Origin of the sequence: Pseudoduganella ginsengisoli, assembly GCF_009720865.1 — a bacterium.
GTDB classification, from domain to species: domain Bacteria; phylum Pseudomonadota; class Gammaproteobacteria; order Burkholderiales; family Burkholderiaceae_D; genus Rugamonas; species Rugamonas ginsengisoli.
This window is the reverse complement of sequence record NZ_WNLA01000009.1, coordinates 169,201-214,763: the sequence shown is the minus strand read 5'-3', so window position 1 is coordinate 214,763 and position 45,563 is coordinate 169,201. Positions and strand designations below refer to the sequence as shown.

Sequence of the window (45,563 nt, the reverse complement as noted above, 5' to 3'; positions counted from 1 at the left end):
GGGGGACAGCTATCGGTTACGAAGGATGAAGAAAGCGGGATTTCTGGAGAAGCCCGCCAAGGTAGTGGCTCAGAATTCGGCCGCGTAAAGGCCCGCAAAGTGGCTCAGATTTACTCCGCGCTTGACAGCCTGCAAGAAGGTACTGTTATCGACGTTAGTAAAACACCGTTTGCACCAGCTGAACTGCCTGCCAACCTGGCCAGCACAATCCTTAGTACTGCGCAGCAGAGTACACAAGGATTCAATGGCAACGAGGCATTGTATCGGATTAAGGTCAAGCTCAAGCGGCAGACCATTTCCGCGTACGGCAAGGCACTTCCGCTACGCCCCGGCATGACGCTCGACGCCGACATCGTGCAAGATCAACGCAGAATTTGGGAATGGGCGCTTGAGCCTATGCTAGCAATTGCTAGCGCTACTATCCGTAAAGATTAACCCGCCTGGGTTAACCGTGCTGATTCGGACCATTCAGCGATTTGTTTTCAGTAAACTAGGAGGCCGTAATTATGCGAGTACTGAACGCACAAGAAGTTGAGCATGTCGGCGGGGGATTAAGCAAAATCCAAAACGTCGGCCTAGGACTGGGCATAGGCGCATTCGCCTTGACCGTTGCGGCTGTCGTTACTGCTCCAGTTGCCGTCGTCTCTGGCGGCCTTTGGATTCTGGCAGCCGGCGCCGGTGCACTGTCTGGCGCAGCGTTTGCTATGCCCACACCACCGGCGGGTCGTGCGGGTGGTGGGGCTGGTGGTAGTAAGCAAAGCCTAAACATGCTGATGATGGACTCGGAATAACTGCAATAAATTCCGGCCCGATGCCTGATCAACTTCGGGCCGCTGAACAGTTCAACCTATTTAGCCCTTAAACCACAGCTCAGAACTTAATGGGTGACCATGTTACTTATATCTGATGGCAAGAATACTGGAATCAGCGGAACATTCCCGATCCCTTACGCGATTCTGCCAACTATCCGTTTTTTTGAATCAGGCAGACGTATCTGGACAACGCCGGTCCTGATCTTCCTTGAGGTGATGCTGATGCTAGGACTGCTATTTCTCCTAATAACTACCCCAGAACCAACTGGCTTCACTGCCTTCTCCATCGGATTCCCTTCTTTGCTTATCGCACTCAAATTCGTCGTGCAAAAGAAGGTCGACATGAAGCGCTCGCAGATCATCATTGTAGGTGTAGCACCGGTGATTATCTGGGTCGAGCATATTCTGCTATGTACAACGCTAGCACTAAGCGCTATGTGGGCCAATCAGATGCTGGGCATCCCACTGCTCGGTTCTAGCTTTTTCAGCATCATCACTACGATGGCCTGTGTATGTGCGATATGGCCCTTCCTGAATCTCGCTTACCAACGAAGGCAGAGTGCGGATCTGTGAAAGAGATGCCATAACCCGGAACGCGTAGCCTAACTGGTGCAATCATGAAATTGACCCTTCAAACTGAAAGCAGCGAGTGTGGCTTAGCTTGCTTGGCTATGATAGCGGATCATTTCGGCTACCATGCCGACCTGACAGAGCTGAGGCGTAAATTCTCAATCAGCCTGAAAGGTACGACGTTGGGACAACTGATGCGTCATGCCAATGCTATGGCGCTCTCAACCCGCCCACTATCTTTGGAATTGGCCGAGATCACAGAACTACGTCTACCTGCCATCTTACATTGGGACATGAACCATTTCGTTGTCCTGGCAAAGATCAAGCGCAATGTCTTAGGTGCGCTCACTCTGGTAATCCTCGATCCGGCCATCGGCGAACGCCGTATTGCAGTTGACGATGCTGCTTCCCATTTCACTGGCGTCGCCCTAGAACTGGCCCCCAACCCTGATTTTTTTGAGAGGAAAGTAAGTAAGCGAATCGCTCTCAGCCAGCTGACCGGCAAGATTATTGGCCTGCGCCGAGCCATCGTACAAGCCTTGCTGTTCGCGTTGATCCTACAAATCTTTTCTATCATCAGCCCACTGTTCAATCAATTCGTCATCGATGAAGTGGTGGTTAGCGGTGACCGGGAGCTACTCAAGATTCTCGTAGTAGGCTTTGCGCTACTGCATACAACTCAGACTGCAATTGGTTTGGCTCGCAGTTGGTTCTTGATGCGCTGGAGCGTGGATATCGGATTCCAATGGGCCTACCGCGTATTTTCCCACCTGATCCGGCTACCGGTAGCGTATTTCGAAAAACGTCACGTGGGTGACGTCGTCTCTCGCTTCGGCAGCCTCACTGCGATCCAAGAGACCTTAACCGGCCTGTTTGTAGAAAGCGCGCTGGATGGCTTGATGGCCCTGGTCGCAGCATTCATGATGTTTATGTACAGCGTTAGGCTCAGCGTAGTCGTAATGCTCAGTCTACTCTTGTACGCACTAGTGCGCTGGGTCTTCTACCAGCCACTACGCGATGCCGCTCAGGAACGTCTAATGTTGGCGGCGAAGGAGAGCAGTAACTTTCTTGAGACAATACGTGCCATGACGCCACTCAAGCTATTTAGCCGAGAAACCGAGCGCAGCGTGCGGTGGCAAAATTTACAACTAGACGTAATCAATCGCGACGTTAAGACACAAAAGCTGGGCATCCTGTTTAAGATCAGTATTGCCACGATCTCCGCCGTACAAAATCTACTGATCTTCTATCTTGGCGCCGAGCTTGTGATGGGCGCCGCTATGACGGTCGGGATGTTGTTCGCCTTCACTAGCTATGTGAGCACATTCTCGGGGCGTGTCTTCAACTTGATCGACCTATTCGTCAAACTGCGTATGCTCGGTTTGCAGGCTGAGCGTCTTGCTGACATTGTGCTGGAACCCATTGAGGATGAACGCGGCACTGAAATCGACCTTAGCTATCTGCAGCCATCGATCACTTTAAGTAAAGTGAGCTTCCGCTATGCCGACGGCGAGCCGTGGGTACTTAAAGATGTAGACCTGCACATCGAAGCCGGCCAGAACGTTGCTTTGGTAGGCCCCAGCGGTTGCGGCAAAACCACCTTGTGCAAGATTATTCTCGGCCTACTTTCCCCCTCAGAGGGAGAAGTTCTAATTGGGGGCATACCAATTAAGCAGCTAGGTTTGAGAAACTATCGCGAACTGACAGGTACAGTGATGCAGGACGACATGCTGTTGACAGGATCGCTACTCGAAAATATCAGCTTCTTCGACACACATATCGACATTAAGCATGTTGAGCAGTGCGCTATGGAGGCGGCCATACATGACGAGATTCTGGACATGCCTATGGGCTACCAAAGCTTAGTCGGCGACATGGGTAGCAGTTTGTCCGGCGGTCAGAAGCAGCGCATACTTCTGGCTCGAGCACTCTACAAACGTCCACGCATTCTAGCCCTTGACGAAGCGACCAGCCATCTTGATGTAGATAATGAGCGACGTGTCAATACCGCGCTCTCCACGCTCAGGCTAACGCGCATTATGGTCGCACATCGCTCCGAAACAATCGATTCGGCGGAACGGGTCGTGGCAATTGAACAAGGGCAGATCATCGAAAAGCGTGCATCTTCAGTCTCGTCCGCCGCTCCCGTCCAGATGCGCACCTCCCTCGAATAAGCGAAACCTCCAATGCATATTAGACCTCAGGATAGCCAAATAGCTCTCCTGTGCAAGTCTGGCGGAATTCGCTCTAGGCAAGAAAGTCAAACAGCGAGCGCGGCCCCGTATAACCCGGCAGCGCATCGCCGGAAGCGGACTGTTCCTGCGCCGCATACAGCTTGGCCAGCGCATTCGCCTGCGCCGTCAGTGCTTTCGCCACGCCGGCTTTTTTATCATTCAGCGCCGTCAACTCTTTATTGACTTGCTGGGTTTCGCGGTTGATGGCGCCGCTTTTCCCCGTCAGCGCATCGACTTTCGCATCAAACTGGTCCGCCAGCCCCTTGCCTTCATTGGTGAACAGTTTGACCACGGCATCCGGATCGGCGGTAATCGCCGCTTTCAACTGCTTGTCATCGACTTGCAAGCGGCCGTCGCCATTGATGGACACGCCCACTTTGGCCAGTTCGCTGGCGCTGGTCCCGCTACGCAGCAAGCCAGCCAGGTCACGGCTGGCCTGGCTTAACGCCTGGTCGGATTTCAGCGCCCCTTTATCCAGCACACCGAGCTTGTCTTGCAAACCGTTATACGCATCGACAAAGCCCGCGACATTGCGCGCGACTTCACTGCTGTCTTGCTTGACGGTGACATCGGCCTTGCCCGTGCCCTTCAATGCCAGCGCGAGGCCGCCGGTTTCCACAGTATTGGCGGCGCTCCGGCTTTCCTTGCCATCGATGGCCACCACGGCGTCACGCGCGGCGGCCGTTTGCGTCAAGCCCTTACCCGCCAACAGGTCTTTAACGGCCGCATCGCCGCTGACGCTGATGCGCAAGCTGTTGGCTTCACCGGAAGCGCTTTTCACGGACAATGCAAAGCCATTGCCGCTCTTGACGACGGATGCATCGATGCCCGCCGACTTGAATGCCGCGGCAATGCCATCGAGCGTATTGTTGGACTGGTCGATGGTGATGGTTTTCGCCGCCTGCTTGCCGGGTGTGAAGCTGTCGGTTCCCGTCACGCCGGTCTCGATTTTCACAATGGCCGGGGCGCCGGTACCGATTTTCGTATTGGCAGCCTGCCGGGCCGCGCTGGTCAGTACTTGCGATTGCGCCAACTGCTTGACGTCCACCGTATGCGCGCCGGCCTTTGCCGTGCCGCTTGCCGTCACCGTCACCACGCCAGTGGCCGAGCTTGATGCCGACGTCGACAGGCCAGCACCGGCCAGCCGCTCCGCTACATGCTGGAATTCCGCCAGCGCGCTTTGCAGCTGGCCCAGGCCAGACAATTTTGCCTGGTCGCGGCTGATATTCTGGTTGAGTTTGGCGACTGAACCGGATTGCCCGGCCATGGTTTTTTCGACTTTCGCCAGCACGGAGGCCGATGGCGACGCCAAGCCGCCATATGCATCGGCTCCGCCCAGTCCGCCAGAGATATTTGAATTCGCCATACAAAAACCTCCAGTCGGCGCAGCAATCAGCGCATGAATTTGGTAATCGCGGCCGTAGCAGCCTGGTCTGGATTAATGAATTGGAAGCCGACTTTCACGTCGTCGCCGCTGAAGATGCAATATGTGACTTTCGAGCGGCAAGTAATAATTTGCGGCTTCCCATCAATAAACATTTCAAACGATACGGTACCGACAGCGCCCGCCGGCACCATGTGTCCCAGCGTCACTGACAACCCGGTTGGGCAAATGTCCAGCGTACGGCCTGGCGCCGGGGCCGCACCATCGAGCACCACCATGGCCTTGGCCCGCAGAATCTTGCGGGGAACGTGCCTTTGATCGACTAACACTCTGTGTTCCTATTAATTAGCAATTTAAAACGCAGTATTTCCAGGCCAGAGCGCAACATTATTCATGTGTGCACCGGCCGACGCTTATTGTACTGCGGTTACCAAATTAATGCAGGGCGGTCGAGGGGAGGGATTCAATCAATAATGCGTATGATTTTAATCAAGCTATTGCAATTCCCGCAACCGGGTAAAGGCGTCGTCAATCCGTTCCACGCCAATAATCGTCATGCCTTCAATTGGCTGCTTCGGCACGTTAGCTTTGGGAATCATGGCGACGGAAAAGCCCAGCTTGGCCGCTTCGCGCAACCGTTCCTGTCCGCGCGGCGCAGGGCGGATTTCCCCCGCCAGGCCCACTTCGCCAAACACGACAAAGCCACGCGGCAGCGCCTTGTTGCGCATTGAAGAATTGATTGCCAGTAAAACCGCCAGGTCGGCTGCCGGTTCCGTGATTTTTACGCCGCCCACCGCATTGATAAACACGTCCTGGTCAAATGCGGCAATGCCCGCATGGCGGTGCAGCACGGCCAGCAGCATGGCCAGCCGGTTTTGCTCCAGGCCGACCGACAGGCGGCGCGCATTGGGCAAATGGCTGGCGTCGACCAGCGCCTGGATTTCCACCAGCAGCGGGCGCGTCCCCTCCTGCGTCACCATCACGCACGATCCAGGCACCTGGTTATCGTGCTGCGACAGGAATAGCGCGGATGGATTCGACACGCCCTTCAACCCTTTTTCCGTCATGGCAAACACACCCAGTTCATTGACGGCGCCAAAACGGTTTTTAATGGCGCGCACCAGCCGGAAGCTGGAATGGTTATCGCCTTCGAAGTACAGCACCGTGTCGACGATGTGTTCCAGCACGCGGGGGCCGGCCAGCGCGCCTTCTTTCGTCACGTGGCCGACCAGGATGATGGTGACGCCGCTCTGCTTGGCCACGCGCGTCAGCTGCGCCGCGCATTCGCGCACCTGCGCGACGGAGCCGGGCGCGGAACTCAGCGCATCGGAATACAGCGTCTGGATCGAGTCGATGACAGCCACTTGCGGCTTCAAGTCCGCCAAGGTGCCGAGGATTTTCTCCAGCTGGATTTCTGCCTGCAGCTTCAATTCCTTGGCGTCGATGACAAGGCGCTTGGCGCGCAGCGCGATTTGCGCGCCGGATTCTTCGCCCGATACGTACAGTACTTTTTTCACGTGCGACAAATGCGCCAGCGCCTGCAGCAGCAGCGTGGATTTGCCGATACCGGGATCGCCGCCGATCAGCACGACGCCGCCCGCCACCAGGCCGCCGCCCAGCACACGGTCGAATTCATCGATACCGGTCGGGAACCGCGGCACGTCCAGCGCTTCGATTTCATCGAGCGACAGCACCGGCGCCGTTTGCGCCAGCGATAAATGCTGCGGGTTCGAATAGCGGTTATTGCCGCCGCCCGATTCCACAATGGTTTCCACCATCGTGTTCCATTGCTGGCACGACGCGCACTGGCCGGTCCATTTGCTGCTGGTGCCGCCGCATTCGGTGCACGTGTAATTCGTCTTGGCCTTCGCCATGGTCAACCTTCCACAACTCGCACGCGCTGTGCCAGCGCGCACATTAATTCATAGCCGATGGTGCCGGATGCTTGCGCCACGTCGTCGATCGGCATGCCCTCGCCCCACAGCACGACGCGGCTGCCCACCCGCGCGCCCGGCACGTGGGTCAGATCCACCGTCAGCATATCCATCGACACGCGCCCCACCAGGCGGGTACGCACGCCGTCGACCAGCACCGGCGTGCCTTCCGGCGCATGGCGCGGATAGCCATCGGCATAGCCGCACGCCACCACGCCGATGCGCATGGCGCCGTCGGCCTGGAAACGGCTGCCATAACCGACGCAATCGCCGGCCACGATATCCTGCGTGCTGATGATTTCACTGGCCAGTGTCATGGCAGGCTTCAGGCCGAACGCTGCGGCCGTCTGGCCGCCCGGCGTGCCGCCATACAGCATGATACCGGGACGGATCCAGTGGCTGGCCAATTCATCGCCCAGCTCCAGTGTTTTCAATGTGCCGGCGGAATTCGACAGGCTGACGGGGCCCGGCAAGCCTTGCGCGCCTGCGCGGAAGCGGCGCACTTGCTCATGCAGCGTCAGGCGCGGATGGGCCGCATCGTCCGCATTGGCAAAATGCGTCATCAGCGTGATTTCGCCCACGTGCGGCAGCGCGCGCAAGCGTGCATGGGCCGCGGCAAAGGCTTCCGGCTTGAAGCCCAGGCGGTTCATGCCCGTATTCATTTTCAAATGCACATCGACCGGGCGCGATGGGCGCGCAGCCTCCAGGAGCGCCAGTTGCGCGTCGCAGTGAATGGCGCCATTGACGCCATACTGCGCCATCATTGCGATATCGGCAGCATCGAACGGGCCTTCCAGCAACAGCACGGGGCCGGTCCAGCCCAGTTCACGCAAGCGCACGGCGTTATCCGGCTCGACCAGCGCCAGGCCATCGGCTGCCGCCAGGCCCCGCATGGCCCGTTCCAGCCCGTGGCCATAGCCATTCGCCTTCAACACCCCCCACACTTTCGCGCCCGGCGCGCAAGCCCGGGCCCGCGCCAGATTATGTTGCATCGCGTCGATATGGATGGTGGCGGTAATGGGTCTGGGCATGGGATTTCTGGTGAAGCGGATGAAGCGGGTATTTTAGCGGATGGCGTCCTTAAAATCCGCCATAACCCCTGTTTCTAACTGGTATTCACCCGTTTATGGTATAAAGCAAACCGGAATCGTAACCGGACACACTTCAGAATGAATCGTGGTTTTTACACCATTATGGCTGCGCAGTTTTTTTCGTCGCTGGCCGACAATGCGCTGCTGTTCGTCGCGATCGACCTGCTGGTCACCATGAAATCGCCCGCGTGGATCATTCCGCTGCTGAAACTGTCGTTCGTCCTGTTCTATGTATTGCTGGCCCCTTATGTGGGCGCCTTTGCTGATTCCCTGCTCAAAGGCCGGGTCATGTTCATTGCCAACATGATCAAAATCACCGGCTGCGCCATGATGTTTTTCTACTTGAATGTCCATCCGCTGCTGGCGTATACCGTGGTGGGCTTTGGCGCGGCCGTGTATTCGCCCGCCAAATACGGCATCCTGACGGAATTGCTGCCCGCGGAAAAACTGGTCGCCGCCAATGGCTGGATCGAAGGCTTGACCGTCACGTCCATTATCCTCGGCACCGTGATGGGCGGCGCACTGGTGACGGGCCAGTTCTCGTCCATGCTGCTGTCGTTTGACTTCCCATTCATCGACACCGGCGTCGATACCCGCTCGGAAGCGGCGCTGTGCGTGCTGATCGGCGTGTACCTGCTGGCCGCGCTGTTCAACCTGCGCATCCCCGACACGGGCGCCCGCTATCCGCACCAGGAGCGCAATCCGGTCAAGCTGGTGGTGGATTTCGCCAACTGCTTCACGATGCTGTGGAAAGACAAGCTGGGCCAGATTTCGCTGGCAGTCACCACGCTGTTCTGGGGCGCCGGCGCCACGTTGCAGCTGATCGTGCTGGAATGGGCGCAAAAGTCGCTGCTGATGCGCTATGACCAGGCCACCAGCCTGGTAGGCATGGTGGCCATCGGCATGGCGCTGGGCGCCGTGCTGTCGGCCCGCTATGTCACCTTGCGCAAATCGCTGTCGGTGATCCCGCTGGGCATCCTGATGGGCTGCATCGTCATGGGCATGGTGCTGGTCAACTCGAAGCTGATTGCTTATCCGCTGCTGGTGCTGATTGGCGCCATTGCCGGTTTCTTCGTGGTGCCGATGAACGCGCTGCTGCAGCACCGCGGCCACGTGCTGATGAGCGCGGGCCACTCGATCGCCGTGCAGAACTTCAATGAAAACCTGTCGATCCTGACCATGCTGGCCATGTATTCGCTGATGATCCGCCTGCACCTGGGATTGAACGCCACCATCGTGCTGTTTGGCTTGTTCATGGCCGGCGTGATGTACTTCATCATGCGCCTGCATGCATTCAACCAGCGCCAGCATGATGCGCTGGGGCTGATTGGCGAAGCAAAGCATTAAGACGGCCGCCCCAATATGCGCAGGGCGGGTTTTATAGCGTGGACATAGCAGGCGGCAACGCCCGGTTAAGGCAGCGCGCCTTGTGCGCGGCGGGCTGCCGCCCGCTCATGCCAGTCATCCGGCGCGATGAACCCGCGCTCAACTTCCACCAGCCAGCCATCCTGTTCTTCCACGGTCGCCGCCATCACGGGTGACATTTCCAGCGCGAAGCGCTCCAGTACGGCCGCATGCAAACCGGCTGCCGTCAGCGGCGCCGCCTTGTCCACGGCGGCGATGGACGCAGGCTGGAATGGGGCTTCTTCCGGTGTTGCCATGCGCACCTTCAACGGCGCCAGCCACTGCATGCGCGGCATCACAACGTAACGCTTGCCGCCATCCTGCGCCGGCCCGGCCAGGAAATCGGCCAGCGTCATCCAGTATCCACGGCAATGGCCGGGCGAGACGCCTTCCAGCTGGCGCTCCGGTCCCGGCGGATGAAACAGCCACCCTTTGACCAGCGCCTGCGCTTCATCGACAGGCTGCGGCAGCACGCGCGCAGCGGCCGGGTGGTTGCGCAATTCCAGCTGATGGCTGAACGTCTTGCGGATCTTCTTGCCCAAGGTGTCGGCCAGGTTGGGGCCGACCAGGTGATGGAACGATTCCCGGCCGGACGCGGGAACCTGGTCATCGAGCAGGTAAAACTTCGACGCAAATTCCCAGTGCAGCAAACGGGCGCCTTCACGCAGCAGGAAGTCGAATTCACCGACCGTTTCATTGCGGTGCGCGCGCACTTGCAAGCCGTGCGCGGCCAGCACGCCCTGCCAGGCCAGATAAAACGCCATCAGCTTTTCCGCATACAAGCCAAGGCGCGAATAAAACTTCGCGCCCAGCGCGGCATCCAGTGTGGAGGGATCATGTTCCAGCGCGGCCAGCCAATCCGCAGCGGCCGGCGTCATGGGGCCCAGTGTGGCGACCCGGCCCTGCCAGTGGGACGATGCAGGATCCAGCAAATCCGGCGATTCCAGCAGCCACGCCAGCGCCCGCACGTGGGGGCGGGTCAAATGGCGCCAGCGCTGTTCAAATGCTTGCTGGTACGTCATATGCTGAACGGGCCAGGCACAAGTCAGCCCACGCCTTGGCCTTGTCTTCCGGCTTGCGCAGCAAATCCGCCGGGTGGTATGTCGCCACCACGGGAATGTGCTCCAGCCGCAGCACTTTGCCGCGCGCGGCGGCGCCCAGCAAGCCTTTGGCCGCCGTATGGCCCAGCGTGATGATGGCGCGGCTGCCTGCCAGCGCCATTTCACGCTCCAGGTAAGGGCGGCAAGCCGCCACTTCATCGGCGCCTGGCGCGCGGTCGTTTTGCGGACGGCATTTCACCAGCGTGGCGACATATGCCTCTTTGTCCGGCGCCACGTTGATGGCTTTCAGCATATTGTCCAGCAACTGGCCCGGCGCACCGGCCAGCGGACGCCCTTGCACCTCGTCGTCGCCATTGGGTGCGGTGGCCAGCACCAGCCATGGCGCGCTTTCCGGGCCCCGGCCCGGGACGGCGGCGCTACGCTCGCGGCACAGCGCGCAGCGCGTGCACGATTGCACGGCGGCGCGCAGCGCAGGCCAGTCCATGCGGGCAATGGCGGCGTCTGATATGCCGGCATCTTCTGCCGGCTCGTCATACAGGCCATCAAAGGCCGCATCGAACGATGGCAGCGGCGCATCGTCAAACCACGGCATGCCGTCGTCCGGCATGGCCGAAGATTGCTGCGGGCGCGCCTGCTGGACCGGGCGGGCCGCCGGCCTGGCCGGCGCCTCATCGCGCCAGGGCGCTTGGTCTTCCACGCCGCGTTCGGGCTTGCGTGCAGGCTTTGCAATCGGCGTGGCCGGGACATCGTCAAACCACGCATACGATTCGCCGCCCGCTTCCGCTGCCGGCGCATGATTGGAGGCAGGCCGCGCCGGTGGCGGCGCTTTGGCTGGCGGCGATGATTTCAGCGCAGGGCGCGTCGACGGCGCGGCTGGCGCGTCATCAAACCACGACGTGTCTTCGCCGCTGGATGGCGTCGTGCGTGCGGCTGGAGGCACTGCCGGAGCCGCAGCTTCCGCCATGGGCTGGGCTGTGGCAGGCGCCGGATCGGCAACCGCAACGGGCGCCGCCGCTTGCGCGCCGGCAGCCGGGTTGGCGGCATGCTCAAACGCGTCAGCATCGGTGTGCACGGCGGCCGGAGCGGCATATTCCGCCTCGGCCACGTCATTGGCCACCTCATTGGCAACTTCCGCGGCCACCTCCGCGGCAGCCGCATCCACAACAGGCGCATGGCGCAGCCGCCACTGCGGCCCCAGCCCCATCGCATCGAGGAATACGTCGTTGCGGTTCATATGGCAATCCGCATCACGATGGCGTCTTCGCGCTGGCCATTTTCAGCCGGGTAGTAACCCTTGCGGCGGCCAATCTGCCTGAAGCCATAGCGCTGGTAAATATCCAGTGCGCGGGCATTCGACGGCCGCACTTCCAGCAGCATGGCTTCCATGCCGAGGCCGCGCGCGCGCGCCACCGACTGGTTCAGCAGGAAGCGGCCCAAGCCCTGCCCCTGCCACTCCGCCGCCACCGCCACATTCAGCAAATGCGCTTCATCGACCACTTGCATGATGAGGAAATAACCCATCAATACGCCGCTCTGGCCGCGCAGCACCCACGCGTCATAGCCGGAAGCCAGCGAATCGGTAAAGTTGGCACGGGTCCATGGGTGCGGATACACGCTTTGTTCCAGCGCCAGCACTTCATCGATATCGGCAGGCTGCATCGGCTGGTAATTCAGCCGCGCCAGGTCCCACACCGGTTTCGCTCCCTGCATCATGCCACCGCCTTGGCGCCCGCCCCGGCTGCGCTGGCGCTGGCATTCATTTCGCGGCGCTCGGCGCTGGTATAGGCAATCTTGTTGCGCAGGTACAGCGGCTGCGCTTCCGCCGCCGTCACGCCCTGCCCCGCTTTAAAGGCGATACGGCCCAGCTGCGCGATTTGCACGGCGTGCGGCATCACATCGCCATGCGCGCCGGCGGCAAACGCCTTGCCGGCAAATGCGTCGGCATAAGCCGGGAAACCATTACCGCAAGCCGTCACTTGACCTTGCGGCGCCACCGCTTCCGGCGCGGACAACACGGGCGCCTGCACCACGTCCGGGGCGCCGGCAGCGTCGCCTGCATAGCGGTACTGCGCCCAATACACTTCGCCCATGCGGGCATCGAGTACGGCCAGGATATCCGTGCTGCCAAATTGCTGGCGGCACGCCAGCGCCATTGCATCGAGCGTCACCACTGGCACCAGCGGCACTTCCGCGCCAAATCCCAGGCCCTGCGCCACGCCGCAAGCGGTACGCACGCCGGTAAACGAACCGGGGCCGGAACCGTATGCGACCGCATCGACATCGGCCAGCGCAATGCCGGCTTCGGCCAGCAATTCCTGGATCATGGGCAGCACGGCGGCTGAATGGGTGCGCACGCCGGAAGAAGAACGGCTGATGACAGCGTCGCCGCGCAGCAAAGCGCACGACGCCATTTCGGAGGATGTTTCAATTGCAAGTATGGTAGGCATGGCGCTATTTTAACCTGCCACCGGCCCCGTGACCCAGCCCGCGCCAGTCCGAAAGGCGCGCCCGGCCTGCAATTGGTACAATATTGTCCTATGCATAGCACGACTTTACAAACCGATAACCGCGCCGAAGTGGCGGCCGCACTGGCGCAAGACCGCTGGATCGTTGCCTGCCTGTGCGCAGCCTGGTGCGGCACCTGCGCCAGCTACCGCGCCACCTTTGAAGAACTGGCGGCGCGCCATCCCGACAAATACTTCCTGTGGGTCGATATTGAAGACCATGCGGATGTCGTGGGCGACCTGGACGTGGAGAATTTCCCGACGCTGCTGATCCAGCGCCATGAACACGTGGCGTTCTTCGGCACCATGCTGCCCGATGCGAACGTGGCGCACCGGCTGGTGCTGGCGCAGGCAGCGATGTCGGATGAAGAACTGGCTGCGTTTGCGGAAAGTACGGAGGAGCGCCGCGAATGGCAGGAGAACTGCAATTTGCGCACGCTGCTAAAGGCGGATTAGCCGGCCAGGGCCGGCCAATCCGCCTCGGGCCCATCGTACGGCCGGCACTCCTGCCGGCGTGCCTTAAGAGACCAGTTTCAAGGGCAAACTGCGCAAGCGCTGTCCCGTCAATTTAAACACGGCATTCGCCACGGCTGGCGCCACTGGCGGCACGGCAGGTTCTCCCATCCCTTGCGGCGGCTCCGCCGACAACATGATGACGGTATCGACTTTCGGCGCCTGGTTCATCCGCAAGACAGGGTAATCGCTGAAATTCCCCTGCACCACCTTGCCGCCATCGATAGTGATTTCGCCCATCAGCGCCGCCGACAAGCCGAATACCACGCTCGATTCCACTTGCTGGGCAATGATGCCCGGATTGACGGCAATGCCGCAATCGACGGCGCACACGACGCGGTGCACGACAATCTCTTTCCCGGCGACAGACACTTCCGCCACCTGCGCCACGATAGACCCAAATGCCTGGTGCAGCGCCACGCCATGCGCACGCCCTTCCGGCGGCGCTCCCGCTTTGTCAACGGCAGCATTGAGCACCGCCAGGTGGCGGGGATGGCGCTGCAATAAACCACGGCGGAAGACGACCGGATCCAGCCCGGCCGCATGCGCCATTTCATCGATAAAGCTCTCTTTGAAAAACGCGTTGTGCGAGTGGCCAACCGAGCGCCAATACCCGACCGGCGCCACGCTTTCCACATTAACGTGGCGGATACGCTGGTTCGGCACTTCATAGGGCATGTCGTACTCGCCCTCGGCGGAATTTTTATCCGGTCCCGCGCCCGGCATTCCCATATTCCGCTTCAGGAACTGGTGGCCGATGGCGGCGCCCGCGGACTGGTTATCCCACGCCAGCAAATTGCCCGCTGCATCGAGTCCCGCAGCAAAGCGCGCCAATGCCGCCGGGCGGTACACGTCATGGCGCATATCGTCTTCGCGGCTCCAGATCACTTGCACGGGCAAGCCGCCGCACTGTTTCGCGATGGCCACCGCCTGCACAATGAAGTCCACGTCCAGCCGCCGCCCAAAACCGCCGCCCAGCAATTTGATGTCGAGTTCAACCTGTTCCGGTTTGACACCGGCTGCCCTGGCCGCCATATCGATGGCAAATGCCGGCGATTGCGTCGATACCCACAACCGCACCTTGCCATCGGCCACCTGCGCCGTGCAATTCATCGGTTCCATGGTGGCGTGGGCCAGGTATGGCGCACGGTATTCGGCCCGTACAATCCTGGCCGCGCCATCGAGCTTGCCGATATCGCCAGCCTCGTGGAAGGTATGGCCGCCGCCATCATCAAGGCGCTTCCCCAGTTCACGGAAAATGGCGTCCGACGACAATGACGCGTGCGGCCCGTCGTTCCACTTGATGTCCAGCGCATCAGCCGCCTGGCGCGCCTGCCAGTAATGCTGCGCCACCACAGCCAGCCCCGCGCGGGCGCCCGTCTGCCCTTCCAGCGCGGCGGAATAATCGACGACGCGCTTCACGCCCGGCATGTTCAACACTGCTTGCGTATTACTTGACGCCACCGTCCCGCCAAAGACAGGCGCCATCCGTACCGCCGCATACAGCATGCCTTGCGGCCGCGCATCGATACCGAACACCGCGCTGCCATTGGACTTGGCGGGCGTGTCGCGGCGCGGCGCGCTGGCGCCGATCAGGCGGAATTGCCCCGGCGTTTTGATGCGCACATTGGCCGGCGGCGTCATGCCGGCGGCAGCCTGCGCCAGTTCGCCATAGGCAGCTTTCTTGCCGCTGCCATGCAGCACGTGGCCATCTTCCGTGCGGCATTCGGCAGCCGGCACACGCCAGTTGCGAGCCGCCGCCTCGATCAGCAATGCGCGCGCCGTGGCCCCGGCTTCGCGCATCGGCAGCCACAAATCCTTGATGCTGGAGGACCCGCCCGTGATATTGATGCCAAGTTCGCGTGCGACTTTGGCAATGATCCACTCGGCGCCGTGGCGCGTGCGGCTTTCATCATCGGGATGGAATGGCAGGCCGTCGGCAATCAGCGCCACGTTGCCATAGATTTTGTCGGCAGGCGCCTGCACCAGCTTCACCTGCGCCAGCGGCACATCCAGTTCTTCCGCCACCAGCATCGGCAAGGCCGTCAATACACCCTGCCCCATTTCGCTGCGCGCCATTGCCACGGTCACGGTATTGTCTGGCGCAACGGCGACCCAGCCATTCAATGCCACGGCGCCCTGGCTGACGGGCAGCGCAGCTTTGCCGCGTATGCGCTGGCCAGGCGGCAGTGCTCCCCATCCAACCAGCACGGCGCCCGCTGCAGCCAGGCCAGACAGTATGAAAGTGCGGCGCTTCATTCGTGGACGGCTTCCGCCTCGCGCCAGCGCGCCAGCAATTCATCGGCCAGCACAGGCTTGCTGTAGTAATAGCCTTGCGCCAGGTTACAGCCATGGCGCAGCAGGAACGCTGCCTGCTCGTCCGTTTCCACGCCTTCCGCAATGACGGACAAATTCATGCTCTTGCCAAGCTGGATGATCGCAATGGCAATGGCTTCGTCATTGACGTCGGTCGAGATGTCCTTGATGAACGAGCGGTCGATTTTCAAGGTCTGCACCGGCATTTGCTTCAGGTACGCCAGCGACGAATAGCCGGTGCCGAAATCGTCAATTGCCAGCCCCACGCCAATGGCGTGCAAGTCATTGATGTAGGCCAGTGCGTCGCCCGTGTTCATGATCACCGATTCCGTGACTTCCAATTGCAGGCGGTGCGGCTCCAGGCCGGTTTCGCGCAAGATGTCGCCAACCCAGCTGGCGATGCTGCCGCGGTCGAACTGCTTGGCCGACAGGTTGACCGCCATCTTCGGCACGTGCAGGCCCGCATTGTCCCAGCGGACCATCTGGCGGCACGCCTGTTCCAGCACCCACAGGCCCAGCTGGTTGATGAAACCCGTATCTTCGGCCAGCGGGATGAAGCGGATCGGCGGCACCAGGCCCAGTTCCGGGTGGTTCCACCGCACCAGCGCTTCCACCCCCGTCAGGCGGCCCGTATCGATTTCCACTTGCGGCTGGAAGTTGAGGAACATTTCATCCTTTTCCAGCGAACGGCGCAGGAACGTTTCCAGGCGCAGGCGCTCGACGCCCTCGCCCGACATCGATGGTGCATACAGGCGGTAGCCATTGCGCCCGCGCGCCTTGGCCTGGTACATGGCCACGTCCGCGTTACGGATCAGCATATTCAAATCAGTGGCGTCTTCCGGGAACAGTGAAATGCCTACGGAGCCCGTGACGAACAGTTCATGGCCCGCCACCATGAATGGCCGCTCGAACATGGCCACCAGTTTTTCCGCCACGTGCGCGGCGCCAAACTGGCCATCGACATTTTCCAGCAGCACGATGAATTCATCGCCGCCCAGGCGCGCCAGCGTATCGCCTTCGCGCAGCTTGTCTTGCAGCGCCTTGGCCACTTGCTTCAGCAATTCGTCGCCGATATGGTGGCCCAGCGTGTCGTTGACGTTTTTAAACCGGTCCAGGTCGATGAACAGCACGGCCAGCTTTTCGTGTTCGCGCGTGGCGCGCTGCAGCGCATGGTGCAGGCGGTCGTGGAACAGCAGGCGGTTTGGCAGCGCTGTCAGCGGGTCGTGGTGCGCCAGGTGGTCCAGCTTTTCCTGCGCTTCCTTGACCAGGGTGATATCGCTGAACACGCCCACATAGTGCGTGGTGACGCCCTTGTTGTCCCGCACGGCGGACATGGTCAGCCATTCCAGATACAGTTCGCCATTCTTGCGCAAGTTCCAGATTTCACCGCGCCAGAAGCCCGTCGCCACCAGTTCCGTCCACAATGCCTGGTAGAACGCGTCATCGTGGCGCTCGGAGCGCGTCAACCTGCGGTCGCGGCCCAATGCCTCCGCTTCCGTGTAGCCGGTGATTTGCGTAAAGGCCGGGTTGACGGCGACAATGGTGCCCTGCGCATCAATGACCATCACGCCGTCAGCAATGTGTTCCAGCACGGTGGCGGACAGGCGCAGTTTTTCTTCCGCTTCCTTGCGCGCCGTGATGTCGGCATAGACCCAGATACTGCCTTCATTGGCGCGGGTGGAATCAATGGCGCAGCCGGACACCAGGCACCAGAACAGCGTGCCATCCTTGCGGCGGTATTGACGCTCTTCGCTGAAGTCCGCGCCCTCTTCCAGCATCGGGTATTGGCGCTCGCCGGCTTCTTCGAATTCCGCTGCCGTCGGGAACACCAGCGCAGTGGATTCACCCACCATGACGCCGGGCTCATAGCCAAACAATTCTTCGCAGCGGCGGTTGACGGACACGATGCGGCGGTTACGCACGAACATCACGCCAAACATCACGTTATCGAGAATCGCGCTTTGCTCGGCCAGCAGCGCTTCAATCCGCATTTCATTGTGCTTGCGCTGGCTGATGTCGGAAATAATGCCATCGATCCACGGCGCTTCGGCGCCCCGCTCGGCCGCTTGCGGCTGGCCATTTTCCGCCACCCAGCGCTCCGTGCCCGTGGCATCGACTATGCGGTATTCGATTTCATACGGTTTGCCGTCGCGCAGCGCCTGCGCCAGCGCGCGGCGGTGCACGCGGCGGTCTTCCGGACAAATCAGGCTGGCCCACGAATGCGTGGTGGAGCGCATGAACTGGGCGGCCGGGTAGCCGGAAATATCTTCAATGGCGTCCGACACGAAATCAATCGGGCCATCGGGACGGAAGCGGAATACGGCGCCCGGCACTTGCGTAACGATGGTGCGGAACCGTTCTTCGCGCTGGCCGATATCTTCAAACAAATGCTTGATGGCGACCCGCATCTGTTCCAGCTGGCCGGACAGGCGGCCTAATTCATCGCGCCCCGTCAAATCCAGCCGGGTTTCAAAGTCGCCGTGCGACAGGCGGTCGGAAAAGCGCATCAGCTTGCGCAGCGGCTTGATCAGGCGCTTGTTCAGGAACAGCACGATCAGCAGCAGCGACACGGTCAGCTGCGCGGCCAGCACGAACACATACGACAGCTGCTTTTCCCGCAACTCTTGCTGGCTGCGGGCATCGTCCATTTCCACCATGATGCGGCCGATACGCTCGCCCCGCACGAGGATTTCGCGTTCGGCGCGGTACACGTTGCCCACCAGGCGGCGCGGCGACTTGACGTTCATGAACTGCGTATCGGCCTGCCCCGTCACTTGCACTTGCAGCACGGAGCGGTCGCGCATGACCGATTCGACCAGCGAATGGGCCGATTCCGCATTCATGTTCCACAGGGATTCCTGCATGCCCAGCGCAAGGATGTCGGCATTGCGCTGCAGCGATTCATTCAGTGTGGTGCGGGCTGATTGCTGTTCATGCACGCCGATCAGCAGATAGCTGCCGATAATGGCAGGAATCACCAGGCCGCCAAAGACTACCAGCAGCAAAGCGCCGTAGATTGACAGGCCGTACAAGGCGCTTAACCGCGAGCGCAGTCTATTATATAAATTGCTAATCATGCACGGGCTGGGACGCGGACCCACGAAGGGAATTTTTCAGTAGCAACAATTATGCACGCAAACAAGGACGTTCGTCACGACTATAGCGTTGCGGTGCGAACCACGCCGTCCTGCACAAACATGGCAAGCTTGCTATCATCGCCACTCCCAAATCAGAGGAACTGCCATGACTTCTCCAATGTACACCGCGTCTGTCCCCGTTTTGCGCCAACTGTTGAACAGCCTGCTGGCTATCCTGGACAAGGCGGAAGCCCACGTCAACGACAAGAAAATTGACGCCAACGCACTGTTGCAATTCCGTCTTTTCCCCGACATGCTGCCGTTTACGCGCCAAATCCAGATTGCCGCCGACTTCGCCAAGGGCGCGGGCGCCCGCCTGGCCGGCCAGGACGTGCCTTCGTATGAAGACAATGAAAAGACGTTTGCGGAACTGAAAGCGCGTATCTCGAAAACGCTGGCCTTCCTCGATACGCTGCCGGCATCAGCGTTCGACGGTGCGGAAACCCGCGCCATCACGACGGGCAGCGGTGAAAAGACCAAGCACTGGGTGGGCCAGACGTACCTGCACCACTATGCACTGCCGCACTTTTTCTTCCACGTGACGACGGCCTATAACATCCTGCGCCACAACGGCATTGAAATCGGCAAGAAAGATTACATCGGGACGTTCTGACCAGTCATCAAGTATTGCGGCGCGGATACCCCTGCGCCGTAATCCGCTGCCACACCACTTCCTTCTGCTCATCCGACATGGCGACCCAGTGCGCCACCTCTATATAAGTACGGCCACAGCCACGGCAGATTTCATCAAACGTGGTGGAGCACACGGCAACACAGGGCGTATCGGGCCGCTCCACAGGCTTCACCGGCGGCGTCGCGGCGTCATGCACTGCCGCAGCCATGCGCTTTATTTCCATAAGTTATCCCAGCCATCGTGGCCCAGCTTTTCCATGGTCTCGATATTCTTTTCGAAAATCGCTTCCGCTTCAGGGAACGCTTCCACCGCGCGGTCTATGCTGTCTTCGCGCAGCAAGTGCAAGGTCGGGTACGGCGAGCGGTTCGTGTAATTGCCGATATCGTTCTTGTCCGTATCGGCAAACTGGTAATCCGGGTGGAAGCTGGCCACTTGCAGTTCACCGTCCAGCTGCATGTCTTCCAGCGCCGCGTCCGCCACGTCGAGGAATTCGTTGTAATCCTCAAAGTCCTGCAACACATTCGGGTGAATGATCAACGTCGTGTCAACCTTGGCCGGATCCGTGTCCGACAGCAATTGCAGCTCATCCATCAACAATTCCAGCAACGCTTCCGGCGTCGTCGCGTCACACACGACGTAACGGATCTGATTCTTGATGTGCACGGCTTTTGCAAACGGGCACAGGTTCAGTCCGATAACGGCCTTTTCTAGCCATTTCTGCGTGGCAGCAATGATGGTGTCGTGGTCCGGAGTCTGTTGAGACATGATGGTGGTCCTTTATTTCCAGCGAAGAGGCGCCATTGTACGCACTCTTGGGGTGTTCTCCTATTTGCTGCGAATTTCACTTCTACTGCTGCCAACTCCCCTGCAATAAACATCATCATTTCCAAAATGCAACTGTCATCGGGGTGACATATTTCTTGACCCAGCCATATAACGCCCGTACACTGCCCCCTTAATCATGGTCAGTCCGATGTTTCTTATCGACAACGCGACAAAGAATACTATGCAACGATTTAAATACATGCTGACGGGAAGCGCGATCGCGCTGCTAAGCTTGGCGCCGGGTCTGTCCCGAGCGTTGGATAGCGGCCCTGCTGCCGCTACCGCCTCTTCCGCGCTGTTCTCGCAGTCCGCCTCTCCCGCAACAAAACCCGCCGCAGTCAAACCCACCATCAACGAAGACGCCTTCCGCGAAACGGATGTCTGGGGCCGCATTCGCACTGGCTACGCGATTCCTGACCTGAACAATTCACTGGTCAGCAAGCACATTACCTACTATAGCGCCCATCCGGAACACATGGCCCGCACCGGCGAACGTGCGTCGCGCTATTTGTTCCACGTGGTAACGGAACTGGAAAAACGCGGCATGCCGACTGAACTGGCATTGCTGCCATTCATCGAGTCTGCATTCAATCCGCAAGCGCTGTCGAGCGCCAACGCGGCCGGCCTGTGGCAATTCGTGCCCGGCACGGGACGCGACTACAACTTGAAGCAAAACGCGTTCAAGGATGACCGCCGCAGCGTGCTGTCGTCCACCGACGCCGCCCTGTCTTACCTGCAGCGCCTGTACGACATGTTTGGCGACTGGCAACTGGCCCTGGCCGCCTACAACTGGGGCGAAGGCAACGTGCAGAAAGCCATCAAGCGCAACCAGGCCGCCGGCAAGCCCACCGACTTTGAAAGCCTGGCCGAGCAAATGCCTGCGGAAACGCGCAACTACGTGCCGCGCCTGCAAGCCGTGAAAAACATTGTGGCCAATCCAGCGCAATACAGCCTGCACCTGCCGCACATCGATAACCAGCCGTATTTCACGGCCGTTGAAAAAACCAGCGACATCGACTTGAAAGTCGCCGCTGAACTGGCAGAGCTGCCGATGGAAGAATTCAAGGCGCTCAATCCGCAATTCAAGAAGCCGGTGATTACGGGCGAAGAAACGCAAATCCTGTTGCCGAAGGCGAATGCCGAGAAATTCGCGGCCAACCTGGCGCAATGGACGCGCAATCTGTCGAGCTGGACCACGCACACCATCACCAGCGCCCGCGAACGCATTGAAACCCTGGCCTCGAAATTCCACACCACGCCAGACGTGATCCGCCAGGCCAACAACATCCCGCAAAAAACCGTGCTGAAGGCCGGTTCCACGATCCTGGTGCCGAAAACGTCCGCGTCGCTGGACGTGGATATTGCGCCGGAAATCGCCGACAGCGCGACCGTCGCACTGGAAGAGGATCGGGGCATGTCAGCCCGCGGCCCGGGCAAGGCCAGCCGCTACAAGCACGCCACGGGTGAAACCAACAGCAAGAACGCCCCGGTTTCGCTGGTCAAAGCCCGCGTGTCGCGCGACGCCGCTGGCAAGAAGAAATCCCGTAACAATTAAACGTTACGCCGTGTATTAAATAGCACGGATATGCTGGCGCATCTCTACTGAAAAGTTGCAGATGTGCCAGCGAGCCCCTACAATCTCGCACTTGCGAACCAATCAATCATACTGTCGCTGACGCCGCCCTCGTGTGCGCGTGGGCGCAGCAGTAGCAATCGGAGTCACTATGGCATTCCTGCAAGGTAAAAAAATCCTCATCACGGGCCTCCTGTCCAACCGTTCCATCGCTTACGGCATTGCCAAGGCTTGCCACCGCGAAGGTGCAGAACTGGCCTTCACCTATGTAGGCGAACGCTTCAAGGACCGCATCACGGAATTCGCCGCTGAGTTCGGCAGCAACCTGGTGTTCGATTGCGACGTGTCCAGCGATGAACAGATCGACGCACTGTTCCGCGACTTGAACAAGAGCTGGGAATTCCTGGACGGCTTCGTGCACGCGATCGGCTTTGCACCGCGTGAAGCGATTGCCGGCGAATTCCTCGATGGCCTGACCCGCGAAAACTACCGCATCGCCCACGATATTTCCGCTTACTCGTTCCCAGCCATGGCCAAGGCCGCGCTGCCGATGTTGCGCGAAGGTTCGTCGCTGCTGACGCTGTCGTACCTGGGCGCTGTCCGCGCGATTCCTTACTACAACACCATGGGCTTGGCGAAAGCGTCGCTGGAAGCATCCGTGCGTTACCTGGCTGAGAACCTGGGCCAGAAAGGCATCCGCGCCAACGGTATTTCCGCCGGCCCGATCAAGACCCTGGCCGCTTCCGGCATCAAGGACTTCGGCAAGCTGCTGGGCTTTGCATCGTCGCACGCGCCACTGCGCCGCAACGTGACCATTGACGAAGTGGGCAACACGGCTGCCTTCCTGCTGTCCGACCTGTCGTCCGGCATGACCGGCGACATCCTGTACGTCGACGGCGGCTTCTCGCACGTCATGGGCCTGAACGCGTCCGACTACCAGTAATCCTCCTATAAAATGGGGCCAGGTCCGAAGTGGTTACGGGACCTGGCCCCATTTTTTATGCCCGCATGCTGAACGGACTGTCTGACGAAGCGCTGATGCTCCGTTACAAGGATGGCGACTTGCCCGCCTTCCAGGAACTGTATCGCCGCCATAGCCGCGGCTTGTACCGCTTCCTGTCGTGGCATGCGCCGCGCCGTGAGTGGGCCGATGAAATCGCCCAGGACAGCTGGATCAATTTGCACCAGGCCCGGCACCATTACCAGCCGCTGGCCAGTTTCCGCACTTACCTCTATCAGATCGCCCGCAACCGCTTGCTCGATGTATTGCGCCAGCCGCAGCTGCAATTGACGGACGACGATGCGCTGTTCGACCATCTGAGCGACGCGGCCGATGCCGGTGCGGATACCACGCTTGAATACCGGCAACGCACGCGCGCGCTGCACGCGGCCATCCATGCGCTGCCCGGAGAACAAAAGGAAGCGCTTATACTGCAACAATTCAGTGGCATGAGCCTGGATGAAATTGCGGACCTCGTTGCGGTGCCGGTGGAAACCGTGAAAAGCCGCCTGCGCTATGCCATGAAGAAATTGCGCCAGCACTATGCGGCTGATGCAGACAGGGAGCCGGTATGACAGGCCAGCCATACGACGAAGACGACGCGGAATTCGACGCCTTTTTGCAGGGCAAAGGAGCGCTCGCGCAAGGGCTGGCGGAATTGAAGCAACCGGAGCCGTCCGCGGCGCTGGATGCGGCGATATTGGCGCATGTGGCGGCGGATTTGGAGCGGGCTGTGGCGGCGCCGACGGCTGCGGCCGCCCCGGTGGCGCCTGCTGCTGCGGGCAAGCTTGACGTAGCGGCGATTGCCGCCGCGAATGATACCGCCGCAAACGACGACAAGGGGCCAGCAGACTTCCAGCCCTACCGCTGGCGCGACCGTTGGCGCCTGCCATTGGCGCTGGTGGCCGGCGTCACGGCGATTTCCATTGCGCTGCCCTTGTGGCAAGACGAAGTCACGCAACAGCAGCAGGCTGCGAGCATGCCGATGCAGGACGTACAAATCCCGCCCATGCCGGTGGCAGCGCCGGCGCTTGAAGCTGGCGCTGCGCCAAAGGCCGCTCCAGAAGCGGCTGGCGCGCCGATTTCAAAAGAGGATGCCTCTCCGCCTGCCCCCGCAAAGGACCAGGCGCGCGCTGCCGCTGAAGCGACGGCAAAACGCCAGGCGGAAAGCGATGATGTGATGCGCAAAACGCTGGAACGCGAGCGCATGGAAGCGCAACGGCACGTGCAGCAAACCCGCGCGCAAGCCGATGCCGCGCCTCTGCGCGAAGGCAAGCGGGAGCCCATGCCCGCCCCTGGCATTTCATCTGCACCGGTCGTCATGGCGGCCCCTCCCCCGCCGCCGCCAGCGCCTGCACCAGTGGCAGCACCGGCAGCGGCGCCTGCATATGCAAGCCCGCCAGCCTATGGCCGGACAGCAGGAAGCGCCGCCATCCCTGCGCCAGCCGCCAAACAGGAGGCTGCGCGGAGCTTTGTCGAAGAAACAGCCAACTCGCCGTCAGCCATGCTGGCCCACATCGAGCAATTGCTGAAGGATGGCAAGCGCGATGAGGCGTTGGCCGAATGGGAACGCCTGCGCATGTCTTATCCGAACTATCCGATACCAGACAAGCTACGCGAGACACTAGGACGCTAAAGCCACAGCACCAGCGACATTGCTAGTATCAGAAGTTCAAAAATACCTCAACTTCACACTGCAATTTGATCGCTGACATAAAACCCCAATTGAGCAGCATTGATAGGGACCGCGTACTGCACCCGAATGCGCTTCAATGATGCGCCCCCGCCCAAAAAACGCGCCATGAAACCTGTCGCCCGGATAGATACGGCAATAGGCTTTCAGTTGAGATCCGAGCCCCCCCTATCTGCCAGCGTATGCAGATGATGCAAATGCAGTAGCGGCACAGTCAATCAACAGGTCACTGTAGTTGACCGCAGAGACACATATTCAAACTATTTTTCAATTCAAGCTAGCAGAACACTTCAAGCCAATTTGAACATTTTTTATCTAATGAGAGAATTGGATAGAATTTAACAAATTACAACATGATAAGATCCGCCTTCCCAAAGCTATTATCTAATTATCAACGGAATCTTATACAATATATGTCATTACACAAGAAAAAAATTCATATTTCAGTGCTATTGGCAGGTCTGCTAATCAGCTCAATCGAAGCTCAGGCACAATTGCCGCGAAAAGCTGAATTCGAATTAAAAAAGGTTAAAGCGGAGAAAAGTGATCGTGTAAAGCATATTCTAGAGAAAATGCGTTCTTCACGCAAAGAATTTAATTTGCAGGAAGAAAGTGATTTTGAAGAAATCAACAGCGAATCGGATGAATTTGGCGAAACGCATGTTCGCCTCCAGCAAAAATATAAGAATCTTAAAGTTTGGGGAGCAACCGTCGTTGCTCACTTAAGTGCAGAAAAGCATCTGCGTCAACATAGCGGAAAAATTCTCCCATCCCCACACATTGATACTAATGCACGCTTATTGCCTGAGAATGCAATATTAATTGCCGAGCATGATTTGGGAAAAAAGGTCGAGTACGACACCAAACCCATCGCCGAATTAATTATTTATCCAGTATCTGAGCACAGGGTTGCTGAACGCTTTAAGAATGAAAAACATCTTAATGCCGATATGATGGAAGAGATTCCGCTCAGGAATTTACTTGCATATCATGTTCATTTGAACGCCGAAAATAATCCAGCAGGCGGGGTGTCAATGGACTACATTATTGACGCCAATACAGGAGATGTCATATCTAAATGGTCGAGGCTGTTTAATGCCCATGCAATCGCCACATCCTCTCGCTCTCAATATAATGGCGTTGTCAGCATCAATACGAATAGCTATTCAGCATTAGGTACGTCCGGCTACGAATTGCGAGATATGCAACGCGGCAATACTCTTCGCTATGGGGAATCTGTGGCGGGAAACACCGTATGGTATGCACGGCCAGAAGGAACGGGTGAAACAAGTGTAGACATTGCAACGGATACCACCAATACATGGGGCGATGGTTTTAACTATACTGCGGGCGCAGGAAACGATACCCGTCAAACTGCAGCCGTTGATACGGCTTATGCAATAGCTGCGACGTGGGATTTTCTTAAAAAAATTGTTAACCGCGAAGGCTTGGACAACAAAGGCACTGCAGTCCGGGCTATTATTCTTGATCAGGGAACGGGGGCCAATGCAACTTGGTTCCCCAGCTCGTTGACCGGACGATTTGGAGCTGGGGATAGCTCCAATAATTACAAAAATATGAATTCGCTTGATATAGTCGCTCATGAAATGGGACATGGAGTGACTGCAGCAGGCTCTGCTCTCGGGTTGACTGGCAAAGTTGAATCCAGACAGCTCAACGAGGCAGTTTCTGACGTGCTTGGAACCATGGTCGAGTTTTATGTCCGTGGCGGTGCCTGGGCAGCAGGATCGACGACAATTCCTAATGCCGCATCTGGAGCCAATTGGACACTGGGCGATCAAGTCAACGTTCCACGGCTTATGAATAACACAACCACGTGGACTGGAACGGACTCTTCGGCCGCGCCTCATATCGGCGGCTTGCCATTCTCACGTGCGTTTTACCTGCTGGCGCAAGGTGGGAATGGCGTTACTGCACTAGGAAACGATACAGCGTTTCGAATTTTCTATCGTGCCTGGAATTATTACTTTAATGCTTCCACCGATTATGTTGGCGCACGTCAAGCAATGATCACGGCTGCACGGGATCTGTACGGTTCGGGTTCCATTCAAGAACAATCAGTCTGGAATGCATTTGGTGTTATCAGAGTGGGGCCAATGTGGACTTCTAATGCATGCGGAACTTTAGACTCAGGCCGTCAACTAAACTACTCAGGTATTAAATCCTGCAATGGCCTTTACACTTTGCAAGTCAATGCTGATGGTTATATGGCTTTATACAATGGCCAAAATGCGATTTGGTACACCAATACAGGCGGAAATACCCTTGCATATGCTGCGATGCAATCTGATGGAAATTTTGTATTATATAAGTCATTACAACAAACTGGTCCACAAGCAGCGCTTTGGAATACCGAAACATGGGACTATCCTCAGTCCTATCTGCGCATCGCCGATGATGGAAATTTAATTGTCTATACTTCAACCGGCCTACCCCTTTGGTCTCGTGTTGCTTTACCTTCGAACTTGTTACCTGTTGTCGGCAATGGGGGAAATACATCAGTCAATAGTGCGCAATTAATCCCCCCAACTGCTCCAGGTGTGACCTCTGCATTGAATAAGAATGAAAGTCATTACTATAGAATCGATATTCCTGCCGGAAAAACTTTAAAAGCCGATTTTGTTGGGAGAGCATTGACAAGTACCTATGGAGGCGGCGTTACACCGTATTGGAATGACAAGTGGGAAATTTCTATTTCATCAGTCCTTGGCGGTGACACCATGACTGCTACAGATGCCTATAATCCTCGAAAGACTGTGAGCTATACCAATACCTCTGCTGCAACGATAAGTGCATTTGTTAAAGTTTATCAGTATATATTCACGTTCTCATCTGAAGATGTTAGTATCCCACACAAATATTCAGTTGCATTTAAAATTGAATAAGCTCCGCAGATAGGACAGAGGCATATAGTCGCTGGCTTACCTGCTTACGTTCCAAGCGCTGCTTCGCAAAGCAGCGCTTTTTTCGTTCAGTTAGCCAGCAAAGGGCTGACGATGCGCGAAGGCACCATCGCCGACGCCACGTTGATCGCTGCGGCGCCATCGACCAGGAACCGCGACGGCAAGCGCGATCCCGAGATGCACCAATCGAAGAAAGGCAACGACTGGCACTTCGGGATAAAAGCCCACGTGGGCGTGGACTTGGCCACCGGACTGGTGCACAGCGTCGTGGGCACCAGGCAATGTTTCTGACGTTACGCAGGCCCATGCGCTGCTGCACGGCGGCGAGGTGATTGCCACCGGCGACGCCGGGTACCAGGGCGTTGTCAAGCGCCCCGAGAACGCCGGATCGAGTGTCGTATGGCATACGGCCATGCGGCTTGGCTTGCGCAAAACGCTCAAGAAAAACAAGCTTGGCCGCATCACCGAAAAACTGGAAAAAACCAAAGCCAGTGCGCGCGCCAAAGTCGAGCATTGCTTCCATGTCGTCAAATGCTTGCTCCGGCATCGTAAGACCCGTTATCGCGGACTGGCCAAGAATACGGCGCAGCTGTTTTCGCTGTTTGCATTCGCCAATCTGGTGCTGGCGCGCAGGTTCCCTGGCAGCCAACACAGCCAAGTTGCGCCCCGAGTTTGAAAAATGGCCCCCAAGACCATCGGAAACCGCCGTTATTAGCCTCATGCTGGCCCGTTTTTTTCGACACCTTCTTGTCACGGCGCGGTTAGCACAATTGCCGCCGCCAGGCAGCGCTGGAAACTGAATTAATCAGCGGTTCCTTAAGTTTGATGCATTGCTGATTAGCCATAAGAATGGCTATTTCACTTCAAACTCTCCCACCAATACCGTGCTGCCGCCATTCTTCAGCCGCAACGTCACCATCTCATCCTTCGCGCGCCCCGTGCCAAAGCCTGTCGTCAATTTCAGCTGCAACGTCGTCGCCCCCGTCACCAGTTGCTGGCGGTCGCCAAAGTAATTGGCGTAGACGCGGTACACGCCCGGCTTCGCGCGGCGCAGTGAAAATTCTTCCGGGCCGTAGCCGCCCGTGAAGTCGCGCGACAAGCGGCCGCCCAGCATGGTGTCGCGGTTGCCGTAATAGCACTTCTCGCCATCCGGATCGACTACCCACAAATCCATGTCGCTGTTATCCGCATCCCACGTCAGCACGGCGCGCATGTCGAGCGGCAGGTTGCGCAGCAGGCGGCGGTCGATGTGGCTCGTATCCAGTTTGGAGCCGGCAGGCGCCGTGGCAATGACCGCATTCATTTCTGCCAGCGCGATCAATTCCACTTCGGCGAAGCGGCCATCCCATGGGCGCAGCACCACTTCATACAACTGCTCGATGGCTTCCTGCCGCTTTCCCGCCGCCGCATAGGCCAGGCCCAGGTCGCGGAATGACTGCGGTTCCTCGTCCGCCAATTGCTTCACTTGCTCGAACACGGGAATGGCCAGTTGCGGCGCACCTGCCTGCAGCAGGCGGTAACCCAGCACGCGCAACACTTGCCGGTTTTCCAAGTCCATTTCCGCCAGATTCGACAGCACGCGCAGCGCCAGTTCGCGCTTGCCCTTTTGCAGCAGGATATCCGCCACGTCGATATAAAACGCGCTGCTGTTTTCCCATGACGGTTTTTCATCGAGATAGATCGCATACACGGCGTCAGGCGATGCCGCCTTCATGCGCGCAATATAGGGCGCATCGGCGCTCCACTTTTTCAGCGCGATGCCTATCGATGGCGCGGCGCCCCGCCCATCATCCCTGGGTGCAGCGCCGGGTTCGGCCTGCATCGCAGTTCCCGTTATGGCAGATGGCCGAGCCGGCGCCATCGGAGCGGGCGCCGGCGGTGGCGGTGGCGCCGCAAAGCTCGATGCAGGCGCCGCAGCAGGCGCGCCGACATCTTCCTGCAACCGCATTTCCAGCTGCTGGCGCGCAGCCTTCGGCGCAGCGCCGTCGCGGCGGAATTCCTGCGAGCGCTGGACCGCTTCTTCCTGCTGCCACTGCTGGCGCTTTTTCTGCGGCGCGTTCTCCCACCATGCGATCTTTTGTTCGAATTGCCGCACCACAGATTCCAGCTGCTTGTCGCGGCGCTGCGCCGTGGTACGGGTCTGCTGCGCGCGCAGCTTGTCAAAAGCCGCCTGCATCGCCGGCGGCGGTGTCACGTCGTGCCGCACATAGTCTTCCAGCCGCTCCAGCACCAGCAGCGACGTTTCCCGCGTCGGCATGCCGAACTGGCTACCCAGGCGGCGGATCGCGCCGCGGTTGGCTTCGTGATCCGCTTCCAGCGCACGCAATTGATAGCTGGCCCACAGCCACGCCGCCAGCGGGTGCGATGCGGCGTTGCTGTCGATTTGCACCGCCACAGGCACGGCTTTGCCTTGCCGCGCCAGCATTAAATTTACTTGCGCCGTGGCGCGCGTCAGCTTGCCCGCAATGCGCAGCAAGCCCTGCTCCATGGCGCCGGTATCCGCCAGCACGGCAGCTGCGCCGTCCGCACGCAATTGTTCAATGCGGGGGCCGTCAGCCAGCAGCACATTGGCCGCGGCGTCCACCGGCTGCCCAGGTATCAGGCTAACCAGCGCGCCACCGCTGCGCTCCGCCAGCGCGGCCAGGCGCACGGTATCGGCGCCCGCGCTTGAAGTAACGGCATACAGACGCTGCCCGGCGCCCAGCACCGGGAAGCGGCGCGCGCCATAGTTCAGCAAACCGTCCGACACCAGCAGATATTCCTGTACGCCGGATTCCGGCTGCCAGTCCGCCAGCGCGCTGGCGCCGTCATATTTCACCGACTGCAGTACTTTGCGCAGCGCATCCCAGTTGCCATCGCGGATGCGGAAAGTTTGCGCCGCTTCAGGGCGGTCGCGCAGCAGCACCAGCTTGACGTCGCCATTGCCCAGTGCGCGGAAGTAGCGGTCCAGCAGCGCCAGCTCATCATCGATGGCGCGGTGCGTACCGGAGCCGGACGCATCCCACAGCAATCCCACCGAGCGCGCCAGCGGGCGCGGCGTGCGCTGCGCATTGACCGGCACCTCAGCGATGAAATACGTGTCACTGCCAAACCGCTCTACGTAGGCTTGCACGCGCTGCGCGGCGGGGATCTGCACCGTCACCTGCTGCACCACAGGGCGGTCGATACGCGCCTGCCAGCCGCCGCCTTTGCCCATGAATGCCGGTGCATCCGCCATGCCGCTGAAACGCGGTGCGCCGGAAGCGCCCTGTACATCCATATTCAGCACGAAATCCTTGACGCCATCGGCATACGCCAGCGGCAACCGGTACATCCAGCCGTCACCGGCCCGCTGCAGCGGTTCCGCATACGTCAGCTCCACCGTGCGTGTGCCCTGCGCGGGAATCGGATACACGCGCAGTTTGAACTGGTTGCCCTGCGTTTGCTCCAGCAAGGCGGGATCGACGCCGCGCCGTTCTTCCATTTCAATGATTTGCCGCCCCCGGCTTTTCTCCACCGGCACGGCTGGCCGCATGGCGCCATCGATGTCGAGTGCAAACCCCGTCACTTGCTGGCCATCGGCCAGCGGGAATTGCAAATGTCCCTCCAGCGCGCGGCCATTCGGATTGAAAAACACCATGCGCACGCGCGTCTCGGCCATGCCGCCGCTGATGGCGCTCTGGATACCAAGACTTTGCAGGCGCACGGGCCGTTCGCCGCGCAGGGTTTCCATCAATGGCTGCGCCGCCAGCCATGGGGCGGCGCACAGCAGTAAAAACAACGACAACAACCTCAACAAGCGCATTCGCATGGCATCCTCCTTGAATCCGGACCAGCCGGTACTACCATGTAACGGCGCCCATCGAACGGCGGGGTTAAAGTGTTGAAGAAATAGTTTGCGCAAAAGATACGGTATTGATAGCCAGGCACTGATGTTTGTAACAACTTTGTATTCTGTAAGATTCGCGTAAGAATTTATCCGTGCATCGCAGAGCGAAATGATGTATGATGCTCGCTTGTGCATTGCAACACCGCATGCACCTGAATGAGCAGCTACGCAAGCCTGGGCCCATCGACTGGATGTCGCCCTATATAAAGCCCCCCGCCCTAAGTGCCGCACATGGCACTGTCCCGGCGCAAAGCTTTTGTGCCGAAATTTCTAATACACCCGTTTAGAGTCATTTCGCTTTGGTTCGCGTTGCTATTTTGCGTACTGCTTTTGGCAATACGCCGATTTTTACGAAAGAATACTGAATGACTTTTGAAGCACTTGGCCTCCACTCGTCCATCCTCAAAGCGCTGACCGACGCCGGCTATACCAAGCCGACCCCGGTTCAGGAGCAGGCCGTGCCTGCCGCCATCGAAGGCAAGGACTTGCTGGTTTCGTCGCAGACCGGTTCGGGCAAGACCGCAGCCTTCATGCTGCCGTCGCTGCACCGCCTGGCCCTGCAGGAACCTGCACAAGGTGGCCGTACCCCAGCGCAGGAAGCGCAATCGGCGCGCGCCCGTGGCGAGCGCCCGCGTTTCAAGCCAGCCCAGCCAAAAATGCTGGTGCTGACGCCTACCCGCGAACTGGCCCTGCAAGTTACCACCAATACCGACAAATACTGCGCCAACCTGCGCCGCATTAAAGCTGTCGCCATCCTGGGCGGCATGCCCTATCCGAAACAGATGCAACTGCTGTCGCGCAACCCGGACATCATCGTCGCGACCCCGGGCCGCCTGATCGACCACATGGAATCGGGCAAGATCGACTTCTCGCAACTGGAAATCCTGGTGCTGGACGAAGCCGACCGCATGCTGGACATGGGCTTCATCGACGATATCGAAAAGATTGTCGAAGCTACCCCGGCCACCCGCCAGACCATGCTGTTCTCCGCTACGCTGGACGGCGTGGTGGGCAACATGGCGCGCCGCATCACCAAAGATCCACTGGTGATCCAGATCGCCAGCGCCGCCAACAAGCATGAAAACATCACGCAGCGCGTGCACTTCGTGGACGACCTGTCGCACAAGAACCGCCTGCTGGACCACTTGCTGCGCGACGAAACCATGGACCAGGCCGTGGTCTTCACGGCCACCAAGCGTGACGCCGACACCATCGCCGACCGCCTGAACATTGCCGGTTTCGCAGCCGCCGCACTGCATGGCGACATGCACCAGGGCGCCCGTAACCGCACGCTGGAAAGCCTGCGCCGCGGCCAGGTGAAAGTACTGGTGGCAACCGACGTGGCAGCGCGCGGTATCGACGTGCCGAGCATCACCCACGTGTTCAACTACGACTTGCCGAAGTTTGCGGAAGATTACGTGCACCGTATCGGCCGCACCGGCCGCGCCGGCCGCAACGGCCTGGCCGTGTCGCTGGTGAACCATTCGGAAAACATGAACGTGCGCCGCATCGAGCGTTTCACGAAGCAGAGCATTCCGGTGTCCGTGATCGAAGGCTACGAGCCTAAGCGTTCCGCGCCTCCGCGCTCGGCACGTCCAGGCTGGAAGCCAGGCGAAGGCCGCAAGCCGGGCCAGCGCAGCTTCTCCAAGCCAGGCGCACCGCGCGAAGGCGGCTTCAACCGTGAAAGCGGCTTCAACCGCGAAAGCAGCGGCCACTACCGCGACAGCGCCAACTTCACCCGTGAAGGCGGCGGCTACAACCGTGAGGGTTCGTCGTACAACCGCGACGGCGGCAGCTACAACCGGGATGCCGGCCACCGCGAAAGCCGTTACAGCCGCGAAGGCAACTTCAACCGGGAGGGCGGCCAGCCACGTGAAGGCGGCTACAACCGCGACAACCGCAGCGAAGGCGGCGGCTACAACCGCGATGCCGCACCACGCGAAAACCGCTACACCCGGGATGCCGGCCACCGCGAGCCGCGCGAAAACTTCAGCACCCGCCGCTACGGCGACCGTTAATCGGCAAGCGCGGTAAGCGCTGATCAGAAAGCCACTGGATACCAGCCAGTGGCTTTTTTTACGACCATTAAATTTCCGTTGCATTGTGCCGCCATCCACGCATATACTTGCTTACTCAAGTATATTTCAAGGATCAATCATGGATGACGTAAGCATTCAAGCGCCCGATGACACCGCGCTGGACTTTTGCCTGCGCCTGGCGCGCGCACAGGCTGCCGTCGTGCGCCGCCTCGACGCCGCACTGGGCGGCCATTTCGGCATCAGCTTTGGCGACTTCCAGTTGCTGCTGCATTTGGCCCGCGCACCGGGCGGACGCTTGCGCCGCGTCGATCTGGCCGAGCGCCAGGGACTGACGGCATCGGGCGTCACACGCAGCCTGCTGCCACTGGAAAAAACGGGCCTCGTAGGCCGCCAGCCCGACCCGCGCGATGCCCGCGTCGGCTATGCAGTAATTACGCCGGCCGGCCATACGACGCTGGATAACGCGATGACGACAGCGCGCGAAGCCGCCAATGACTTGCTGCGCCATGCCCCACCAGAACAGTTGCAGGCGCTGGCTGCCGTACTGGGCCTGGTGGCCGGGACCACATTTATCTGAGGACGATATGCATAACACGTTATGGCGGGACTCGAACTTCCGCTGGCTGATGGGCGGCGCCGTGCTGTCCGGCCTGGGCGACCAATTCACGATGATTGCCCTGCCCTGGCTCGTGTTGAAAATGACGGGCAGCTCGCTGGCGCTGGGCCTCGTCATCGCCACCATGAGCGTGCCACGCGCCATCTTCATGCTGATAGGCGGCGCGCTGGTGGACCGCTATTCACCAAAGTCCGTGCTGATGGTGACGAAATTTGCCAATGCGCTGGTCATCGGGACATTGGCGGCACTGGTGCTGGCCATGCCGGCGATGCTGACGCTGCCGCTGCTGTATGCGCTGGCGCTGGCGCTTGGACTGGCGCAGGCATTTGCCTCCCCGGCCGGTACATCGATCTTGCCGACCGTGGTGGCGCGCGAGCGTTTGCAGGCAGCAAACAGCACAATGATGGGCGTGCGCCAGTCGCTGATGCTGATGGGCCCATTGCTGGGCGCTTTATTGATGGTGCTGGGTGGCGACGACATCCATGCCGCAGCTAACGGCGGCGGCAACGCCAACGGCATCGGCTATGCGTTTGGCTTCGATTGCGCCAGTTTCCTGATTTCCGCCTGGACGCTGGCAAAAGTCCACGCGCTTGCCGCAGCCAATCCGGCGCCAGTACAAAACCAGGGCGTATTGCACGCGGTGGTGGAAGGCATGCGCACCCTGTGGCAAAACGTCGCCGTGCGCACCTGCTTTATTTACTGGTCGCTGGTGGCCGTGGCAGTAGGCGGCACCATGCAAGTGGCGCTGCCGCTGCTGGCATCGCGCAACCTCGATGGCGCCGCGTCGCTAGGTATTCTGATGAGCGCGCACGGCATCGGCACGCTGGCCGGCATGGCCATGTCGCGGACTAAAATGCGCACGATCCCTTTCGGCGCCACCATCCTGGCCATCGATGCACTGGTGGGACTGCTGATGGCGCCACTGGGCACGATCACGGCAGCATGGCAAGGCATGGCGCTGCTGGGCGCGATCGGCGTGCTGGGAGGCTATATGCAAGTTGCCATCTTCACGTGGATACAGCAAAGCGTGCCGCCACACATGCTGGGCCGCGCCATGAGCATTTTCATGTGCATCTTCATGGGCGTGGCGCCGCTGTCGGGCACCGTGATCGGCGCGCTGCTGCAGTGGATCTCGCTGGCGCAACTGTTTGCCGGTTGCGGCGCGCTGTTGCTGGCGCTGGCCACGTTTGCATGGATGGCCACGCCGATGCGGCATATCGAATCCGCATCGGCGCCCAGGGCCGTCAGTCAGCCTTGAAGTTCTGCCCCAGCGACATCGGCTTGTTCAGCAAGATGGTCTTCGGATCGCGGCAGATATAAACCAGCACGACGATGGTGGCCAGGTATGGCAGCATGGACAGGAATTCGGACGGGATTTCCAGGCCGAAGCCCTGTCCATGGAATTGCAGCACCGTGACGCCGCCAAACAGGTAAGCGCCCAGCACCACGCCGCGCGGCTTCCACGTGGCGAACACCACCAGCGCCAGCGCAATCCAGCCGCGGCCCGCCGTCATGCCTTCCACCCACATCGGCGTCAGCGCCATCGACATATACGCGCCGGCCAGTCCCGCCATGGCGCCGCCGAATACCACGGCCGCGTAGCGCAGCATGTTGACGTGGAAGCCGATGGCGTGCGCGCTGTGCGGCGATTCACCGACGGCGCGGATCAACAGGCCCAGGCGGGTGCGCGCCAGCATCCAGCCCGTCCCCACCGCCAGCGCAATGGATGCATACACCATCAAGTCAAAGCGGAACAGCAGCGGCCCAACGAAGGGTATGTCTGACAGCACTGGAATCGACAGCTTTGCCAGCGGCTCCACCGTCTGCCCCGCCAGGCTGCGCCCGAGGAACGCGGACAGGCCGACGCCAAACAGTGTCAGCGCCAGCCCTGTCGCCACCTGGTTGGTTTGCAAGGTCAGCACAAGGAAGGCAAACAGCAGCGCCAGCGCCATGCCCGCCAGTGCGGCGGCGCCCAGGCCCAGCCCTGCGCTGCCGGTCGACAACGTGACGGCAAAGCCCATGACGGCGCCCGTCAGCATCATCCCTTCCAGGCCCAGGTTCAATACCCCGGCGCGCTCCGCCACCAATTCCCCCATCGACGCAAAAATCACAGGCGTGGCCGCGCCAGCCGTGCTGGCAAGGAAAGCAACCAAATAATCGGCATTCATGCTACACCTCCCTGTGCGGCCATGGCAGGCGCGGTACGCATGCGCGGTTTAAAACGGTAGTGAATGAACAGGTCGGCGGCCAGCAGGTAAAACAGCAGCAAACCCTGGAACAGGCCCGTAATGGCGTTGGGCAGACCCAGTTCGATCTGCGCGGATTCGCCGCCGATATACAGCAGCGACATCAGCAGCGATGCCAGCAGCACGCCCAGCGGATGCAAGCGCCCCACGTACGCGACGATGATGGCGGCAAAGCCATAACCGGGCGACACGGAAGGCTGCAACTGGCCGATCGGGCCGCACACTTCACCAACCCCGGCAATACCGGCCAGCGCGCCGCTGATCAGGAATGCCGCCCACACATTGCGGCGCTCGGAAAAGCCCGCATACGCTGCCGCCATGGGCGCCATGCCCGACACTTGCATGCGGTAGCCGGCAAACGTTTTCGCACAAAAGAACCAGGCGCCGCCCGCCGCCGCCAGCGACAGGATGAACGCGGCATTGGTGCGCAAGCCTTCGACCAGCAGCGGCAGCATGGCCGCGTCATGGAACATTTTCGATTGCGGGAAATTGAAACCGGCGGGGTCGCGCAGCGGCCCGTGCGTCAGGTAGCTGAGCAGCAGGTACGCGACATACACCAGCATCAGGCTCGTTAAAATTTCGCTGGTATTGAAGCGTGTGCGCAGCAGTGCGGGAATGGCGGCCCACAGCATGCCGCCCACGGCGCCCGCCACCACCACGACCGGCAACAGCCAGCCGGCTTCCACGTCATCGAAATACAGCGCTACCGCGCCCGCAGTGATGGCGCCGATGGTCAGCTGGCCATCGGCGCCAATGTTGGCCACGTTGGCGCGGAAGCCCAGCGCCAGGCCGATGCCGCACAAGATCAGCGGCGTGGCCTTTAACAGCAGCTCACCGATGCCGTAGGCCGTCGTGGCAGGTTTGATGAAGTACACATAAAAAGCGTGCATCGGGTCCTGTCCCAAACCATAGAACAGGATGGCCCCCGTCACCAGCATGGCCACCGCCGCGATCAGCGGCGACGCCAGCATCATGGCGCGCGACGGCTCCGGTCTAGCTTCAAGCCTGGACATGGTGATCTCCTCCGGTCAATGCACGTGGCGCGCCATGATGCGGGACAATGTTACGCAACTGAGCCCGCGACGGCTCCGGTCTCGCTTCAAGCCTGGACATGGTGATCTCCTCCGGTCAATACACGTGGCGCGCCATGATGCGATTTAATGTTACGCAACTGAGCCCGCGACGGCTCCGGTCTAGCTTCAAGCCTGGACATGGTGATCTCCTCCGGTCAATGCACGTGGCGCGCCATGATGCGGGACAATGTTACGCAACTGAGCCCGCGACGGCTCCGGTCTCGCTTCAAGCCTGGACATAATGTTCTCCTTCCTGCATCGCTGCATGTGCGGCGGTTTCCACGTGATCGAAATCACCGCTCATCCACACACCCACCTGGTTGATCGACGTTTCCGAAGTCTTCACGGCGCGCGACAGACGGCCTTTCGCAATCACGGCAATGCGGTCGCTCATCATGAACAATTCTTCGATTTCTTCCGACAGCACCAGCACGGCCACGCCCTGGTCGCGCATGTCGATGATGGCCTGGCGGATCAGCATGGCCGCGCCGATATCGACACCCCACGTTGGCTGCGCCAATACCAGCACTTTCGGCGCCAGCGTGATTTCGCGCCCGACAATAAACTTTTGCAGGTTACCGCCCGACAGGCTCGATGCGGCGGATTTCTCGCCGCCGCATTTCACGTTGAAGCGGGCAATCACGTCGCGTGCAAAGGCGGCAATGGTCTTGTGCTGTACCAGCCCGCCCTTGACCATGCCGGTCTTGCCTTCCGGGACATACCCCGTCAACAGCGCGTTATCGGCCAGCGACAAATCCGGCACGGCGCCCCGTCCCAGGCGCTCTTCCGGCACGAAACATAGCCCCCGTTCACGGCGCTGCGCGGGATTCAGGCTGCCCACCGGCTGCCCCAGCAACTTCAGTGAAGCCGCATCGGCCAGCAGGCATTCGCCGGAAATCGCTTTCAGCAACTCTTGCTGGCCATTGCCGGACACGCCCGCAATCCCGACAATTTCGCCGCTGCGCAATTGCAGGCTGACGTCTTTGAGTGTCGTGCCAAACGGATCGAGCGGCGTGAAGTTCAGCTTATCGAGCGCCAGCCGCACGTCGCCCGCATCGCGCGGCGTGATATGGCAGCTGGGCAGTTCGCGCCCGATCATCAATTCCGCCAATGAACGCGGGGTTTCGTTGCGCGGCACGGCGGTGCCCGACACGCGGCCGCTGCGCAGCACCGTGGCCTTGTCGCACAGCGCCTGGATTTCATCGAGCTTGTGGCTGATGTACAGGATCGAGCAGCCTTCGCTGGCCAGGCGGCGCAAGGACTCGAACAGTTTCAGCACGGCTTCCGGCGTCAGCACAGATGTCGGTTCATCCATGATCAACAGCTTCGGGTTTTGCAGCAGGCAGCGCACGATTTCCACGCGCTGCCGCTCCCCCACTGACATGCTGTGCACGAGGCGGTGCGGATCGAGCGGCAAGCCATAGTCTTCCGATACCTGCTTGATGCGGGGCGCCAGCTTTTCCGGCGACACTTTGTCATCGAGCGCCAATGCAATGTTTTCCGCCACCGTCAATGTTTCAAACAACGCGAAGTGCTGGAACACCATGCCGATCCCCAGCTTGCGCGCGGCCGACGGCGACGGGATGCGTACCGGATCGCCTTGCCAGAAAATGTCGCCCGCATCAGGATGCGTGACGCCGTAAATCATTTTCATCAGCGTGCTTTTGCCCGCGCCATTCTCCCCCAGCACTGCATGGATTTCGCCGGGCATGACGGTCAGGTCGACGGAATCATTGGCGACAACGGAAGGATAGATCTTGGAAATTCCACGCAGCTTCAGCCTCGGTTCTACCAGTGGCGTCTGCATGGAAGGATCTGCAGCTAGATTCATTTGTCGATACTCCTTGCGGCGGTTGTATACAACTGAATATCTCGCAACTTGTATGCCAGCACATGCTGACCTTTCGGCGCCGGCTGATGCGCCACGACGGTGCGGCAAGCCCCGTTTTAGCGCGGTCGTGCACCGATTGTATACAGTGCTTCGAACCACTGGCGCGTGGCGCTTTCGCCACGCTTGACTATTACTGTATACAAATTTTCGTTGAATTGCGCACTATTTCGTACACAATGAACCCATCGGCTGAGCGAGTGTCTTTTTTCATCACATTCAAAAACGAGCACACATCATGAGCAACGCATCCCGCATAGTCGAACCGTCCAGCGTTATCGAAATGAGTGCTGGCGGCCGCCGAATTTCCGGCGGCAAGAAAGGCGGCGCAGGCAGCGGCGCGGAAGACAGCGCCGCATCGGCCGCTGCCGCCACGCCGGCAGTCAAGCCGGCCAAACGCGGCACCACGGCAGTCGATTTGCGCATTTACCGCGCCGTCGTCAACGCCGTCATGAGCCACAAGCTCCCGCCCGGCACGCACCTGGGCGAAACGGATTTCTGTGAACTGTACAAGGTCAGCCGCACCACGGTGCGCAAGGCGCTGCAACGCCTCGCGCATGACCACATCATTGAATTGCGCCCCAACCGCGGCGCAGTGATTGCCTCTCCTTCACCCGAGGAAGCAAGGGAAATCTTTGCGGCGCGCCGCGCCATCGAGCGGGAAATCGTGCCGCTGGCAATCCGCAATGCGAGCACCAATTCCGCATCGCTGCAGCGCATCCACGAAGCAATGGCGGAAGAAGAAGCGGCCCGCCGCAGCGGCGACCGCGCCAACTGGATACGCATGGGCGGCGAGTTCCACCTGCTGCTGGCGGAACTGGCCGGCAACCGCGTGCTGCAACGCTATATGGGCGAACTGGTCTCGCGCTGTTCGCTGATCATTGCGCTATATGAAAGCCCCGGTTCCCACATGTGTGAAAACGATGAACACCGCGAACTCGTCTCGCTGATCGAAGCAGGCAAATGCGAGCAGGCGGTGGCGCTGATCGAACATCATTTGCTGGAAATCGAAGGCCGCCTGCGCCTGGGCGTGGTCACCCGCAAAGTCAAACTGGCCGATGCACTGGCCGGACTGTAACCGCAGCATCCGCAGTAACTGCACGTGCGGGCCCTGGCCCGCTATTTGCTAAGCATTGAAGTACTCTCTAAAACAACCACCCTTGGAGTTCTACATGATTCAGCAATTCAGAAAATGCACTGCCGCCATCGCCATCCTCGCCGCGGCAACGGGCGCTGCCCACGCTGCCGACTGGAGCGACACGTCCATCAGCTACCGCTATGGCACGGATTTCGCGGAACCCTACAACCCGAAAGACTTGACGAAACACATCGTCAACCTGAGCCACGCCAGCGGCTACAAGTACGGCACCAACTTCTTCAGCGCCGACATGCTGTTCTCCGACAAGGATGACCCATCGTCGGCCCGCTCGAAAACCGGCGCGCATGAAGTGTATGTGCTGTACCGCCATACGCTGGACCTGGGCAAGGTGACCGGCAAGGATTTCGCGTCGCCCGGTGTGCGCGGCTACGGCTTCACGGCGGGCTTCGACATGAACAGCAAAGTGGATGCCGGCTACAACTCGAAAAAACGCATGCTGGTGGCCGGTCCAACAGTCATGCTGGACGTGCCGGGCTTCCTCAACGTGAGCCTGCTGGCGCTGTGGGAAAGCAACGCGCCATACAGCACGTACACGAATTCCGGCTTTGAACGCTACCGCTACAAGACGCACCCGATGCTGAACGCCGTGTGGCTGATCCCGCTGCCGGTCAGCGCGCCACTGACGTTTGAAGGCTTCGCCAACTTCATCGGCAAGAAAGGCAATGACGAATTCGGCGGCAAGACCGCTGCAGAAACCAATATCGACATGCAGATCATGTACGACATGAGCGGCGTGGTGGGAGCCGGCAAGAATACCTTCAAGGTCGGCCTCGAGTACCAGTACTGGAAGAACAAGTTCGGCAACAACCACAACGGCTTTGCCGGCTCGGGCGCCTTTGCCAAGACCCCGATGATCCGCGCCGAGTACCACTTCTGACATGGAAAGGAAGATGATGATGAATCGCCGTAAACTGCTCGCTATGGCCGCCCTGGCCGCCACCGTTCCCTATGCTGCATCGGTGCAGGCCGCTGAAGAACCGTTGAAAGTCGGTTTTGTGTATGTGGGCCCGGTGGGTGACGCTGGCTGGACGTATGCGCATGACCAGGGCCGCCTGGAAATGGAAAAAGCGCTGGGCGGCAAAGTCAAAAGCACGTTCGTGGAAAGCGTGCCGGAAGGCGCCGACTCCGAGCGTGTCATCCGCAAGCTGGCAACTGACGGCAACAAGCTGATTTTCACGACGTCGTTCGGCTACATGAACCCGACGGAAAAAGTCGCGAAAGCCTTCCCCAGCATCGTGTTCGAACATGCGACCGGCTTCAAGACGGGCAAGAACATGGGCACGTACGAAACCCGTCTTTACGAAGGCGCGTACCTGCTGGGCGTCATTGCCGGCAAAATGACCAAGACCAATACGCTGGGCTTCGTCGCGTCGTTCCCGATCCCGGAAGTGATCCGCAACGTCAATGCATTCACGCTGGGCGCGCAAAGCGTGAACCCGAACATCAAGACCAAGGTGATCTGGGTGAACTCGTGGTATGACCCGGCCAAGGAACGCCAGGCGGCGGAAACCATGATTGCGCAAGGCGCCGACGTGCTGAGCCAGAACACGGACTCCCCTGCCACCCTGCAGGCCGCGCAAGAGAAAGGCGTGTATGCATTTGGCTGGGATTCGGACATGGCCAAGTTCGCGCCGAAAGCACACTTGACGGCAGCTACCAACAACTGGGGCGGCTACTATGCGGACACCGTGAAAGCCGTCATGGCGGGCACGTGGAAGCCAACCGACATCCACGGCGGCATCAAGGAAGGCATGGTGAAAATGTCGCCGCTCAATCCTGCCGTGACGCCGGATGCGGCCAAGGCGTATGAAGCCAAGCTGAAAGTGCTGTCGGATGGTTCGTTCCACCCGTTCCAGGGCCCGATCAAGGATCAAACGGGCAAGGTGCGCGTGGCCGCTGGCGCCGTGATGCCGATGAAGGAACTGCTGTCCCTTAACTACTACGTGCAGGGCGTGGAAGGCGCCATCCCCAAATAACGCCAACCCCGTGGGGCGGGTTCATGGAACCCGCCCCACGCAATGTTACGTCACCGTGAAATTCACCGGCCCCGCCAGCACCGTGTAGGTGTCATTGAGGAACATCCACGCCGCATAGTTCCCCGCCGCCAGCTTGCTGGTATCAAACGTCGCCTTGCCACTGGCCTTGGCCACGTATTGCCATGACAGCCACGTGCCGGACGCAGGCGCCACGCCGGCCTTCCAGATGCCGATCCAGTTCTTGGCCGCCACCTTGGACGCCGGCACCGCATAGTCGAACACCAGGTTCGTACCATGCACGATGCTGGACGACGACGCCGTCAATTGCGACACGCTGAATGGCACCGGCCCGCCCAGCACTGTATAACCGTTCTGGAACAAATACCACGCGTTGTAGTCGCCCGCCGCCAGAGCTGACGTGGCAAACGGTATGGAACCCGAGGCATTCGGCGCATACGCCCACAGCAGCGCACTGGCGCTGCCGGGAACCGTCCCATCGGCAAAAATCCCCACCCAGTTTTTTGCATCGAGCTTGCCGGCCGGCGCCGCATACGTGAACGCCACCTGGCTACCCCTGGTCACGTAGCGCTGCGTGCCTTCCAGCGGCGCGGCAGCGGTCTTTACCACACCGATCATCGGGTCCGTGCGGCTGGCCTGGCCCGACTCCACGTGTCCGGCCACTTTGCGCGACCACTGCGCATCCGTGTCGCACGTGATGGTGAAGTCATACCAGCCAAAGCTGGCTCCCAATGGCAAGTCCAGCGCCAGCGACTGCCCTGCCGCCACCGTGTTGCGCACTGTCGCGGCGCCATAGGCGTTATCGGCCACCGTGAACGTGCAGGCCGCCGTGCCGCCCGCATTCGACAGCACCAGTTGCAGCGAACCGTGCACGCCGCTGTGCGTGGCCATGATTTCCGGCTTCGCGCCAGCCGTGGCTGCCGTGGCGCCCTTGAAGTGGCGCAGGAAACCGTTGGCGCCATGCACGCGCAAGTCATACGCCGCACCAGTGAAGTTCCACGCTTCATTGGCAATCGATTTACCCGCTTCCACCGTGTAGTACCACGGGCCATCCGTGCGCACATTGGAGTACACGATGTACGCGGCGCCGGCGGCGCCCGCATTGTTGAACGTCAGTTCGACCTTGGCGCCGGTCGCGCGGCTGTGCACGGCCAGATCGTACGGCAGCGCACACGCTTCGCGCGTATTGGTGCTGTCCGTGCACAATTCCTGGCGCGGCAAGGTTTGCACGGCAGGCGGCACCGGTGCGGGTTTGCCGGACACTTTGACGTACGCCGCTGTCGCAGGCACGGACGATGGCCATGTGGCATCCGGGTCCGTGAAATTGAAGGCCGAGGTCAAGTCGCCGCAAATGGCGCGGCGCCATGGCGAAATCTGGTCGCACGTGACGCTGGCGCGCGCCTTGCCCTTCATGACCAGCCATTCTTCAAGGAAGCGCAGCTTCGATGTATGGTCGAACAATTGCGAGCACACGCGGCCGCCCTTGGTCCATGGCGAAATCACCAGCATCGGCACGCGCGGGCCCAGGCCCACTGGTTCGCCCTGGTACGTCTCATACTGGCCCAGCGACGGCAGCGTGGCCTTGCCCATCGCAGCCGTGATAGGCGCCTGGTGCGGCGGCACGTGGTCAAAGAAACCGTCGTTTTCATCGTAGGTCAGCAAGAACACGGTTTTCGACCAGACAGCAGGATTGGCCACCAGGGCAGCCAGCAGGCGCGCCGTCAGGTTCTCGCCTGCATTCGGCGAGTTCGGCGCGTGTTCCGTGTAATCGTTGGGCGCGCAGATCCACGACACCTGCGGCAAGCGGTCATTCTTCACGTCGTCGGCAAACCATTGCACCAGCCAGTCGGCTTTGGTGCCGGCCGAATTGGCTTCCGTGGAACCGGGCGCCAACTGGCGTCCGCGCTGGTACAGCGGCGAACTGGTGGACAAACGCGAGCCGTCCGCATTGACGCGGAAATTCTTGAAGTACGCGAGGTAGTTGTCGCCGTAGTTATCCCACTCCTGGTATACCTTCCACGTCACCTGGTTCGCTTCCAGCGTTTCCGCATACGTGCGCCAGTTCGGCGCGCTGGCCGTCACGGAAGCGGTGATGTTGTCCTTGGCCGGGTCGTTGTTGTAGTAGCCGGTCGGGCTGACGTTATACAGGCTGCCCATGCTGCTTTGCCAGCCCTGGTTGGTGCCCGTCAGCGAATACATGCGGTTCGGATCGGTGGCGCCAAAGATCGAGCAGTGATAGTCGTCGCAAATGGTGAAGGCGTCCGCCAGCGCGTGGTAGAACGGGATATCGCCGCGGTCGAAATACCCCATCGATTGCGCGGTCTTTTGCTTGACCCATGCATCCCACGCCTGCCACGTCGCCTGCGAACCTTTCCACGAGTGGTTGGTGCCGACCGACAGCGCACTGGTGTTCTTCGCGTCGAAGTGGAATGGCAGCACATAGCCGCCGGCGCCATCGGGCTGGTACCACACGGGCTTGCCGCCCGGCAGTTCAATCGCGCGAGGGTCGCCAAAGCCGCGCACACCGGACAAGGTGCCGAAGTAATGGTCGAAGGCGCGGTTTTCCTGCATGAAGATGACCACGTGCTCGACGTCGGCCAGCGTGCCGGTAGTGTTATTGGCCGGGACCGCCAGCGCGGAACGGATTAAATCCGGAAACAGCGATACCGCCGACGTCGCGGCAAAAGCATTCAAGAACCTGCGCCTGCTCGGTGAAACCATGTGCCCTCCTCCTCATGTGAAAGTGATTTGGGCAGGCATGATAGGGGGGATTTGTGACAGCATGATTGCACATCGTGCAATGTGCCGATTTAGCCGGAATGCGGCTGGGAATGTGCACAGACCATCGGCGGCTTGTGCACAGAAAGCGTAAAGGGCGGCTTACTTAGGACGATATACCGCGCACAGCTTATTGCCATCCGGGTCGCGCACGTACGCCAGGTACATCGAACCCAGGTTGCTTTCGCGCAGACCTGGCGGATCTTCGCACGTGGTGCCGCCATTGGCTACGGCGATATCGTGGAATTGCTGCACCTGTTCGGCCGAGTTGCATTTGAAACCGATCGTGCCGC

34 protein-coding genes and 2 pseudogenes (1 of these 36 running past the window's edge) are annotated in these 45,563 nt (G+C 59.9%); 18 read left to right on the top strand and 18 right to left on the bottom strand.

Annotation, left to right across the window (positions count from 1 at the left end; all coding sequences use genetic code 11):
- The 3 genes and pseudogenes from GM668_RS30555 to GM668_RS15360 form a co-directional block, all read left to right on the top strand.
- Window positions 1-435, top strand: a pseudogene (locus GM668_RS30555) (hypothetical protein); the annotation flags it as partial.
- Between the two features lie 455 nt (window positions 436-890).
- The gene (locus GM668_RS15365; RefSeq protein WP_155439824.1) at window positions 891-1,385 is read left to right on the top strand and encodes a hypothetical protein; all 495 of its coding nucleotides are present in this window, start codon (window positions 891-893) and stop codon (window positions 1,383-1,385) included.
- 44 nt (window positions 1,386-1,429) lie between these two features.
- A complete protein-coding gene (locus tag GM668_RS15360) occupies window positions 1,430-3,556 on the top strand; it encodes a peptidase domain-containing ABC transporter (RefSeq protein ID WP_155439823.1) in 2,127 nt (708 codons plus the stop codon).
- A gap of 73 nt (window positions 3,557-3,629) precedes the next feature.
- Here the strand turns inward: GM668_RS15360 and fliD are convergent, their stop codons facing one another.
- From fliD to alr, 4 genes are all read right to left on the bottom strand, one after another.
- A complete protein-coding gene (gene fliD, locus GM668_RS15355; protein ID WP_155439822.1) occupies window positions 3,630-4,982 on the bottom strand; it encodes a flagellar filament capping protein FliD in 1,353 nt (450 codons plus the stop codon).
- Between the two features lie 26 nt (window positions 4,983-5,008).
- Window positions 5,009-5,329: a PilZ domain-containing protein gene (locus tag GM668_RS15350; RefSeq protein WP_170305654.1), complete on the bottom strand. Its 321-nt coding sequence runs from the start codon at window positions 5,327-5,329 to the stop codon at window positions 5,009-5,011.
- A gap of 165 nt (window positions 5,330-5,494) precedes the next feature.
- Window positions 5,495-6,874, bottom strand: a complete 1,380-nt coding sequence (gene radA / locus GM668_RS15345) for a DNA repair protein RadA (protein WP_155439821.1) — start codon at window positions 6,872-6,874, stop codon at window positions 5,495-5,497.
- 2 nt (window positions 6,875-6,876) lie between these two features.
- Window positions 6,877-7,965, bottom strand: coding sequence for an alanine racemase (gene alr / locus GM668_RS15340; RefSeq protein ID WP_155439820.1), 1,089 nt, complete (start codon window positions 7,963-7,965; stop codon window positions 6,877-6,879).
- A gap of 138 nt (window positions 7,966-8,103) precedes the next feature.
- Here alr and lplT point away from each other — a divergent pair, with 138 nt between their 5' ends.
- Entirely contained in the window at window positions 8,104-9,372 is a 1,269-nt protein-coding gene (lplT, locus tag GM668_RS15335) for a lysophospholipid transporter LplT (protein ID WP_155439819.1), read from the top strand.
- Window positions 9,373-9,437: 65 nt separating this feature from the next.
- Here the strand turns inward: lplT and GM668_RS15330 are convergent, their stop codons facing one another.
- From GM668_RS15330 to tsaB, 4 genes are read right to left on the bottom strand one after another with little or no spacing between them, the layout of a single operon-like run.
- A complete protein-coding gene (locus tag GM668_RS15330) occupies window positions 9,438-10,451 on the bottom strand; it encodes a DUF1853 family protein (RefSeq protein WP_155439818.1) in 1,014 nt (337 codons plus the stop codon).
- Window positions 10,429-11,724 carry a uracil-DNA glycosylase gene (locus GM668_RS31205; RefSeq protein WP_229499380.1) on the bottom strand — a complete coding sequence of 432 codons (1,296 nt, stop codon included), beginning with the start codon at window positions 11,722-11,724 and terminating at the stop codon, window positions 10,429-10,431. Before GM668_RS31205 ends, GM668_RS15330 begins: the two co-directional genes overlap by 23 nt.
- On the bottom strand, window positions 11,721-12,203 hold the full coding sequence (rimI, locus tag GM668_RS15320) for a ribosomal protein S18-alanine N-acetyltransferase (RefSeq protein WP_229499378.1): 483 nt from the start codon (window positions 12,201-12,203) through the stop codon (window positions 11,721-11,723). Before rimI ends, GM668_RS31205 begins: the two co-directional genes overlap by 4 nt.
- The gene (tsaB, locus tag GM668_RS15315) at window positions 12,200-12,937 is read right to left on the bottom strand and encodes a tRNA (adenosine(37)-N6)-threonylcarbamoyltransferase complex dimerization subunit type 1 TsaB (protein ID WP_155439817.1); all 738 of its coding nucleotides are present in this window, start codon (window positions 12,935-12,937) and stop codon (window positions 12,200-12,202) included. Before tsaB ends, rimI begins: the two co-directional genes overlap by 4 nt.
- Before the next feature lie 90 nt (window positions 12,938-13,027).
- Between tsaB and GM668_RS15310 the strand changes: the two genes are divergently transcribed.
- Entirely contained in the window at window positions 13,028-13,450 is a 423-nt protein-coding gene (locus tag GM668_RS15310) for a thioredoxin family protein (protein WP_155439816.1), read from the top strand.
- 63 nt (window positions 13,451-13,513) lie between these two features.
- Here GM668_RS15310 and GM668_RS15305 read toward each other — a convergent pair whose 3' ends face one another.
- Together GM668_RS15305 and GM668_RS15300 are read right to left on the bottom strand one after the other, a co-directional pair.
- A complete protein-coding gene (locus tag GM668_RS15305) occupies window positions 13,514-15,766 on the bottom strand; it encodes a xanthine dehydrogenase family protein molybdopterin-binding subunit (protein WP_155439815.1) in 2,253 nt (750 codons plus the stop codon).
- Complete coding sequence (locus GM668_RS15300; RefSeq protein WP_155439814.1) at window positions 15,763-18,900, bottom strand: EAL domain-containing protein; 3,138 nt, start codon at window positions 18,898-18,900, stop codon at window positions 15,763-15,765. The genes GM668_RS15305 and GM668_RS15300 overlap by 4 nt, the downstream gene beginning before the upstream one ends.
- Window positions 18,901-19,066: 166 nt before the next feature.
- On the opposite strand from GM668_RS15300, the gene GM668_RS15295 reads away from it, so the two are divergent.
- Window positions 19,067-19,573, top strand: coding sequence for a DUF1993 domain-containing protein (locus GM668_RS15295; RefSeq protein ID WP_155439813.1), 507 nt, complete (start codon window positions 19,067-19,069; stop codon window positions 19,571-19,573).
- 7 nt (window positions 19,574-19,580) lie between these two features.
- On the opposite strand, the gene GM668_RS15290 is transcribed toward GM668_RS15295, so the two are convergent.
- Together GM668_RS15290 and GM668_RS15285 are read right to left on the bottom strand one after the other, a co-directional pair.
- The gene (locus GM668_RS15290; protein WP_155439846.1) at window positions 19,581-19,802 is read right to left on the bottom strand and encodes a DUF1289 domain-containing protein; all 222 of its coding nucleotides are present in this window, start codon (window positions 19,800-19,802) and stop codon (window positions 19,581-19,583) included.
- A gap of 5 nt (window positions 19,803-19,807) precedes the next feature.
- A complete protein-coding gene (locus GM668_RS15285) occupies window positions 19,808-20,359 on the bottom strand; it encodes a DUF1415 domain-containing protein (RefSeq protein ID WP_155439812.1) in 552 nt (183 codons plus the stop codon).
- A 241-nt stretch (window positions 20,360-20,600) separates the two neighbouring features.
- On the opposite strand from GM668_RS15285, the gene GM668_RS15280 reads away from it, so the two are divergent.
- From GM668_RS15280 to GM668_RS15255, 6 genes and pseudogenes are all read left to right on the top strand, one after another.
- Complete coding sequence (locus GM668_RS15280; RefSeq protein WP_155439811.1) at window positions 20,601-21,974, top strand: transglycosylase SLT domain-containing protein; 1,374 nt, start codon at window positions 20,601-20,603, stop codon at window positions 21,972-21,974.
- Between the two features lie 169 nt (window positions 21,975-22,143).
- Window positions 22,144-22,935 (top strand): enoyl-ACP reductase FabI, encoded by a 792-nt coding sequence (gene fabI, locus GM668_RS15275; protein ID WP_155439810.1) that lies wholly within the window; start codon window positions 22,144-22,146, stop codon window positions 22,933-22,935.
- 95 nt (window positions 22,936-23,030) lie between these two features.
- Window positions 23,031-23,567, top strand: a complete 537-nt coding sequence (locus tag GM668_RS15270) for a sigma-70 family RNA polymerase sigma factor (protein WP_155439845.1) — start codon at window positions 23,031-23,033, stop codon at window positions 23,565-23,567.
- Entirely contained in the window at window positions 23,564-24,628 is a 1,065-nt protein-coding gene (locus GM668_RS15265) for a hypothetical protein (protein WP_155439809.1), read from the top strand. The genes GM668_RS15270 and GM668_RS15265 overlap by 4 nt, the downstream gene beginning before the upstream one ends.
- 410 nt (window positions 24,629-25,038) lie before the next feature.
- The gene (locus GM668_RS15260) at window positions 25,039-27,591 is read left to right on the top strand and encodes a M4 family metallopeptidase (protein WP_155439808.1); all 2,553 of its coding nucleotides are present in this window, start codon (window positions 25,039-25,041) and stop codon (window positions 27,589-27,591) included.
- A 90-nt stretch (window positions 27,592-27,681) separates the two neighbouring features.
- A pseudogene (locus GM668_RS15255) lies at window positions 27,682-28,285 on the top strand (IS5 family transposase); the annotation flags it as partial.
- A gap of 177 nt (window positions 28,286-28,462) precedes the next feature.
- On the opposite strand, the gene GM668_RS15250 reads toward GM668_RS15255, so the two are convergent.
- On the bottom strand, window positions 28,463-31,399 hold the full coding sequence (locus GM668_RS15250) for a DUF2135 domain-containing protein (RefSeq protein WP_211923402.1): 2,937 nt from the start codon (window positions 31,397-31,399) through the stop codon (window positions 28,463-28,465).
- A 443-nt stretch (window positions 31,400-31,842) separates the two neighbouring features.
- Between GM668_RS15250 and GM668_RS15245 the strand changes: the two genes are divergently transcribed.
- The 3 genes from GM668_RS15245 (at window position 31,843) to GM668_RS15235 (ending at window position 35,390) form a co-directional block, all read left to right on the top strand.
- Window positions 31,843-33,495 carry a DEAD/DEAH box helicase gene (locus tag GM668_RS15245; protein ID WP_155439807.1) on the top strand — a complete coding sequence of 551 codons (1,653 nt, stop codon included), beginning with the start codon at window positions 31,843-31,845 and terminating at the stop codon, window positions 33,493-33,495.
- Window positions 33,496-33,634: 139 nt separating this feature from the next.
- Window positions 33,635-34,093, top strand: a complete 459-nt coding sequence (locus GM668_RS15240; protein WP_155439806.1) for a MarR family winged helix-turn-helix transcriptional regulator — start codon at window positions 33,635-33,637, stop codon at window positions 34,091-34,093.
- Window positions 34,094-34,100: 7 nt separating this feature from the next.
- Window positions 34,101-35,390, top strand: a complete 1,290-nt coding sequence (locus tag GM668_RS15235; protein WP_155439805.1) for an MFS transporter — start codon at window positions 34,101-34,103, stop codon at window positions 35,388-35,390.
- On the opposite strand, the gene GM668_RS15230 is transcribed toward GM668_RS15235, so the two are convergent.
- The 3 genes from GM668_RS15230 to GM668_RS15220 all read right to left on the bottom strand — a co-directional run bounded on the left by GM668_RS15230 (window position 35,377) and on the right by GM668_RS15220 (window position 39,282).
- The gene (locus GM668_RS15230; RefSeq protein WP_155439804.1) at window positions 35,377-36,300 is read right to left on the bottom strand and encodes an ABC transporter permease; all 924 of its coding nucleotides are present in this window, start codon (window positions 36,298-36,300) and stop codon (window positions 35,377-35,379) included. The genes GM668_RS15235 and GM668_RS15230 overlap by 14 nt on opposite strands.
- The gene (locus tag GM668_RS15225) at window positions 36,297-37,391 is read right to left on the bottom strand and encodes an ABC transporter permease (RefSeq protein WP_229499376.1); all 1,095 of its coding nucleotides are present in this window, start codon (window positions 37,389-37,391) and stop codon (window positions 36,297-36,299) included. Before GM668_RS15225 ends, GM668_RS15230 begins: the two co-directional genes overlap by 4 nt.
- Window positions 37,392-37,677: 286 nt before the next feature.
- Entirely contained in the window at window positions 37,678-39,282 is a 1,605-nt protein-coding gene (locus tag GM668_RS15220) for an ABC transporter ATP-binding protein (RefSeq protein WP_155439803.1), read from the bottom strand.
- A gap of 295 nt (window positions 39,283-39,577) precedes the next feature.
- Between GM668_RS15220 and GM668_RS15215 the strand changes: the two genes are divergently transcribed.
- The 3 genes from GM668_RS15215 to GM668_RS15205 all read left to right on the top strand — a co-directional run bounded on the left by GM668_RS15215 (window position 39,578) and on the right by GM668_RS15205 (window position 42,474).
- Window positions 39,578-40,417, top strand: coding sequence for a GntR family transcriptional regulator (locus GM668_RS15215; RefSeq protein WP_229499374.1), 840 nt, complete (start codon window positions 39,578-39,580; stop codon window positions 40,415-40,417).
- A gap of 94 nt (window positions 40,418-40,511) precedes the next feature.
- On the top strand, window positions 40,512-41,375 hold the full coding sequence (locus tag GM668_RS15210) for an outer envelope protein (RefSeq protein WP_155439802.1): 864 nt from the start codon (window positions 40,512-40,514) through the stop codon (window positions 41,373-41,375).
- 13 nt (window positions 41,376-41,388) lie between these two features.
- Window positions 41,389-42,474, top strand: a complete 1,086-nt coding sequence (locus GM668_RS15205; protein ID WP_229499372.1) for a BMP family ABC transporter substrate-binding protein — start codon at window positions 41,389-41,391, stop codon at window positions 42,472-42,474.
- Window positions 42,475-42,519: 45 nt separating this feature from the next.
- Here the strand turns inward: GM668_RS15205 and GM668_RS15200 are convergent, their stop codons facing one another.
- Entirely contained in the window at window positions 42,520-45,213 is a 2,694-nt protein-coding gene (locus GM668_RS15200) for a phosphocholine-specific phospholipase C (RefSeq protein ID WP_155439801.1), read from the bottom strand.
- A 159-nt stretch (window positions 45,214-45,372) separates the two neighbouring features.
- A protein-coding gene (locus tag GM668_RS15195; RefSeq protein WP_155439800.1) for a VOC family protein crosses the window boundary here: on the bottom strand, window positions 45,373-45,563 show its end. The gene runs 202 nt beyond the window's last position; the window shows 191 of its 393 coding nt (coding positions 203-393); its start codon lies off the right edge, out of view; it ends in the stop codon at window positions 45,373-45,375.

Excerpts from the sequence above, each read along its gene's own strand:
- GM668_RS15365 (WP_155439824.1), top strand. The coding sequence starts at position 891 with ATGTTACTTATATCTGATGGCAAGAATACTGGAATCAGCGGAACATTC.
- GM668_RS15360 (WP_155439823.1), top strand. The coding sequence starts at position 1,430 with ATGAAATTGACCCTTCAAACTGAAAGCAGCGAGTGTGGCTTAGCTTGC.
- fliD (WP_155439822.1), bottom strand. The coding sequence starts at position 4,982 with ATGGCGAATTCAAATATCTCTGGCGGACTGGGCGGAGCCGATGCATAT.
- radA (WP_155439821.1), bottom strand. The coding sequence starts at position 6,874 with ATGGCGAAGGCCAAGACGAATTACACGTGCACCGAATGCGGCGGCACC.
- alr (WP_155439820.1), bottom strand. The coding sequence starts at position 7,965 with ATGCCCAGACCCATTACCGCCACCATCCATATCGACGCGATGCAACAT.
- lplT (WP_155439819.1), top strand. The coding sequence starts at position 8,104 with ATGAATCGTGGTTTTTACACCATTATGGCTGCGCAGTTTTTTTCGTCG.
- GM668_RS15330 (WP_155439818.1), bottom strand. The coding sequence starts at position 10,451 with ATGACGTACCAGCAAGCATTTGAACAGCGCTGGCGCCATTTGACCCGC.
- GM668_RS31205 (WP_229499380.1), bottom strand. The coding sequence starts at position 11,724 with ATGAACCGCAACGACGTATTCCTCGATGCGATGGGGCTGGGGCCGCAG.
- rimI (WP_229499378.1), bottom strand. The coding sequence starts at position 12,203 with ATGATGCAGGGAGCGAAACCGGTGTGGGACCTGGCGCGGCTGAATTAC.
- tsaB (WP_155439817.1), bottom strand. The coding sequence starts at position 12,937 with ATGCCTACCATACTTGCAATTGAAACATCCTCCGAAATGGCGTCGTGC.
- GM668_RS15310 (WP_155439816.1), top strand. The coding sequence starts at position 13,028 with ATGCATAGCACGACTTTACAAACCGATAACCGCGCCGAAGTGGCGGCC.
- GM668_RS15305 (WP_155439815.1), bottom strand. The coding sequence starts at position 15,766 with ATGAAGCGCCGCACTTTCATACTGTCTGGCCTGGCTGCAGCGGGCGCC.
- GM668_RS15300 (WP_155439814.1), bottom strand. The coding sequence starts at position 18,900 with ATGATTAGCAATTTATATAATAGACTGCGCTCGCGGTTAAGCGCCTTG.
- GM668_RS15295 (WP_155439813.1), top strand. The coding sequence starts at position 19,067 with ATGACTTCTCCAATGTACACCGCGTCTGTCCCCGTTTTGCGCCAACTG.
- GM668_RS15290 (WP_155439846.1), bottom strand. The coding sequence starts at position 19,802 with ATGGCTGCGGCAGTGCATGACGCCGCGACGCCGCCGGTGAAGCCTGTG.
- GM668_RS15285 (WP_155439812.1), bottom strand. The coding sequence starts at position 20,359 with ATGTCTCAACAGACTCCGGACCACGACACCATCATTGCTGCCACGCAG.
- GM668_RS15280 (WP_155439811.1), top strand. The coding sequence starts at position 20,601 with ATGCAACGATTTAAATACATGCTGACGGGAAGCGCGATCGCGCTGCTA.
- fabI (WP_155439810.1), top strand. The coding sequence starts at position 22,144 with ATGGCATTCCTGCAAGGTAAAAAAATCCTCATCACGGGCCTCCTGTCC.
- GM668_RS15270 (WP_155439845.1), top strand. The coding sequence starts at position 23,031 with ATGCTCCGTTACAAGGATGGCGACTTGCCCGCCTTCCAGGAACTGTAT.
- GM668_RS15265 (WP_155439809.1), top strand. The coding sequence starts at position 23,564 with ATGACAGGCCAGCCATACGACGAAGACGACGCGGAATTCGACGCCTTT.
- GM668_RS15260 (WP_155439808.1), top strand. The coding sequence starts at position 25,039 with ATGATAAGATCCGCCTTCCCAAAGCTATTATCTAATTATCAACGGAAT.
- GM668_RS15250 (WP_211923402.1), bottom strand. The coding sequence starts at position 31,399 with ATGCGAATGCGCTTGTTGAGGTTGTTGTCGTTGTTTTTACTGCTGTGC.
- GM668_RS15245 (WP_155439807.1), top strand. The coding sequence starts at position 31,843 with ATGACTTTTGAAGCACTTGGCCTCCACTCGTCCATCCTCAAAGCGCTG.
- GM668_RS15240 (WP_155439806.1), top strand. The coding sequence starts at position 33,635 with ATGGATGACGTAAGCATTCAAGCGCCCGATGACACCGCGCTGGACTTT.
- GM668_RS15235 (WP_155439805.1), top strand. The coding sequence starts at position 34,101 with ATGCATAACACGTTATGGCGGGACTCGAACTTCCGCTGGCTGATGGGC.
- GM668_RS15230 (WP_155439804.1), bottom strand. The coding sequence starts at position 36,300 with ATGAATGCCGATTATTTGGTTGCTTTCCTTGCCAGCACGGCTGGCGCG.
- GM668_RS15225 (WP_229499376.1), bottom strand. The coding sequence starts at position 37,391 with ATGTCCAGGCTTGAAGCTAGACCGGAGCCGTCGCGCGCCATGATGCTG.
- GM668_RS15220 (WP_155439803.1), bottom strand. The coding sequence starts at position 39,282 with ATGAATCTAGCTGCAGATCCTTCCATGCAGACGCCACTGGTAGAACCG.
- GM668_RS15215 (WP_229499374.1), top strand. The coding sequence starts at position 39,578 with ATGAGCAACGCATCCCGCATAGTCGAACCGTCCAGCGTTATCGAAATG.
- GM668_RS15210 (WP_155439802.1), top strand. The coding sequence starts at position 40,512 with ATGATTCAGCAATTCAGAAAATGCACTGCCGCCATCGCCATCCTCGCC.
- GM668_RS15205 (WP_229499372.1), top strand. The coding sequence starts at position 41,389 with ATGATGATGAATCGCCGTAAACTGCTCGCTATGGCCGCCCTGGCCGCC.
- GM668_RS15200 (WP_155439801.1), bottom strand. The coding sequence starts at position 45,213 with ATGGTTTCACCGAGCAGGCGCAGGTTCTTGAATGCTTTTGCCGCGACG.